This window comes from Bradyrhizobium sp. R2.2-H (assembly GCF_004346455.1).
Taxonomy (GTDB): domain Bacteria; phylum Pseudomonadota; class Alphaproteobacteria; order Rhizobiales; family Xanthobacteraceae; genus Bradyrhizobium; species Bradyrhizobium diversitatis.
The window spans coordinates 1-54672 of the sequence record NZ_SMBR01000004.1 but is presented as its reverse complement, the minus strand read 5'-3'; the positions used below and the strand labels follow the sequence as shown (position 1 = coordinate 54672).

At 61.3% G+C, this 54672-nt stretch carries 60 protein-coding genes, 1 tRNA gene and 1 pseudogene (1 of these 62 only partly in view); 34 read left to right on the top strand and 28 right to left on the bottom strand.

What is annotated here, in order from left to right; translation table 11 throughout:
- Nucleotides 1–739: the 5' portion of a GTP cyclohydrolase II gene (locus tag EDE08_RS11185; RefSeq protein ID WP_131869353.1), read on the bottom strand. Its footprint begins 518 nt before the window's first position; the window shows 739 of its 1257 coding nt (coding positions 1–739); it begins with the start codon at nt 737–739; its stop codon lies off the left edge, out of view.
- Between the two features lie 385 nt (nt 740–1124).
- Between EDE08_RS11185 and EDE08_RS11180 the strand changes: the two genes are divergently transcribed.
- The gene (locus tag EDE08_RS11180; RefSeq protein WP_131869354.1) at nt 1125–2249 is read left to right on the top strand and encodes a threonine synthase; all 1125 of its coding nucleotides are present in this window, start codon (nt 1125–1127) and stop codon (nt 2247–2249) included.
- Nucleotides 2250–2358: 109 nt separating this feature from the next.
- Here EDE08_RS11180 and EDE08_RS11175 read toward each other — a convergent pair whose 3' ends face one another.
- Both EDE08_RS11175 and EDE08_RS11170 read right to left on the bottom strand, forming a co-directional pair.
- Complete coding sequence (locus tag EDE08_RS11175) at nt 2359–3174, bottom strand: DUF2927 domain-containing protein (protein ID WP_131869355.1); 816 nt, start codon at nt 3172–3174, stop codon at nt 2359–2361.
- A gap of 83 nt (nt 3175–3257) precedes the next feature.
- Nucleotides 3258–3836 carry a L,D-transpeptidase gene (locus EDE08_RS11170; RefSeq protein WP_131869356.1) on the bottom strand — a complete coding sequence of 193 codons (579 nt, stop codon included), beginning with the start codon at nt 3834–3836 and terminating at the stop codon, nt 3258–3260.
- Between the two features lie 263 nt (nt 3837–4099).
- On the opposite strand from EDE08_RS11170, the gene EDE08_RS11165 reads away from it, so the two are divergent.
- Both EDE08_RS11165 and EDE08_RS11160 read left to right on the top strand, forming a co-directional pair.
- On the top strand, nt 4100–5647 hold the full coding sequence (locus tag EDE08_RS11165) for an acetolactate synthase large subunit (protein ID WP_061878978.1): 1548 nt from the start codon (nt 4100–4102) through the stop codon (nt 5645–5647).
- A 248-nt stretch (nt 5648–5895) separates the two neighbouring features.
- Entirely contained in the window at nt 5896–6414 is a 519-nt protein-coding gene (locus EDE08_RS11160; protein WP_131869357.1) for a hypothetical protein, read from the top strand.
- 101 nt (nt 6415–6515) lie between these two features.
- On the opposite strand, the gene EDE08_RS11155 is transcribed toward EDE08_RS11160, so the two are convergent.
- Nucleotides 6516–8447, bottom strand: coding sequence for an AI-2E family transporter (locus tag EDE08_RS11155; protein ID WP_131869358.1), 1932 nt, complete (start codon nt 8445–8447; stop codon nt 6516–6518).
- 394 nt (nt 8448–8841) lie between these two features.
- On the bottom strand, nt 8842–9075 hold the full coding sequence (locus EDE08_RS11150) for a DUF3551 domain-containing protein (protein ID WP_131869359.1): 234 nt from the start codon (nt 9073–9075) through the stop codon (nt 8842–8844).
- 254 nt (nt 9076–9329) lie between these two features.
- Between EDE08_RS11150 and EDE08_RS11145 the strand changes: the two genes are divergently transcribed.
- The 5 genes from EDE08_RS11145 (at nt 9330) to EDE08_RS11125 (ending at nt 12293) form a co-directional block, all read left to right on the top strand.
- Nucleotides 9330–9668 carry a hypothetical protein gene (locus EDE08_RS11145; protein ID WP_061878982.1) on the top strand — a complete coding sequence of 113 codons (339 nt, stop codon included), beginning with the start codon at nt 9330–9332 and terminating at the stop codon, nt 9666–9668.
- A 105-nt stretch (nt 9669–9773) separates the two neighbouring features.
- Nucleotides 9774–10253 carry a hypothetical protein gene (locus tag EDE08_RS11140; RefSeq protein ID WP_131869360.1) on the top strand — a complete coding sequence of 160 codons (480 nt, stop codon included), beginning with the start codon at nt 9774–9776 and terminating at the stop codon, nt 10251–10253.
- Nucleotides 10254–10312: 59 nt separating this feature from the next.
- On the top strand, nt 10313–10795 hold the full coding sequence (gene greA, locus EDE08_RS11135) for a transcription elongation factor GreA (RefSeq protein ID WP_061878984.1): 483 nt from the start codon (nt 10313–10315) through the stop codon (nt 10793–10795).
- Nucleotides 10796–10921: 126 nt separating this feature from the next.
- The gene (locus EDE08_RS11130) at nt 10922–11596 is read left to right on the top strand and encodes a hypothetical protein (RefSeq protein ID WP_131869361.1); all 675 of its coding nucleotides are present in this window, start codon (nt 10922–10924) and stop codon (nt 11594–11596) included.
- A gap of 154 nt (nt 11597–11750) precedes the next feature.
- Nucleotides 11751–12293, top strand: a complete 543-nt coding sequence (locus EDE08_RS11125; RefSeq protein WP_131869362.1) for a 2'-5' RNA ligase family protein — start codon at nt 11751–11753, stop codon at nt 12291–12293.
- A gap of 29 nt (nt 12294–12322) precedes the next feature.
- Here the strand turns inward: EDE08_RS11125 and EDE08_RS11120 are convergent, their stop codons facing one another.
- The 3 genes from EDE08_RS11120 to EDE08_RS11115 all read right to left on the bottom strand — a co-directional run bounded on the left by EDE08_RS11120 (nt 12323) and on the right by EDE08_RS11115 (nt 14523).
- On the bottom strand, nt 12323–12754 hold the full coding sequence (locus EDE08_RS11120; RefSeq protein ID WP_131869363.1) for a hypothetical protein: 432 nt from the start codon (nt 12752–12754) through the stop codon (nt 12323–12325).
- Nucleotides 12755–13317: 563 nt separating this feature from the next.
- Nucleotides 13318–13713, bottom strand: a complete 396-nt coding sequence (locus EDE08_RS39645; protein ID WP_502700595.1) for a DUF2441 domain-containing protein — start codon at nt 13711–13713, stop codon at nt 13318–13320.
- A gap of 162 nt (nt 13714–13875) precedes the next feature.
- The gene (locus tag EDE08_RS11115) at nt 13876–14523 is read right to left on the bottom strand and encodes a hypothetical protein (protein WP_131869364.1); all 648 of its coding nucleotides are present in this window, start codon (nt 14521–14523) and stop codon (nt 13876–13878) included.
- Nucleotides 14524–14626: 103 nt separating this feature from the next.
- Here EDE08_RS11115 and EDE08_RS11110 point away from each other — a divergent pair, with 103 nt between their 5' ends.
- The 3 genes from EDE08_RS11110 (at nt 14627) to EDE08_RS11100 (ending at nt 16394) form a co-directional block, all read left to right on the top strand.
- Complete coding sequence (locus EDE08_RS11110; RefSeq protein WP_131869365.1) at nt 14627–14983, top strand: hypothetical protein; 357 nt, start codon at nt 14627–14629, stop codon at nt 14981–14983.
- 494 nt (nt 14984–15477) lie between these two features.
- Nucleotides 15478–15879, top strand: a complete 402-nt coding sequence (locus EDE08_RS11105; RefSeq protein ID WP_131869366.1) for a hypothetical protein — start codon at nt 15478–15480, stop codon at nt 15877–15879.
- A gap of 194 nt (nt 15880–16073) precedes the next feature.
- A complete protein-coding gene (locus tag EDE08_RS11100) occupies nt 16074–16394 on the top strand; it encodes a hypothetical protein (RefSeq protein WP_131869367.1) in 321 nt (106 codons plus the stop codon).
- 12 nt (nt 16395–16406) lie between these two features.
- On the opposite strand, the gene EDE08_RS11095 is transcribed toward EDE08_RS11100, so the two are convergent.
- Nucleotides 16407–17570 carry a site-specific integrase gene (locus EDE08_RS11095; RefSeq protein WP_131869368.1) on the bottom strand — a complete coding sequence of 388 codons (1164 nt, stop codon included), beginning with the start codon at nt 17568–17570 and terminating at the stop codon, nt 16407–16409.
- A 32-nt stretch (nt 17571–17602) separates the two neighbouring features.
- Here EDE08_RS11095 and EDE08_RS11090 point away from each other — a divergent pair, with 32 nt between their 5' ends.
- Complete coding sequence (locus EDE08_RS11090) at nt 17603–17833, top strand: hypothetical protein (RefSeq protein WP_131869369.1); 231 nt, start codon at nt 17603–17605, stop codon at nt 17831–17833.
- 443 nt (nt 17834–18276) lie between these two features.
- Here EDE08_RS11090 and EDE08_RS11085 read toward each other — a convergent pair whose 3' ends face one another.
- A complete protein-coding gene (locus EDE08_RS11085) occupies nt 18277–18909 on the bottom strand; it encodes a hypothetical protein (protein ID WP_131869370.1) in 633 nt (210 codons plus the stop codon).
- Between the two features lie 37 nt (nt 18910–18946).
- Complete coding sequence (locus EDE08_RS11080) at nt 18947–19789, bottom strand: hypothetical protein (protein ID WP_131869371.1); 843 nt, start codon at nt 19787–19789, stop codon at nt 18947–18949.
- Nucleotides 19790–20367: 578 nt separating this feature from the next.
- On the opposite strand from EDE08_RS11080, the gene EDE08_RS11075 reads away from it, so the two are divergent.
- From EDE08_RS11075 to EDE08_RS11015, 13 genes are all read left to right on the top strand, one after another.
- Nucleotides 20368–20814 carry a hypothetical protein gene (locus EDE08_RS11075; protein ID WP_131869372.1) on the top strand — a complete coding sequence of 149 codons (447 nt, stop codon included), beginning with the start codon at nt 20368–20370 and terminating at the stop codon, nt 20812–20814.
- Nucleotides 20815–20979: 165 nt separating this feature from the next.
- Nucleotides 20980–21213, top strand: a complete 234-nt coding sequence (locus tag EDE08_RS11070) for a hypothetical protein (protein WP_131869373.1) — start codon at nt 20980–20982, stop codon at nt 21211–21213.
- Nucleotides 21214–21311: 98 nt separating this feature from the next.
- Nucleotides 21312–21890, top strand: a complete 579-nt coding sequence (locus tag EDE08_RS11065) for a hypothetical protein (RefSeq protein WP_131869374.1) — start codon at nt 21312–21314, stop codon at nt 21888–21890.
- A 98-nt stretch (nt 21891–21988) separates the two neighbouring features.
- Nucleotides 21989–22180, top strand: a complete 192-nt coding sequence (locus EDE08_RS11060) for a helix-turn-helix domain-containing protein (RefSeq protein ID WP_207912961.1) — start codon at nt 21989–21991, stop codon at nt 22178–22180.
- Nucleotides 22181–23131: 951 nt separating this feature from the next.
- Nucleotides 23132–23842, top strand: a complete 711-nt coding sequence (locus EDE08_RS11055) for a ribonuclease H family protein (RefSeq protein WP_131869376.1) — start codon at nt 23132–23134, stop codon at nt 23840–23842.
- Complete coding sequence (locus EDE08_RS39640; RefSeq protein ID WP_131869377.1) at nt 23839–24273, top strand: phage tail protein; 435 nt, start codon at nt 23839–23841, stop codon at nt 24271–24273. The genes EDE08_RS11055 and EDE08_RS39640 overlap by 4 nt, the downstream gene beginning before the upstream one ends.
- On the top strand, nt 24273–24557 hold the full coding sequence (locus EDE08_RS11045) for a hypothetical protein (protein WP_131869378.1): 285 nt from the start codon (nt 24273–24275) through the stop codon (nt 24555–24557). Before EDE08_RS39640 ends, EDE08_RS11045 begins: the two co-directional genes overlap by 1 nt.
- Before the next feature lie 175 nt (nt 24558–24732).
- Nucleotides 24733–24915, top strand: coding sequence for a hypothetical protein (locus EDE08_RS11040; RefSeq protein ID WP_131869379.1), 183 nt, complete (start codon nt 24733–24735; stop codon nt 24913–24915).
- On the top strand, nt 24912–26534 hold the full coding sequence (locus EDE08_RS11035) for a tail fiber protein (RefSeq protein ID WP_131869380.1): 1623 nt from the start codon (nt 24912–24914) through the stop codon (nt 26532–26534). The genes EDE08_RS11040 and EDE08_RS11035 overlap by 4 nt, the downstream gene beginning before the upstream one ends.
- Complete coding sequence (locus EDE08_RS11030; RefSeq protein WP_131869381.1) at nt 26531–26716, top strand: hypothetical protein; 186 nt, start codon at nt 26531–26533, stop codon at nt 26714–26716. Before EDE08_RS11035 ends, EDE08_RS11030 begins: the two co-directional genes overlap by 4 nt.
- Nucleotides 26717–26995: 279 nt before the next feature.
- Nucleotides 26996–29536 carry a beta strand repeat-containing protein gene (locus EDE08_RS11025; protein ID WP_131869382.1) on the top strand — a complete coding sequence of 847 codons (2541 nt, stop codon included), beginning with the start codon at nt 26996–26998 and terminating at the stop codon, nt 29534–29536.
- Nucleotides 29537–29562: 26 nt separating this feature from the next.
- Nucleotides 29563–30945, top strand: a complete 1383-nt coding sequence (locus tag EDE08_RS11020; RefSeq protein WP_131869383.1) for a hypothetical protein — start codon at nt 29563–29565, stop codon at nt 30943–30945.
- Nucleotides 30945–32675 (top strand): hypothetical protein, encoded by a 1731-nt coding sequence (locus tag EDE08_RS11015; RefSeq protein ID WP_131869384.1) that lies wholly within the window; start codon nt 30945–30947, stop codon nt 32673–32675. Before EDE08_RS11020 ends, EDE08_RS11015 begins: the two co-directional genes overlap by 1 nt.
- Here EDE08_RS11015 and EDE08_RS11010 read toward each other — a convergent pair.
- Nucleotides 32669–32851 (bottom strand): hypothetical protein, encoded by a 183-nt coding sequence (locus EDE08_RS11010; protein ID WP_131869385.1) that lies wholly within the window; start codon nt 32849–32851, stop codon nt 32669–32671. The two genes, EDE08_RS11015 and EDE08_RS11010, sit on opposite strands and share 7 nt — an antisense overlap.
- A gap of 205 nt (nt 32852–33056) precedes the next feature.
- Here EDE08_RS11010 and EDE08_RS11005 point away from each other — a divergent pair, with 205 nt between their 5' ends.
- From EDE08_RS11005 to EDE08_RS10985, 5 genes are all read left to right on the top strand, one after another.
- Entirely contained in the window at nt 33057–33380 is a 324-nt protein-coding gene (locus tag EDE08_RS11005; RefSeq protein WP_131869386.1) for a hypothetical protein, read from the top strand.
- A 3-nt stretch (nt 33381–33383) separates the two neighbouring features.
- Nucleotides 33384–33902 carry a hypothetical protein gene (locus EDE08_RS11000; RefSeq protein WP_131869387.1) on the top strand — a complete coding sequence of 173 codons (519 nt, stop codon included), beginning with the start codon at nt 33384–33386 and terminating at the stop codon, nt 33900–33902.
- A gap of 349 nt (nt 33903–34251) precedes the next feature.
- Nucleotides 34252–34623: a hypothetical protein gene (locus EDE08_RS10995; RefSeq protein WP_245524768.1), complete on the top strand. Its 372-nt coding sequence runs from the start codon at nt 34252–34254 to the stop codon at nt 34621–34623.
- Nucleotides 34565–34786 (top strand): HGGxSTG domain-containing protein, encoded by a 222-nt coding sequence (locus EDE08_RS39635; protein WP_131869388.1) that lies wholly within the window; start codon nt 34565–34567, stop codon nt 34784–34786. Before EDE08_RS10995 ends, EDE08_RS39635 begins: the two co-directional genes overlap by 59 nt.
- On the top strand, nt 34787–35644 hold the full coding sequence (locus EDE08_RS10985) for a hypothetical protein (protein WP_131869389.1): 858 nt from the start codon (nt 34787–34789) through the stop codon (nt 35642–35644).
- A 121-nt stretch (nt 35645–35765) separates the two neighbouring features.
- Here EDE08_RS10985 and EDE08_RS10980 read toward each other — a convergent pair whose 3' ends face one another.
- The 12 genes and pseudogenes from EDE08_RS10980 to EDE08_RS10930 all read right to left on the bottom strand — a co-directional run bounded on the left by EDE08_RS10980 (nt 35766) and on the right by EDE08_RS10930 (nt 48292).
- On the bottom strand, nt 35766–36986 hold the full coding sequence (locus EDE08_RS10980; protein WP_131869390.1) for an esterase/lipase family protein: 1221 nt from the start codon (nt 36984–36986) through the stop codon (nt 35766–35768).
- Between the two features lie 316 nt (nt 36987–37302).
- Nucleotides 37303–37836: a hypothetical protein gene (locus EDE08_RS10975; RefSeq protein WP_131869391.1), complete on the bottom strand. Its 534-nt coding sequence runs from the start codon at nt 37834–37836 to the stop codon at nt 37303–37305.
- 3 nt (nt 37837–37839) lie between these two features.
- Nucleotides 37840–38169 carry a phosphoheptose isomerase family protein gene (locus tag EDE08_RS10970; protein WP_131869392.1) on the bottom strand — a complete coding sequence of 110 codons (330 nt, stop codon included), beginning with the start codon at nt 38167–38169 and terminating at the stop codon, nt 37840–37842.
- Nucleotides 38147–39619: a hypothetical protein gene (locus tag EDE08_RS10965; protein ID WP_131869393.1), complete on the bottom strand. Its 1473-nt coding sequence runs from the start codon at nt 39617–39619 to the stop codon at nt 38147–38149. Before EDE08_RS10965 ends, EDE08_RS10970 begins: the two co-directional genes overlap by 23 nt.
- Before the next feature lie 95 nt (nt 39620–39714).
- Nucleotides 39715–39861, bottom strand: coding sequence for a hypothetical protein (locus EDE08_RS38365; protein ID WP_165935860.1), 147 nt, complete (start codon nt 39859–39861; stop codon nt 39715–39717).
- Between the two features lie 51 nt (nt 39862–39912).
- Nucleotides 39913–40832: pseudogene (ligD, locus tag EDE08_RS10960) on the bottom strand (non-homologous end-joining DNA ligase).
- 308 nt (nt 40833–41140) lie between these two features.
- The gene (locus tag EDE08_RS10955) at nt 41141–41566 is read right to left on the bottom strand and encodes a hypothetical protein (protein ID WP_131869394.1); all 426 of its coding nucleotides are present in this window, start codon (nt 41564–41566) and stop codon (nt 41141–41143) included.
- Nucleotides 41567–42445: 879 nt separating this feature from the next.
- Complete coding sequence (locus tag EDE08_RS10950) at nt 42446–44155, bottom strand: recombinase family protein (RefSeq protein WP_131869395.1); 1710 nt, start codon at nt 44153–44155, stop codon at nt 42446–42448.
- A gap of 216 nt (nt 44156–44371) precedes the next feature.
- Entirely contained in the window at nt 44372–44593 is a 222-nt protein-coding gene (locus tag EDE08_RS10945) for a hypothetical protein (protein ID WP_245524767.1), read from the bottom strand.
- Nucleotides 44594–44647: 54 nt separating this feature from the next.
- Nucleotides 44648–45022: a hypothetical protein gene (locus tag EDE08_RS10940; RefSeq protein WP_131869397.1), complete on the bottom strand. Its 375-nt coding sequence runs from the start codon at nt 45020–45022 to the stop codon at nt 44648–44650.
- A 768-nt stretch (nt 45023–45790) separates the two neighbouring features.
- Complete coding sequence (locus EDE08_RS10935; protein WP_131869398.1) at nt 45791–46765, bottom strand: hypothetical protein; 975 nt, start codon at nt 46763–46765, stop codon at nt 45791–45793.
- A 9-nt stretch (nt 46766–46774) separates the two neighbouring features.
- On the bottom strand, nt 46775–48292 hold the full coding sequence (locus EDE08_RS10930) for an MBOAT family O-acyltransferase (RefSeq protein ID WP_131869399.1): 1518 nt from the start codon (nt 48290–48292) through the stop codon (nt 46775–46777).
- Nucleotides 48293–48641: 349 nt separating this feature from the next.
- Here EDE08_RS10930 and EDE08_RS10925 point away from each other — a divergent pair, with 349 nt between their 5' ends.
- Nucleotides 48642–49559, top strand: coding sequence for a hypothetical protein (locus EDE08_RS10925; RefSeq protein WP_131869400.1), 918 nt, complete (start codon nt 48642–48644; stop codon nt 49557–49559).
- A gap of 136 nt (nt 49560–49695) precedes the next feature.
- Here EDE08_RS10925 and EDE08_RS10920 read toward each other — a convergent pair.
- From EDE08_RS10920 to EDE08_RS10910, 3 genes are all read right to left on the bottom strand, one after another.
- Nucleotides 49696–49770: transfer RNA gene (locus EDE08_RS10920), tRNA-Val, on the bottom strand.
- A gap of 159 nt (nt 49771–49929) precedes the next feature.
- Nucleotides 49930–51228 carry a coiled-coil domain-containing protein gene (locus EDE08_RS10915; protein ID WP_131869401.1) on the bottom strand — a complete coding sequence of 433 codons (1299 nt, stop codon included), beginning with the start codon at nt 51226–51228 and terminating at the stop codon, nt 49930–49932.
- 121 nt (nt 51229–51349) lie between these two features.
- Nucleotides 51350–51955 carry a DUF1134 domain-containing protein gene (locus EDE08_RS10910; RefSeq protein WP_035679986.1) on the bottom strand — a complete coding sequence of 202 codons (606 nt, stop codon included), beginning with the start codon at nt 51953–51955 and terminating at the stop codon, nt 51350–51352.
- A 138-nt stretch (nt 51956–52093) separates the two neighbouring features.
- Here EDE08_RS10910 and EDE08_RS10905 point away from each other — a divergent pair, with 138 nt between their 5' ends.
- Nucleotides 52094–52579, top strand: coding sequence for a YHS domain-containing (seleno)protein (locus tag EDE08_RS10905; protein ID WP_131869402.1), 486 nt, complete (start codon nt 52094–52096; stop codon nt 52577–52579).
- On the opposite strand, the gene EDE08_RS10900 is transcribed toward EDE08_RS10905, so the two are convergent.
- A complete protein-coding gene (locus tag EDE08_RS10900) occupies nt 52573–53391 on the bottom strand; it encodes a 3'(2'),5'-bisphosphate nucleotidase CysQ family protein (RefSeq protein WP_207912957.1) in 819 nt (272 codons plus the stop codon). The two genes, EDE08_RS10905 and EDE08_RS10900, sit on opposite strands and share 7 nt — an antisense overlap.
- A 188-nt stretch (nt 53392–53579) precedes the next feature.
- Between EDE08_RS10900 and chpT the strand changes: the two genes are divergently transcribed.
- Together chpT and EDE08_RS10890 are read left to right on the top strand one after the other, a co-directional pair.
- On the top strand, nt 53580–54233 hold the full coding sequence (chpT, locus tag EDE08_RS10895) for a histidine phosphotransferase ChpT (RefSeq protein ID WP_028181659.1): 654 nt from the start codon (nt 53580–53582) through the stop codon (nt 54231–54233).
- Nucleotides 54234–54430: 197 nt separating this feature from the next.
- On the top strand, nt 54431–54672 hold a 242-nt coding region (locus EDE08_RS10890; protein ID WP_131869405.1), incomplete at its 3' end, for an Hpt domain-containing protein.

The following is a 54672-nucleotide window of genomic DNA, read 5'->3' as shown; positions in this document are numbered from 1 at the left end:
ACTCGTCATGGACGCGGCAGGTGATTTTCGTGCGATGGTCCGGCAGCTTGGTGACGTCGCCGAACAGATAGACCGTGGTGCCGCCGATCGGCGGCAGGAACACTTTCATGTCCGGCCGCGTCACCAGTTCGGGGAACATGCCGGCGGTCTGTTCGAACAACGTCCGCCGCAGCTCGGTCTCACCGGTACCGAAGCGTGCCGCGAGGCCCGGCAGGTACCAGACCGGATCGATCGCGATCTTCACCACGGACACGCTGCCATTGGCGTGCACGACTTCGCCGTCGGCGCGCAGCCGCTTCGCGGCCAGCGCCTCGCGGATCTCCGGCAGGTCGAGCCGCGCCCGCGTCACCGCGATGCTCGGGCGGATGTCGGCGCCTTCGGCGATCTCCTGGCGGAAGTTCTCGGCGACGAGATGCCCCCAGGGATCGAGCGCGACGATCTTGGCGGGATCGCGCCATTGCTCGAACGGCCCGATGGTCGCGGCCGGAAAGGTATTGGTGAGGTCGGGCCTGCGAATCGGATCGAGTGCGCCGGCGGAGACGGCGAGCGCGCGATACATCGCGTAGGATCCGCCATGGCTGCCGATCACGTTGCGATCCCCGGCGCGCGACACCGTGCCGATGACCGGCCCGCGGGCGCGCGCGTCGGCGGCGCCCCAGTGGATCGGAAAGGCGGCCTTCCTGCCCGGCTCCGGATGGGAGGTGAGGCGGATGTGGTCGGTACGGTTGGCACGGCTCATGTCCAGGCTCCCAAAAAGCCAACGGCCCGCCGCTTGGACGGGCCTGGCTCGCTTGCGTTGCCTGCCGCAGAACAGCGGTGGCGCAAGCTCAATCCAACATATTGTAGCGGCCGGCGACGACAGACAAGTTAATCGTGCCGGGCGGGCAGGGCCGTTTGCGACCAAATTCCTGTCATCGACGGGCCTGCAAAGCTCCCCTTCAGCACCGGGTGCACACGCCGGCCAAGCGCGCCGCTCAGCCGGCGGGGTCCGCTTAAGAAATTGAAGTATTTATACTTTTCATGTTTTCAAGAGGTTGAGCATCCTTCCGCTCGGCCCGCGCCGAATCCCGGACTAAACGTGTCATCCGTCCGATCGCGCATCGTCCCTGTCTTGGAGACTCCCAATGCCCGCCCCCAGCTACATCGACCCCCGCAACGGAAAACCCTATCCGCTGGACCAGCCGCGCTGGTGCTCGGACGAGCGCACGCCGCTGTTGGTGACGCCTTGTGCCGGCATCTCGCGCGAGGAAATCGATGGCCGGGCGCGGTCGCTCTGGCGCTACCGGGCGGCATTGCCGGTCGAGATCGCCAATCCGATCTCGCTCGGCGAGGGCTGCACGCCGCTGATCCAGCAAGGTTGGGGCGACCTGCGTCCTTTCTTCAAGCTCGAATGGTTCAATCCGACCGGCAGCTTCAAGGACCGCGGCTCTTCCGTGATGCTGTCCTTCCTGCGGCAGCTCGGTGTCGATGCCATTCTGGAGGACTCGTCGGGCAATGGCGGCTCGTCGATGGCAGGGCTTGGCGCCGCCGGCGGCATGCGCGTGAAGATCCTCGCGCCAGCGTCCACGTCGCCGGCCAAGATCGCGCAGGTGCGGGCCTATGGCGCCGAGGTGCAACTCGTCGAAGGGCCACGCGAGGAATCGGAAGCCGAGGCCATCCGCCAGTCGACCCAGACCTTCTACGCCAGCCACAATTGGCAGCCGTTCTTCCTCGAAGGCACCAAATCGCTCGCCTACGAGATCTGGGAGGATCTCGGCTTTCGCGCACCCGACAACGTCATCGTTCCCGTGGGCGCCGGCAGCAGCCTGCTCGGCTGCGCCTTCGGCTTCCGCGAGCTCTTGAAGGCCGGGCAGATATCGAAGCTGCCGCGCCTGTTCGCGGCGCAGCCGCTGAATTGCTCGCCGATCGATGCGAGCTTCAAGGCCGGCGTCGATACGCCCGTCGCGCGCGAGGTGCACAAGACCATCGCCGAAGGCACCGCGATCAAGCACCCCCTGCGCCTGCGCGAGATCATCGGCGCCTTGCGCGAGAGCGGTGGCGGCACCGTCGCGCTCACCGAGGACGAGATCGTCGCGGCCTTGCGACGTCTCGCGCGCCAGGGCCTGTTCGCCGAGCCGACCAGCGCCAGCGCGGCGGCGGCACTGGACAAGCTCGCAGCCGCTGGTGCCATCAAGGCGACCGAGACCACGGTCGTCATCCTCACCGGCACCGGGCTGAAGGCCGCAACCACCGTCGCCGATCTGGTGTAGTAGGGCATAGAGCGCAGCGAAACCCATCAGCTTCGCCGCCGTCGCAGCAGCTCGATGGGTTTCGCTTTCGCTCTACCCATCCTACGACTTCAGCGTTTGGGTGGGCGCCTCACTCCTTCAGATCATTCACCCGCTTCACCCAGGCGCGCACATCCTTGAGCACGGCGGGCAGCACCGCCTTGACCTCGGCCACGGTCATGCCCGCCTTGATGCGGGGATCGTAGAGCAGGTTGAGGATGTACTGGTCGTAGACGTCGAAATAGCCCATCGAGACGTTGTCGTTGAACATGGTCCACGGCACGCTGGCGGTGTCGTTGATCGGCCCGAGCGATTGCAGGAGCTCCTCATAGGCGCAGTCGAGGAAGACGAAATCGCCGTTGTCGACGGTGAGGATGACGTCGGAATGCTCGATCTCGAAATCGTCGTTCTTGCGGAAGCCCGACAGGCATTGCGGGTCGAGCGAGGTGCGAATCTCGCGCGCCTTCTCGGCGCCGTAGAAGCTGGTGAGGGTGCGGTAGAGGTCGCGGTCGCGCACCAGCTTGACCCGCACATTCGCCGCTTCGTTGGTGTCGATCATGGCGATGTCGAGATGCTGCACGCGCCTGCCGATATCGGCCACGACCTTTGCAAGCTGCGTCTTGCGGTCGGCGCGGTCGCTCTCGGCGAACACGCGCACCGGCCCGTCGAACTTGCGGATGCGGTCGACGCGGCCGGCGAGATGATATTCGGCGCCGAATGCCGTCTTGAGGAAGCCTTCGACGATCTCGCCGTCGGTGAAGCTCTTCTTCTCGGCGCGCTGACGCGAGGAGACCGCGGGCAATTCGCCCGCGGCAGCGATGGCCGCGGTGTCAGGCACCAATGTGAGCGCGGCGAGCGCCAGCAGGGCGATGCGAAGGGCGGGCGAGGACGGAGTGAATGCGTTCATCGTTGCCCGACGCTGCCGTATTCACGCCGCGCGCACAAGTCCACAAATCCACGCGCCTTGCGGGTTCCCGCTGCGGCGTTCGGCTAGTTGTTCAGCACCACCACGGTGGTGCCGACGGCGACACGGCTGTAGAGGTCGGTGACGTCGTCGTTGGTCATGCGGAAGCAGCCTGAGGAGACGGCTTGACCGATCGTCTCCGGCTCGTTGGAACCGTGGATGCGGTACAGCGTCGAGCCCAGATACATCGCGCGGGCACCGAGCGGATTGTCGACGCCGCCCTTCATGTGGCGTGGCAGGTCGGGCCGGCGGGCCAGCATCTGCGACGGCGGCGTCCAGTCCGGCCATTCCCTCTTGGCGGTGATCTTGTGCACCCCGCCCCAGCGGAAGCCGTCGCGGCCGACGCCGATGCCGTAGCGCAGGGCCTGGCCGTTGGGGAGAACGAGGTAGAGCCGGCGTTCGCTGGTGTTCACTACGATGGTGCCGGGGGCGTAGTTGCCGTTGTACATGACGGTGGTGCGGGGAACTGGATTTGCGCCGGAACGGAAGAAGTTCGGACCGCCGCCCATGATGTCGCGCGTGTCGAACTCTTCGGCGAACGCGCCGCCCGCCGTGGCCGACAGCAGTGCGATGGCGGCGATCGGCGCGGCAAAAAACCGGATCATTGTCTCCCCCAGAAAGAAATCGATTCAATGAGTGCCACAGGCCATATTTGCAGGCATTCCGCAAGCCACGGGCCCGTGAGGGATGCCATGCTTGACCATTGGCGTTACCAAATCGGCAACCACAATTTGCCGAAAACCATTAGCCAAACCGGCGCATCGTCGCGCGGGGCAGGGCGGCGATGCCGGCTATTGCTTTGACGGGACGCGCGAACAATGATTGATCGGACGGATATCTGGACATGGCCGGTTGCGGGAGCTTTGGGATGAACGGTGCGGAAAGCCTGGTGCGGACGATGGTTAAGGGTGGGGTGGACGTCTGCTTCACCAACCCCGGTACCTCCGAGATGCATTTTGTCGCAGCGCTCGACCGCGTGCCGGGCATGCGCTGCGTGCTCGGCCTGTTCGAGGGCGTGGTGACGGGCGCTGCCGACGGCTATTTCCGCATGAAGGGAACGCCGGCCTCGACCCTGCTGCATCTCGGCCCCGGCCTCGCCAACGGGCTTGCCAATCTGCACAATGCCAAGAAGGCGAACTCCGGCATCGTCAACATCGTCGGCCAGCACGCCGTCTACCATATCGGCTACAACGCGCCTCTGACCTCCGACATCGAGGGCCTGGCCCGGCCGATGTCGTCCTGGGTCCGCACCTCGCCGGACGCCAAATCGGTCGCCGCCGACGGTGCCGCGGCGATTGCCGCCGCCAAGAGCGCGCCGCCGCAGATCGCGACCCTGATCCTGCCCGCCGACACCGCCTGGAACGAGGCCGACGGCATCGCCGAGGTTCCGGCCGAGCAGCAACGTGCGAGCTATTCGCCGCAGGCGGTCGAGCAGGCCGCAAGAATCCTGCATGGCGACGGCGAGGGCACGCTGCTCCTGATGACCGGGAGCGCCCTAAGCGAGCAGGGCCTGGCGCTGGCCGAGCGCATCGCCGGCAAGACCGGCTGCACCGTGATGGGCCCGACCTTCCGCCCCAAGATGGCGCGCGGCCGCGGCCGTTTCTCGATCGATCGCATCCACTACGTGATCGATCAGGCCCTGCCGATGCTGGCGAAGTTCCGTCACATCGTGCTGGTCGAGTCCGACGATCCCGTGGCCTTCTTCGCCTATCCGAACAAGCCGAGCATGCTCAAGCCGCAAGGTTGCGAGGTCCATCGCATGACCTCCTGGGGCGAGAACTCGGTCGCGGCGTTGGAGGCGCTCGCCGGCGCGGTGAAGGCCAGCGCCAGGGACGTCAAGCCGCAGGCTCTGGCCGAACTGGTCAAGCCGACCGGCGCGCTCACCTTCGCCACAATCGCGCAGGCGATCGCCTGTGCGATCCCCGAGAACGCGATCATGGTCGACGAATCCCTGACCACCGGCCGCGGCTTCTTCCCGCCGACGGCGGCCGCCGCCCCGCACGACTGGCTCCAGAACATGGGCGGCTCGATCGGCTTCTCCACGCCGCTGTCGATCGGCGCTGCGATCGCCTGTCCGGATCGCAAGGTGATCACCATGGTCGGCGACGGCAGCGCGATGTACACGATCCAGTCGCTGTGGACGCAGGCGCGCGAGAACCTCGACATCGTCACCATCGTGTTCGCCAACCGCATCTACCAGATCCTGCGTGGTGAGTTCGACAATGTCGGCGCGGGCGAGCCCGGCCAGCGCGCCAACGACATGCTCAGGCTCGACCGTCCGACGCTCGATTTCGTCGCGCTCGCCAAGGGCATGGGCGTGCCAGGCCGCGCCGTCACCAATGCCGACGAGTTCAACAAGGCACTGGCCGAAGCGGTCGCCGAGCCCGGACCGCGGCTGATCGAAGTCCAGATGTAGCATGCATCTTTACCTCTTCCCGCTCTTTTGCGGGGAGAGGTCGGATCGCGCAGCGATCCGGGTGAGGGGCAAGGCAGGCTGTGAACTCAGGTAGAGATCTATCCGACTCGCGCATTGGGGGCCTTCCACCTATCATTCCAACCGAATTCGCGGAGACGGCCCCTCACCCCACCCTCTCCCCGTAAGAACGGGGAGAGGGAGCGAGAGACCGGTCGGGACGCATAAGGTCGAATGAGCCCGGAGGCACGATGCAGACCGAGCTGAACAAGGTGATCGCGGCGCTCCAGGACTTCTACGCCCACGAGGGTTTCCTGTTCGAGAAGGACGTCGGCGAGCGGGCGGTCACCCACCGCTTCGCCGTGCATCTGGAGAAGCAGTTTCCGGGCTGGTCAGTCGATTGCAACTACGACAGGCTCGGCGAGCGCACGCTGCATCTGCCGCACGGCACGATCATCTCGACCGACGACCATCTCGGCAAGTCGATCTACCCCGATGTCGTCGTGCATCAGCGCGAGATCCCGAACAATCTGCTCGCGATCGAGATCCGCAAGGCAAGCAATCACACGCCGCTCGAGCATGACGAGCACAAGCTGCGGGCGCTGACCGACGTGCATGTCTGGTTTCCCTTTTGGATCGGTCTGCTGCTGGTGCTGGACATGCAAGGCGTCAAGATCTCGGAAGTGTATGTCAGCAGCATCGTCGATCAGCCGCTGTCGCGCTGGTTCGCGGCGCGGCTCGCTGAGGTCGGGCTCGGCGCCGCGCCGTAGCACGCGTACTCACATAAGGTCAGCTTTCGAGGATGAGGCGGAGGTCGCTCCGTCTGGCAGCGTCGCCCCCTTGTCGCCCGGAGCCGACATCGATGGCGGCCTCACGCTGCAGCCGTTGTGGATTTATCCGTCCCTGCTTCGTGGCCGTGTTCCCTTGCCCCCGTCGCTTCGATGCACAGTCTGACGGCCTCGCCGATGCTCGTCGCAACGAGGTCAGCCTTGGCGCCTTCGCGCAGCAATTCCAGGGCCGCCGGGTCCATGTCTTTGACCCAGCAGCCCAGGATGATGGTTGCCTTCGGCAATTTCCGTCTCAGACGCCGGACGGAGTACCGCATGTGTGCCGCGGCGCGGGCATCGAGATAGACCAGGCAGACGATCGCAACGCCCGTCGTATCCAGGCGAAAGACGTTCGTCGTGGAAAGCGATGCTGCCGCTTCGACCCGCGCAGCGAGGCCGTGCTCAGTCGAGAGCTGAGCCAGCATGATCGCGGCCGCCTCATCGATCAGGCTACGTCCGGCCACGCACAGGACGGGGTGTTCACCCTGCCAATCCGGCGGGAGAGTTTCCCTGCGGAGGTAAGGCAAGTGTTCATTGGCCGCATTCTCTGCAACGCCTTCCACCGCGGACGATGCCTCGGCATCGGTGGTCGATCTGCTCCTCGCCGGCGGCCGGTCGTCCTGATCGGCAAGATCGGCGGCGAATTCGCTGACGGCGTCCCGGATCTTCGTGAGGCGTTCCTGGTCGAGCGTATTGCGCTCGGCGTCGGCTTGCGCCAGTTGCAAACCCTTCAGGGCGACCTCATCATAGTACGAAGCTAGCGAACGCTCCTTCAGGAACTCTTCGGCCTTTTCGGCCGCTTCCGTGGGATCCCCCGCCAGCATCCGCTGGTAGAATATTTCCGGAGGAGAGAGCGCCGGTCGGTCTCCGAACATGACGTCGAGAAATTCCAGTCGCTCCACATGCCGCCCGAGGACCACGAGGCAAATCGTGAGGGGGGTGGCGAGGACGAGCCCGATCGGTCCCCAAAGCGCTGTCCAGAACGTTGCCGATGCGACTACGGCGACGGGGGAGAGCCCCGTACTGCGGCCGTAGACCATCGGCTCGACGACGTGGCCCACGAGCGGTTCGACGACGAGAAATAGAACGAGCGTCCAAAGCAGCATCGACCAGCCGGGATCGATGGCGACCGCCAGCGCCAGCGGGAATGCGGCCGCGATGACAGCGCCCACATAGGGCACGAAGCGAAGCGCAGCCGCAAGGATGCCCCAGAGAATCGCGCTTGGAATTCCGATGAACCAGAGGCCGGTGCCGATCACCACGCCGAATGCGCCGTTCAGGATGAGCTGGGTCAGAAACAGCTTGCTGAGGCGGCTCGCTGCATCGTCCAGCGCAGCGGTCGTACGCTGCAGATCCGACGAGCCCGCCAGCCGGATGAAACGGTTACGCAGATCCTCGCGTTGAATGAGAATGAAGACGACGAAGATGATGATGATGCCGGTGGTCGCGAGCGGATGAATGAGCGGAGAAATCAAGGTTCGTAGACTTTCCAACGCGCCGGGATCGGGCTGGCGTACTTCGACCGGGACCGGTGGCGCGGAGGGATTCGAGCCCGCGATCATGCCGGGGCTCCGCGCGGATGGGGCGTCTTTCGGTTTATCGAGCTCCTTGCTGAGATCCTTCAGCATGTCGGATGCACGCTCCAGCGTGCCCCTGCCGGCCTTGGTATCCCGAAATGCCTGGATCTTCTCGCTGATCGTCGATTGATATCGGGGCAGGTCACCCGCGAGTTGCGTCAGCTGAGCGGCGAGAAGGCTTCCCATCGCGAAGATCAGCATGAACGCAACGACGACCACGCTGACGACCGCCAATCCCCGCGGGACACGGATGCGCTGCAACATTCCGACCAGCGGCGCCAGCACGAAGCTGAGGAGAACAGCCAGCGCAACGGGCACGAAGATATCCCGGCCGAAATAGAGCATCGAAATGATGATGACGGTCAGAATTGCGGTCGCGACGGCGCTGAGCAGCGCCATCAGTTCTTCGGTGGTGCGTGGTTTGAAGGGCTGTCGCGCTACAGGCCTCATTTGCTGTCCCTGTCCCGTCGTCCGCTGAGCGTGCACCGATGTCAGCTGCAAGGGCGCAGGACGACACTGCAGAGGACGGCCGCTCAGGGCACTCGTCCGCGCGGTCTTCGTGAGCGGCGGCCGAACTCGGTCGCCATCGCGACGCCAACCGCGCCGCGCTGAAAAGGTTCCTGGCTGCGGCAATGAAGTGCGCGATGCACAGCTCTCCGCGGCCGACCGTTCCCGCTTGGACCCCTTACCCGAAGTTCGCCCGATCTGCCGGCCGGGTTAAGCAGCCCCAGACGGTCAGCACGAGAACGGTATGATCGAGCGCGGCGCGCGTGGTGTGCGCGCCGCCAACTCGTCAATAATAATAGGGTTGCGAGTAGGCGTAGCGCGGGTTGATGCCGCAATAGGCCGACGTTCCGGATGCCGTGGCGGCACATTGCTGATAGCTGGCGAACTGGCAGTTGCCGGGGTAACCCCAGTGGCGGCCTTGCAGGCAATATCTGTCGTTTGCGGCCTGGGCCGGTGCCGCCGACAACGACGCGGCGATCAAGGTCGCGAACGATGCAAGCGTGAGGATGGTGCGACGCATTTCAATCTCCTTCGAGGATGGAACGGCCGTGCTTGGCGTTCCCGCTGGACTGTCTGATGCACGGTCATGCCTATATTGGTGTCCGCGACGCCGGATGCGTTCGAGGTGAAATCATCGTGACCGCAGCCGGTGGCGGGCAATGTGATCTCCACCACAGTTCGCGCGCGGGTTCCGGGCTATTCGACGAACTTGCAAGCCTCGATCCCGCGGGACTAGGCTTGCCTTCATTCGGATCAGGCATTTTGGAGGTTCTGATGCAGAATTCATATTTGCTGGCTGCGACGGCCGCGCTGCTGCTCACGATGCAGACGCCGCTTGCGCTGGCGCAAAGTGCCCCGCCCGCCGGCGGAACTGCTACGCCTCCCGCGACAAGTGCTGCGCCTGCCGCGACGACGACAGCGCCAAGCGCAACCACCGACAGCTCCAGCCAGCCGACCGACGCAAGGAAGAGCGCATCGAAGAAGCCTGCGAAGAAGAAGATGACCCGGCAGCAGGAGATCGATCATTCGATCGACACCGGCACCGTGCCGGCGCGCTACCGCAGCTCAGTGCCGAAGCAGTACCAGCAGTATATTCCGTTCGACAAGCGGTAGCGGATCGCAGGCGGCATGACGCGACCGAACGTCATGCCGCCGGTGCCATCGTCGGTGGCGGTCTGCGAGAGCGGTGCTAGAGTAGACCGATGCCCCGGGGGAGCAATGAATGACGAGGTGAAGGACGCGGGCCTTGTGGCGATGATCAGCGGCATCCTGGGAGGAAACAGGCGCGCAGACAGTTTTGCACCGCTCGCCGATGGTCCGCCGACCGTGCCGGCGGATGGAATGGAGCCGGGCGAGACGTCCAGCTCCGATCCGGCACCGGCCACGGCCAGGAATGCGGCCGATGACGCGCCGGCTGCCACGACACCGGTCGAGCCGCCCGCGCAAATCGCGACCACGCGGGACGGCAAGCGCCTGCTGCCGGCGGAGGCGATCGCCGATCTCGTGCTCGGCGAGTTGCGCAAGCTGGAGAATTTCCCGAGCTCCGGCGTTTCGGTCACGGTCTATGGCTTCCGGAACTGGAACGCCATGCTCACCTTCGCGCCGTTCTCGACCACGTTCCAGAATGCAACGCGGTTCCGCCAGGCCATGCCGGACCTTGTCTTCAAGCTGCGCCGTTTCGTCGAACTTGAGATATAGTTCAGTGCAATCGGCGGCGCGCGGCGTCGCCATCCAAAACAGCTCGACAGGATCTTCAATTGAGCGTCGCTTTTACCAAGGAAGAGAGCGCCGAAACCGCGTCCGAGACGCTGTTGCCGGATCGCCCGATCTCGCCGCATCCGAACCTCGTGACCGAAGCGGGCTACAAGGCGTTGCAGACCCAGCTTGCCGAAGCGCGAGAGGCCTATGAAGCCGCGCAACGCATCGATGACGTCAACGAGAAGCGCCGGCAGTCGGCCGTGCCCTTGCGCGACGTCCGCTATCTCACCGAAAGGCTGCGCACGGCGCAGGTCATGCCCAATCCGACCGCGACCGACGTCGTCGCCTTCGGCAGCACGGTAACGTTCAGCCGCAACGATGGCCGCGTGCAGACCTACCGCATCGTCGGCGAGGACGAAGCCGATCCGAAAGCGGGGTCGATCTCGTTCGTCGCCCCGGTTGCGCGGTCGCTGATGGGAAAGGCGGTCGGAGACGTCGTTGGTTCAGGCGCGCAGGAGATCGAGATTCTGTCGATCGCGTAGCACGCGCAATTCCAGGCGAGGATTGCGTGGCAAAGAGTGCCATCGACAGCAGCAATCCCATCGGCCTAAAGTATGATCCGGAACAGCGCGAGGCCGTCGTCTCCGCCAAACGAAGTTGATGATTGGATGAGACGGTTTTTGTCCGGAGCCTTGCCGTTCTACGCGCTGGCTGGACTGGCCATGTGCATGTATCTCGTTCTGTACAGGACGAGCCTGTTCGACCTGAACGCCATCGTCCATGGCGCGACCGGATCGGCATGGTTTCCAGCCTTCATGTTCGCCTGCGTGCTGGTGGAAGCCGTCTTCCCGTATTTCGGCTATTTTCCCGGCACCGCCCTCATCCTGATGTCCGTGGCGCTCAGTCCGAAGGCCGTGGATGGCTCCGTATTCGTCGCGGCGTGGCTCGCCATCATCCTGGGCGCCGTTCTCAGCTATGGACAGGCGCGTTTCTTCAGGCCGTTTCTGCAGCGGGTGGCTTCGAAGGCGGCCCTGCGCCGATGCGAGTCCCTGTTCGACGCCTATGGCCGCTATGCGCGCATTGCCTTGTTCGTTCATCCCAACGCCTGTTCGATGTATTTCACGGCGCTCGGACTGCTCGGCCGCAGCCTGACGCGCGAGCTCGCCTATCTCTGCGTGGGCGCCGCGGCCGCAGTGGGCATTCTGTTCGTCATCGTGACCCGGCTGGTGTCGTCCATCGGCCCCACCGACGATGGCGAATTGCAGGTGCTGCTGGCGGCCGCGCTGGTCGCCATGGGGACACTGATCGGCTTCTATACCGCTTGGCGGCCGAAGGCGGCCTGAAGCCTGCTCCGTCATTGCTTCGGCGCACTTGCAATGACGACGAATGGAGGCTCGATCGCCGCGAGGTTCGTTCACCTCTCCCGCTTGCGGAAGAGGTCGGCAATCCGCTGCCGAGATAGATCAATCGGGCATTGGCGCATGGAGCGACCGGCCCATGGCTTTGGCTATCAACATTCGGTCCGACGATTCTTCCGCAAAGCGGATCGAAGCCTTGTGGGATGAAGTTGCCACGTTTGAGAACCAGCCTTCGATGAGGGCTCTCGGCTATCGCCCGCATTTTACATTCGCCATCTATGATGCGCGCGAGATCACCGCGAAGACCGCGTGGCAGACCATGCTCCGCGCAGTAGGGGACGAAGGGCAATTGCTGGTCGCGTTCAAGCGAATTCGTTGGTTTGCAGGTCCGCCGCTTGTGCTCTGGGCGGAGCCGGAATTCGATGAAACGCTCGTCAGATGGCACGCTTCGATCAGCGCTGCAATCGATCCAGCCTTTTGTCGGCTGCACTATCGGCCCGGCAACTGGCGACCCCATTGCACGCTCGGTACACAAATCGCCGACGCAAAGCGTGATGACGCGATCGCCTTCGCGCAGTCGTTCAACGGCAGCATCAGCGTGCTGTTCGACGTGATGGATTGCGTTGCTTTTCCGCCGGTGCGTGTGATTGCAGAACAGCGATTGCCGGTTTGTACCCCGTGAGGTGTGCGATTATTTGCCGAGCCTTCAGATCATTTGTAGTCGATCTGGACCGAGCCGACCGACTCATCGTGCCGGATGAAGCCCCGTTCGATCCCTGGCATCATTGCAATTTCGACGACGTTGCTCCCGCGCCAACTGGGCAGTATCTCCGCGTGTCCAACGAAGCCGAGGAACGCGTGGTTGCGATCGGGCGAAAAGGTCCGGTCCATCGGTGCGATGCTGGCATATGTGGAATCCGGTACCGTTGCGTTGCATTCCTGCCTGAAGATAAGCACCGCTTTGGTGTCGTCGGGCGACCGCGTCGAGCTAAGGACCACGTTGCGGCAGCTGGCAAACCCTTCGAGTGCGAACCAGATGAGACCAACCATAGCCGCGATTCCAATGCCGACCACAGCAAGCACCGCGATCGCGATTCGTATCCAGAGTTTCGAAGAACGGCGAGAGAGCGTCATCCAGCTCATGCCTGATCTCTAGCCGGAGATCCGGCGCGGACCATCAGGCGCAGCATGCTCATCAAGCGTGCACCCCTCCCGATGATGCCATCATGCCCCTGTTTTGCCCGACGGAGCAAGAAAAATTCGGAAAAAGCGTAACCCCTTGATTCCGCTGGCGCCGTCTACTGTGCATGGGGTTGTTTTCGAATTTTTGACAGAGCGGAAGCAAGACTCCCGGTCCGTCTACGCTCTTCGAGCTACGCCGGACACGCTTCGCTACTATTGGGCGTGGCTGCGCCACGCGAAGCCTTTGGCGAAGCGTGGTGGGCGCACAAGGGATCGAACCTTGGACCTCTCCCGTGTGAAGGCCAGACCTGCGATTGATCCACTTGGTAAATTTGCCGCTCGGCCCGGTTTCCCCGTTCTTTCCCCGTGACGCTGCGGCGACTCCAAGCCCACCAGGGGCAAAGGCGTGCGACTGCGATGGATTGCCGAGATCTCAGGCGCTGCCGAAACGACCGCTGGTCCTAAACCCGCCTGACTCACTGGATTCTTGATAGATCTGGGCTGCTCGAGCTGGGCAAGGAGCCCTAGTCAATCCGTTTGACCACGCGAAGCGGTGAGAGTGTTACCATCTCCTCGCATCGGATTCCTGGTGCGTCCGCAATGGCCGTCCATAGAGAAGCTTCCCAATATCGTACGGCGATTTGTACCATAGACTCGGGCCTCCCGGGCAATGGCTGAATGACGTTGAAATCTGCGATGTGTTCGATCGCATATGGATTCACCTTTTCGACCTCGTAGAGCACTGGATGAAGAGTAGCTCTATTGCCTTGGAGCGCAGGGACATTCATGTAGAAGCGAGCGGTATCCAAGTTCGTGCAGCAAAAAGTCGAAGCCAAGCGGGACGGTTTAGCCGGAAATTGTTGCTGCCGGATTTCCTCTAACGTTTGCTCGCGTTGCCACAACGTGTGGCTACTACCCATCAATCGATGATGCGGCCATAATTGCCCGGAAGTATTACGCTTCCAGCACCAAGCAGCGTGGGGGACGAGTGATAAAGCGGCATTTCGATCCTGTACGCGCGGGCGGTGGGTGTGCGAGGATTCTACCGTCAGCGTAACCCCCCGCAATATGGCCGTGCAAGGTTACGTGAAGCCAAAGCATCGCAGCAGTTCGTCGCGAGCGCGTTTACCCATAGGCACCCAAGGCTCGGCGGATCGATCCGAGATCCAGCCACCCTTTACTTCGATAGTTGGAGGGCATGTGCAGAACAAATGCATTCCGATCGTGCAAGCGCCCGTTGCCTCGCAGTTGAATTGCCACATCGTCGCCCGAAGTTTGGGCTGCCCCTTCAGCGCCTCATCGTCCATCTCTGGCCAGATCTTCGCACTTGAGTCTCGCAACGAACGTAGTGCCTCATCCCAAGGCTCTTCATTCGTTCTTTCCCAAGCCAATTTCAAAGACGGTAGCAGACTGTCAATCAAATACCGATTAAATCGCCTTCCATCCTCGAGGCTTACGTAGAACTGCGCGCGATAGCCTGATCTTCCGTTCATGAGGATATCAAAGGTTATTTTGTCGAGCCGTATGACGGCTGCAAAGCGCCTGTATCTTGACCACCATTTTGACGGTTCGAACATTGGCTTGACTGTGCCACTGGCGACCGCAGACGCAAGATCAAACGCAACCATCGATATGAGATGTTCAATTGTATGCTCAGCTAAAAGCCGGGCACTCCGCGGATCATGCTGGTCGAGTTCGATGATCCATTCGTCGGTAGGGACGCTAGCCATAGCGAACTTCCAAGAGAAGGGGGGCCAAATCGGCAAATGCTCTCTCATCCATAGGGCAAGAGCAACAGGATGAAAGAGCCACTGGCAAGAGAAGCCGCTTGGCATGAATAGCAGTCTGAGGGATGGCGCGGAGCGCCCGCTTACCTCGTCGTATACTGCTACCCGTAATCTCGTCGGCAGCTTTGTCGCCGATGACGAGGACGATATCGCCCTTGTGATGGACGAGTGCACCGACGCGACAGGCTGCGAATATGTCGAGCTCCCGGCCGGCGGCGTGATGTGGAAGAGCAGGCCAAGCCAATGCCCGATACTGGCGACCTCGCGGTCGAAACGCAGTAATTTGCCAGCACAGCAACGCGGCTTAGGAGCCGGCTCCGCATGCGCGATCAAGGAGTGGTGTCACGCCTGCTTCTTCACTTTTCAGATATGTTTGGTGGCCGAAAACTCTTCACAAAATTGAAGTTCGCGCCTTGAAGGTCCTTTCGAGTTTCCCAGACCGAGCGCTCCCACGATCCAGTGGGAAGTCGCTCAAGTCTGAAGGCTTCTCGTAGCCCGTCTAAATCGTTCGGATTAAGGGCGACGCAGCAGTGTTTGCTCCCACAGCGGGGGCCGCAACCGTACGGGTCAAACGGACGCGGACGGGGAGGGCCGGGCCTCGGTCTTGGGCCGGGCAAAGGAGTAAATACGGGGTCGAATCCACCGTCTACTACTGGGCCCAGCATTCCACCCTCAAACCCGGGACTGCGTTTTTGAGCGTTCGCGGGATTAAGGGTGGCGCCAAGGCAGAGAAGCAATATCAAAATCAATAAATTCTGTTTCAACGAGGCCTCCGGGAAAAATTGGCCTGAGTCTCGTCTGGTATTCAATCGCAACCGAAGGGCGAGCGCAATAGGCAGTAAGGGGCATTTGCATGCAGGGCGCCCAAGGGGCACCTTATCTGCTGGAGGATGGATAGTGCCCGCTTACCTCGTTCGCATCATCGAGACTCGGGACTTGGTTGGCATCTTCGTCGCCGACGATGAGGACGACCTGGAAATAGTCGTCGACGAGTGCACCGACGTGCCGGAGTGCGAGTACGTCGAGCTGCCGGCGGGTGGTGTCATGTGGGAGAGCCCGGCCAAGCCTGTGCCTCTGGATCCTGGGGACCCGGAAGACGACACGTCGCCGGTTGACGAGTTTCCGTGGGCCGGCGCCTCTCTGACCGAGGCATGGTGGTTTGTTGTCTACGGGCGAGCCGAATTAGAGTGGACGCCATTTGAGGCAGATCCTCCGCGCCCGTCACCGCCGGTGCCGCGTCGGAAGCCTTCAGGCCCCGGGCGGGTAATCCAGTTTCGGAAGCGGGATAAAAGTCTATGACTAAATACGGGACGATATAGACTCAGCTTGCATTTCCGGCGTCCCCACATGACGATGGCGCTGGCCTCCTAACTTGCAAGAACCCCCGTGGTCTTTATCCTGCTTTGATCTGTGGTGTCCTTGATTCACGGTAGCAGTGCTCCAATTGCCCTAACCTGCATTTTCGCTCGCGTTCAACAGAGGGGATTTCAGAAATGCGTATTCTTCTGGCCATTGTAATCGCCGTGTCTGCTTCTGCAGCCAGTGCTCAGAATTGTCAGTTCCTGGGCAACCAAACCTACTGCGATAATGGACTAACGGGCCAACGGCTGGGGAATACGACCCACTGGAACGACGGCTCGACATCCCAGCGTCTTGGCAGCACGACCTATAACAGTGACGGTAGCACCGCCCAACACCTCGGAAACAACACTTTTTTCAGCGATGGAACGTCGGCCCAGACCTTGGGCAATACGACTTACTTCAGTAACGGCCGCTCGTGCCAACGGCTCGGAAATCAGGTGTATTGCAATTGACCAGAGGTCGCCCTAGTTGGCGGCCTCCTTCTTGCGAGCATCTAGGCCAATGAGAGCGGGCTTCGCCTCCGGCACCGGCAACAGATCGGCCCGGCGTGCCTCTGCGCTAGCCATTGTGTGCTTGTACCGGTCTGCCGAGTCTGGATCTTTCCAGCGCCCGGTCCGAGTTAGGCCGTAGGTGTCCAGCCCGCCGTACCGGTGCATCCAGGTCCCATAGGTGTGGCAGAAGATGTGGAAGCCGCGCATGCGCCGCGGCAGCACGACGCCGGCGCGGTCCAGGGCCAGATACAGCATTTTGTAGAGCCGGCCGCCCTTGCAGAAGCGAAACAGTTTCTCGTCCGGATGACGCTCGAGGAAGGGCGCACCGGCGCCGGCTCGGTTGCGGCCGGCCGCACCGTTCGCCAAGACCACCCCAGCTGCCTTGCGAGGCCTCTCAAGGCGCGGGGGCTGCTTCCGGAAGGCTTCGACCACGATCGGCGGGAGATGCACCGGGCGGGGCTCGCTGTTCTTCGTGACGCCGAGGTAGAGCAGGGCCTGGTCGAGCCGCAGCCCACGCAGTAGGGCCTCTTCAGTGGCGTCCCCGAGCCGCATCCCTGTGTAAAGCAGGGTCAGGCAGAACAGGCCAAACTCCGGCTCGATGCCATAGGCCTCCCGGATCACGGCAAAGGCTTGCTCCGGCTCGAGCCATTCGGTTGCCTTGCTGCCGCGCCAGCCCTTGGGTCGCTTGATCTTGAGCTCGATGCCAGCGTGCTTCAGCACAGCGGACACCGGCGTGTAGAATTGGCGGTTGAGGGTGGTTGCCGGGGCGAGGGGGTAGACGCCACGGGCTGCATTGTCGATCGCCAGCTGGTCGATCTCGGACAGCGGCTTATCGCGTAAGGCGTGCTCGCCGGTCGCCTCGATGATCTTTCCGAGAAACTTGGCCTCGCCGCCAGCCTTCAGGTAGGCGAGGGTGGCATCGGCAAAAGTCGGCGGCTTTGGCGCCTCGGGAGCTACCTCCTCGCGCTTCCGATACTCACCACGTTCGATTGCCTTTTTGATATCCTTGAGGACCCGCTTGGCGATCCGAAGTTCAGGAGTGCCCGTAGTTCGTTCAACGTAGACTCCGAGGTACGTTCCCCGGATCTCGTAGTTGGGCGTCTTGCCTTTGCGCGGAGGGCGGAGGCTGAGGGGCATGGCTCTGACAAAGCCTCCTTGAGGCGGGCCAGGTGCTCGGGGAAGAAAAGCTTACGTCGCCCCATCGTCCGGTAAAACGGGTGGTCGCGCAAGAAGTCCTGGAAGCAGCGGCGGCTGACCCGGAAGAACGCTGCGGCCTCATCCATGGTTTTGGGGTGCTCGCTCAAGGGCGGCGTCGTCCAGTTCAGGCCGGCACCGATCTGAAAATGGTGGCTGCCGCGACCAGGACGGCAAGAATGCAGATCGCGCAGGTCAACCATTGAGTTCGGACAATCGAACTGCGGGCCCGACCTGTCTCGCCCCTGGCCTCCATGAACGAGCAGGTCAAGACGTCAAGCTTCTGGTGGACCGGTTCGTCCGTCATCGGTCGGTACTCCTACACTGTGATCATTCTGATCGCCGAAAACGAGGGCCAAGCCGTGGGCCTGAGAGGCGCTCTCACACCTTATGGCGGTGAGCCTGCACTGATAGTCTGTGGCGCTGTGGGCCGCTTCCTGGACCACACGAAGCCCCTTAAGAACCCTTGTGCTCCAGCCCTCCGGCTGAGCTCGATCCGGCCAGATACCAACCACGACGTCATGGCTCGCGATGACCGATCGAAGCGGCCCCATGGTGCCATCCATGAGACCGCTATTGGTGTCGGCCAAGCTCACTAGATCGCTTAGCGTCATCTGCCGCATAAAGGCGGCTCCTTCTTTGGTCGGCATCAAGTGCGCAAGTGGTCGGCAATCGCGTCGGCTGCGTTTTGCATCACTCTTTTGAGGTCGAACTCTTCGGGAAAGATTTCGGTGTCGCGGCTGCAGAAGGCCAGGAGCTCCTGAGCTTCCTGCAAGCTTTGCGGCCGATAGTCGGAAATCGCCTGCTCCGCCGCGGTCCACGCATCATGAGCCTTCCGCAGTTCTCGCTTTGCTTTGCGGAGTTCCTTGGACATCGATTGGACGCGGGCCCGATCTTGCCGATCAAACTCCGTCAGCAAGGCATCATACTTCGTCTTGCTAGCGGAGCGCTCATCCTCGCTCTTTACCTGAGCGATCTCGATCGAGAAGTCTTTTTCAATGTCTTCTCGGTGTCGATAAAACCAGTCCTCGACAGGAAATTCTTGGTTGGGCCTTCCCTCGACCATAATCCGAAGCGCACCGCTTTGCCCGCCGTAGACCTTTGGTTTTGGCGCGGTCTTATCAAATGCGATGTTGAGCTCATCCTCGATCGGCGCCCAACGGCGCACCGCCTCCAGGGCCGCCTCCAAGTCGGCCTTCAGAATGGCCGCATTCTTACCGCTTGAGGGGCATGCGAAATTGATGATCGGGGTCGGCGCGCTGATCTGAGTGGTGGGGCTCATGAAGGTCACCTCCTATGGCTGACGAGGGAAATAAGCCCTATTTTGCACCTATGTTCAAGCCCTTTTTTGCACCGTTTGCGCCGGGCTTTGATTTGAGGGAGTTATTGGCTGGGCCTTCGGGTCGAAGGGTTGCCGCTATTTGATATTCGATGGTCCAGCCTAATTGGGGTGACCATGCGATCTCGGAGCCTTCGCTGACCCTGCCCAAATACATGTCCGGGGTCCGGTCGTTGCTGCGGTCCAGTGAGGCGAGCCAGGCGTCGCCGTTCGGGCTGAAGAGGCATTCGCGGAGGCTGACTTCCGTTCGGTTTGCTGCGCGGTCCTGCCGAGATATCAGGAGGCGGTCTCCTGAAGCGATCATCGGGCCGTCAAACTCGCATCCAATTACCACCGAGCCTCTAGGGAAGGCTTGGCCTGGGTGATCATAATCAATCAGGTGTGCGACGGTGAGGCGGCGGTAAGGCCCAAGAAGCGGTACAGTAAGAGGAAACGGGGCGCTAAGTGGATTGATTGTGGAGCCGCGATCGTCCGCGGTGATGATGCCGGCTACTTGAACGCTTGAAAGCCAGAAGGCGTCCGGATCCACGTGATCGGCAGACTGGGGATCAGTAGATCGAGTGCGCTCCAAGTTGAGTGATGTCGCCGCCGAGAAGAGCTTAACGATGGTCCGCGCCCCGAGGTTGGCGTTGCTGTCTTGGCCGGCCAGGAACCTATTGATGTTGGACGGCGAGGCTTGAGCCCTCTTGGCGAGCGCTGTGGGTGTAATTTCCAGCGTGCGACAGACCCACTGGATCCACCGCCGAACGCTGTCCGCATCCAAGTCTGGCGGGAGACGGATCTCGTCGAAGCGATCAAAACCGAGTTCATGAAGCGGGCTCATAAGGCCGTTTTATTAGCAGAGAGGGCTTCCAAACAGGCCCTTTTTAGGGCTTGATCTTCCGAGGGTAATGACCTAAAAAGGGCTTATGATCGATGTACAGGCGAGTTTAGCGGCCATCGAGAAAGCCGCTCGCGACCATAAGGTGGCCATCCGCGCCATCTGTCGAGCCGCTGGAATCACGCCGTCCAATTGGGCGCGGTGGAGGCACGGCACTAGCCCGACAATCAAAAAGTGGCTGGCTGTCCAGCAGGCCGTGCGAGACTTGATCCCATTGTTCAGTGAATCGGAAACTGCATCGCCCGATAGTAGAGAGGGCCGTGAAGCGCTTTCATCTGGGCATCCCATTCCCGATAACGGATTATCGCCGCCGCTCGATGGACTTCTCGCTCAGAGCGTGGAGTCGGCTTCGCTCGGTGCCTCGCCAACATTAAGTTCGTCTCCTTCAGTTCCAGAGCGGCGCAAGCACGCCCGGGAGAAATCGTAGTTCGCGGGTCGCGCCCGGTCGCCAAACTGAGTGACCCGCAATGAGTGTGAGTAGGCCACACGTGTGAGGCTTCTCCCCAACAGGAGAACCACACATGACATCGGAATTTTCCCAAAAGGCATCGGAGATGCAGGCTACTTCACTCGACGAGGCGGCAGACCTTCTTCGGAAGGTCGCAGGCGAGCGCCAGGCCGGCGAGTCGATGAAGGCCATATTTCGTAGGCTAAGCCGCAAGCTCGACAATTGGTCCGAGAACCGCATTCGGGACGTCTGGCACCGCGACCCCAGGATCAAGGTTCGCGCCGATGAAGTCAGCCAGCTCAGGGCGCTTGTCGAGCCGAAACGTAAGACCGAGAGCATCCATGACCTGGAAGAATTGCGGGCTACTGTCGCTCGTCTTGCACGGTATGAGGCAGTTCTGCAGCGCCTCGACGAAGAGTTTTTTGGCCCGGAAATTTCTGCGGCGCGCGATCAGCTTGGGGAGGCGAGCCGCGTTCTGGGAGCGAGCGGCATTCGGTTACGACCCGGAACTCGAGGATAGATTTAGAGAAGAGATGAATACCGCGGCCACCCAACACCAACAGGTGGCTGAGATCGCGTCCGACCCTGGCTAGACACGCACATCTTGCCCGTCCTATCGCGAATTTCCGTCGTCCAGACGTGCAAATCTGGAGAGGATAGTAAGCTCGCGAGTGGGAATTAACCCTTGGTTGTGCTAGAGTTTTTCTCCCGCAACCTGCTCAATTCTTGGGAGTATCTCGTGGTCGACAATTACACAAAGGCCGTCCTTACAATTATTGCCGTTTCTCTAACGGTCATCGCCATGCGCAATGCCGTGCCGGACAAAGCGTTAGCCCAGTCAGGCCCCGTACATGTCATTGTGGACCAAGTTGCTTCGTATGCTCTGCAATATGCTGGACCCATCCAGGTGCGGCAGTAGCTATACAAATCGCTGCGGCTAGGGCGACGGCTCGAACGGCCGGTACCGCACCGGCCTGCCGCGGTGACCACATTGCGGATGCGCCTGCGGAGGTGCTTGTGCGGCAAGCGATAGATGGACAGGTCCCTTCTGCCTCTAATGAGGACGAGCCTGATTGGGCGGGGCTGTTTCCAGTTGAGGACAACTCGAGTGAATCAGGCGTCGAGCTAGATCTCGAGTTTCTCGACGATCTGAAGCTATCGATCGGCCTGCTTGGCGGCGTGCACGACGTTGGCAAGGACGGCCTCCCCAAGAAGCGTTATCTGAGAGGCAACCAAGAGTTCGTCGCGCGCAAGGCGTTGGCGCGTTTGCTCCGATCATCCAACCCCGTAGACGGCATCGTTCGCAGCCTACTTGCAGCGCTGATCGACCCTGAGGGGGAGGTTCCTCCTTATTCATCATTTGACCTCGCGCCAATAGAGCGCCGTATCGTCATCACCGGCCGCCAGCGGGGCGGGGGCATGATCCAGAATCTTCGAAGACTTGAACTTGCAGTCGCCGTCACAGCTGCCAGGCAGAGTAATTCAGCACAAACGAGAGACGATGCGATCCACGAAGTTGCCGAGCGATTTTCGGTTAGCACCAGAAAGGTCGAAGAGGCCTTGGCGTATCTCGGCGAAACCCTCGGCGCGAACTGAAGGCGTAAGGCGGTTATGCCTTCGGTGCATTCAATCCGTGCTGTCGTATTCTCCGTCTACGCCCGCATGAGTTCGGGCGCGCTATGACGGAGCATCTAATGTCCAAAGCAGCCTTCAGCATCACTGAGTTTTGCGCCTCGTACGGCGTCGGCAAGACCACCGCCTATGAGGAGATTTCGTCTGGCCGACTGCACGCGGTCAAGGTCGGGAGGCGGACTCTGATTCCAGAAGCCTCCGCAGTGGCTTGGTTGAAGGCTCAGCCGGCGGTCAACTCACTGCATGCTGCTTGATCAGGAAGCATTCAGAACACGAAAAGCCCGGCTAAGCGCTCGCAACGCCGCCGGGCCAAAGAGAAAGTAAGCAAATGTTGAGTATCACGTTTCCGCGGAATTTCAACCGCGAACTACAAGCGTCAAGCCTTCGTGCTTGGCTAGGAGGCGTTCAATGACGTCTTCTGTCGTCCGAGCTCTTTCGCAGGAGGCACAGCACAGGCTAATTGCTGTGCGCTACAATTCAGATGCCCGCGCCAAACGCCAGGGAAAACGCCCCCCGGCAGCTAACCTGCGGGTTTGGGAGTTGGAGAGGGTCTTCCGGCATCGGTTTGGGAAATTCATCCCGGAGGGCGTGGAGGGCAGGCAGGCTCTCCAAGTCATTGCTGAGGCTCACCATCTCTCCAAAGGAGGAGATCCTGTCACCAAGTTGACGGGCTACATCCGCGCTCGCGCCCCGTGGGCCTACAATGACATTGATGCCATTGTTGTTGCCTCTGCCGAGGCGCAGTGGCAATCGGCTGACGAGTTGGCCTGGCGCATTGGACTTACTTTCGTTGAGCGCGAAAGCCTCAAGGTGCGCACAATTGGCGCCGTCGGGCTGAATAAACGTCAACGCTCGGCCATTCAAAAGGCGAGACACAAGCAGCGGGAGAGTCAGCGTCGTAAAGCCCGAGGCGCAAAGTCTCATACAGAGAGCTTGAACCGAACGCGCCCATGGGAGGCCCAGGGGATATCGCGTCGGACTTGGTTTCGACGGAAGGCTGCGGAGGATGGCACTAATTCGTGCGGTGTTTTCTCTTCATATAGTAATGCGCACGAATCGGTGCCATCGAGCGTCTGTAGCTTGCGAGATGCGCTTCGCGCCGGCCCCAAGAGGCCGCGGCCTGACGGCCTTCGCCATCCCGAGCAAGCGGAGGGAACAGTTGATTATTTCGGGAAGGTAGGATTGGCCATGGCGGAGGCTCGGACATGAGCCGCCGCATGAATTGGGATAAGCGCCGGGCAGTTCTTACGCCATGGTACGCCCGACTGGGCCGAGACCCGTTCGGACGCGATGCCAACAATCTTTTCCCGCATGGTGTCCTGCCTTCTTTGAAACAGGCCAAGCCGGCCAAGCCGAAACTGCCCCCCATCAGAACGCCAATAGAACGGCCGCCGGTGCCCGCTGGTGCGCTCGCCCCTAAGTACGCCCTTCGCACTGGCGATCTTGCCAAAGCGCGCGAGGCCCTTTCTGGCGTGGTTGAGGCCGTCATTTACTGCGATGGTTCGGCGGCACCGAAAAATCCCGGCATCGTTGGAGCAGGCGCTGTCATCCTGGCCGAACGAGTTCGGGTGGAGCTGTATGGCGGCGGCTGGCGCGGAACGAACAACGCCGCGGAGCTGGAGGCGGCAATCCTGGCGCTATCGGTCATCCCCGAGGGATGCCGGGCAACCGTCGTCGGTGACGCACAGTATTTGATCCTCGGCATGACGAAGTGGCGCCACAGTTGGAAGGCTCGCGGCTTCAAAAAGAACGGCCTCGACATACCGAACGCCGATCGCTGGCGGAAGCTGGACGCGCTCGCCGCGGTCCGTTCGATCACTTGGCAGTGGGTCCGCGGTCACAACGGCGACGCGATGAACGAGCTGGCCGACAAGCTCGCCGCGCTCGGCCGGACCAATGGTCGGGTGATGGCATGACTTCCAACCGAAACAGGACTCACATGAACACAAGCTTTAGCCGTCGGCGGATTCTGCTAGGTGCCGTCTTTTGTTGCGCGCTTCCAAGGGTGGCGTTCGCACAAGCTCGGCCTGTGTTTCTGCCCTCTGGCATCACTTCGCCGCTGATTTTCGGGGGATTCAGGGCCATCAAGAAGGAACAGGATCTTGGGGGGTGGTTACTCTGCAATGGCGCCGAAGTATCTCGCACCGAGTTTAAGGCGCTGTTTGAGGCTCTTGGCCCGAATGCTCTCCCGGGAGATGGTCGCTCAACATTCAACCTGCCAAACGATCCCTGTCAGTACGGAGAAGACGGCGCGCCCCTGATCGGGTGGGCGATCAGTTGGAGCGAGCCGCGGTGCGGATTGCCAGCAGGAACAACCATGCCGTTTGACGCCACGAGTAATATCTAATGGATTTCCCACCCGACCATGGCCGGCTGATCGAGCTCGAACGCGCGGACGCGGCACGGCGCGCGATCGAGTTCGTGGTTAGAAAGCTCGAGAATTGGCAGACCAACGACGCATACGGAAAGGGCGTCAAAGCCGCTGTGAAGCAAATCCGCGAAAAGTGGGCCTGCGAAGTTTCCGAAACGGTAACTGACATTGGCCGTAAGTCTGATGTAAATTCAAATCATGGCGCACGCGATGCGCCGCGCGTGGAGCCTGGAAGTAACGCCCAGGGCTTTGACCACTAGCTGAGTGGTTCCGTGCTCCCGGTGGAGTCGCCTAGCAGGCGCGCAAGTCTGCTGCCGGAGACCGCGAGGCGACGAAGCGGACGCCATGGGGGAGGCAATTTGCCTCCCCGCAAATACTCGACCGCATGGCAATCGAGATCCCGACGACAAACTGACTTCCCCAAAAAGGTGGAGCATGCAGGACGGCAAGACTCGTTTCAGCGAGATGATGAATCTGCGTCTGACTACGCCCCTGGCCGACGCCATCAAGCGGGCCGCCGGCAAGCGCGTGCAGACGCATTCCGACTATGTCCGCGCCGCGACCGTTGAGCGGTTGCGCGCCGATGGCATCGAAATCGGCGAGCGTGGCGCGGCATGACACGGAAGCTTATTGCGCCCGCAGCAGTCGCACTGGCCGCGGCTATTGGGTTTGGCGGGCCGGCTTCTGCCGGGACGATTCTTCCGCCGGGCGAAACCACGTTTCTGGATGAGAACGGCCATCCCTTGGCGGCCGGTTGCGCGTATTTCTATGTCCCCGGCACGACATCGCCAAAAGCGACATACACAAGCTCGGGCCAGACCGTCGCCAACACCAACCCGGTGCAGCTCGACGCCGCGGGCCGCGCGATCATCTACGGCACCGGCACCTATCGGCAGGTGGTCAAGAAGGCCGGCCCGAATCCAGGCCTGCCGTGCTCCCCGGCCGGCGATCAGGTCTGGGACCAGCTCACCGCCAGCACCGATTCCTCGACCACGATCTATGCCGGCGCCAGCGCTGGCACGCCGAACGCCATCACGGTGACGGCTGCCGCCTTCTCCGGCGCCGACGGTCAGGTCATCAATTTCATCAGCACCAACACGAACACTGGCGCGGCGACGATCAATCCATCCGGGTTTGGCGCGGTCCAGATCATGCGGGACTCGTCGACCGGGCCAGAGCCGCTGACGGGCGGTGAATTGGTCGCAACCAACGCGGTGTCCATCATCTATGACGCGACCGCCGGGATCTTCCATATTCTATCTCCGGTCACGTGGCCGAACACGTCTGGCGTCCCGGTTGGGTCAGCGCTGCCAGTTTTCGGCTTCACGGCGCCGACGGGCTATGCCTTCGCCTACGGCCAAGCCGTTAGCCGCACGACCTACGCCAGCCTAATGACTGCGATCACGTCCGCTCAGACGGCGTCGCTGTCGTCCGGCAGCCCCACCATCACCGGCCTTTCCGACACGACGCAATTTGCCCGCGGGCAGGCCATTGAATCGGTCGGCATCCAGGCCGGCACGACCATCCAGAACTGCACCTCCACGGCCTGCACGCTCTCGGCCAATGCCACGGCGACGCGAACCGGAACGGTGACCGTCTTCGCCTATGGCAACGGCGATGGATCGACCACGTTTAACCTGCCGGATTTGCGCGGCAAGACGCTGGTGGCACGCGACAACATGGGAGGCGTTGCCGGCAACGTGTCCCAGTTGACCACGACGCTCACCACGACAGCGTCCTCCACTTCCGCCATGGTCGGGTCCGCGGTCAACCTCGCCATCGGAATGACGATCTCTGGCAACTCCAACGTTGCTCCTGGCACGACGATCACGGCTATTTCTGGTACGACCATTACGCTTTCGGCAAATGCGACCGGGACGCAATCGGGTGTCTCGACGCGATTCTCCGTCTTCCCTGATGCGCAGGGACTTGGCGTGGCCGGGGGCTCGCTGGTCTCTTCTCTGGTCACACCGAACCTGCCGGCATACACGCCATCGGGCACGCTCAGCGGCGGTCAGACGGCGTTCTCTGTGACCTTCGGCACCGCAGACGGCGGCTCTGCGGCCACCATTGTCTCCAATATCAGCAATGGCCCGTCCACGTTGCCCACGACGGTATCCCCGACGGTGACGGTCAACCCGACGTTCACAGGTGCGGCGCAGGGCGGCGCCAGCATCCCATTCTCCAATGTCCTTCCCGCTTCCATTGTGAATTGGGCTGTGAGGCTCACCCCATGAGCGACATTGATGCGATCTTGGGCCTAAAGCGCGAGCTTAAAGCCGCGCGGAAGAAGGTCTCCGACCTAAAAGCCCAAAGCGAGAGCTGGCGATCGGTCGCGGAGACCATGCGGGGCTTGCTCGGCCTCGACGAAGGAAAGTTTAGAAACCTGGCGCGGTCCAAAGGACTGTCAATCGACTAACCGGCTTGCGCTCGCCTTTGAGAGCGTTCCGGGTGGGCTCCCCGGCATCAGCCCCGCCTTTCGAGACATCGGCGCAAAACCGTCTTTCCAGCGACTCCACTGCATGGAGCCGAGCCCGCAAGGGCGTTCGGAAGCTCGGTTTTATGGTCGGAAATTTGGCCCGCGCACTTGCGCTAGGTGCTCTCATCGTCATCGGCGCTGTCGCCCTCCTGAAAGGGGATAATTCGGGGGGCGCATTCGACGCCTCTTTCGCCCCTGCCTTCGAGCGGGGGCGCTGACATGTCTGCCTCTTCATTCAAAATTGGCCTTAGTGCGCTCTGTGCATTTCTTCTGGCCGCACCGGCGCATGCGCAAAAGACCAAGGCGGAATTGTCGGCAGAAGTCAGCACAACGTTTCCCGACAACACCGCAGGCCAGATCACGCCGGCCGGGATGCGCGCCTTCCAGAACGATCTCATCAACTCGATCATGCCGACGGCGCCGGTCGTCTCCGGCAATCTGGCCTGCTTCAACGGCACGACCGGGCTGCTCCAGGACTGCGGCACGGCCCCCGACACGATCACCATTGGCATCACGAACATCGCCAGCGGGACGAGCTCGCGCATCCTCTACAACAACGCGGGCAAGGTTGCAGAGTACGCCATTACGGGCACCGGTGACGTCGTGATGTCCACCGGGGCGACCATCACGAGCCCGACTTTCGCCGGCACGGCTTCCGGCGCAGGCACCTTGCCGACCACGCTGCTCAGCGGGACGCTTCAGGCGGCCAACCTTGGGACCCTGACCGGTGACGTGACGACGCCCGGCGGCAGTTACAGCACCTCAATCGCCGCGAACGCCGTCACCAACGCTAAGATGGCGACGATGGCCGCCAACACGGTCAAGGGCAACGCGACGGGTGGCTCCGCCGTCCCGACGGATGTTGCCCCCGCCGCGGCCCGTTCGAGCGCGCTGCTCAACATTGACAGTTTCACCGGGCACGGCGACTCCATCTACAGCATCGCGGCCACCGACCGCGTCGTGGGCACCAATGCGGCCTTCACGGCATCGCGGACGTGGACGCTGCCGGCGGCAAATGCCGTCAATCCCGGCCAGACCATCCTTGTCGCTGACTTCCAAGGCACTGTGACGGGCTCCAACACACTAATCATCGCGCGCGCGGGCAGCGACACGATCAACGGCGGCACCAGCGTCACGATCAACTCGGCCAATGGCGCCTATATCCTGGTGTCGGATGGATCGTCGAAATGGACGGCACAGGCGGTGGGCGCCTCCACCGCGACCGGCGTCAGTTCAATCGATGGCGCCAGCGGTGCGATCTCGGCGCAGGCAGGCAGCCTCGGGGTCACGGGCTCGACGCTTTCCAGCAACGTGCTGTCGTCGCGCACATTCGCGGAAACACAGGACCTTTCGGCCTTCAGTTCGGTTCAGACGTTGGGGTATGCGACTGCAGGCGATGGCGGCGGCGCGACATTCCAGAAGATCGCCGGCGACTTCATTGACACGCGTGTTCTGACCGGCACGATCACCGCCAACGGTACATCTGGCTGCACCAACGGCACCCACTACGGCGTTACTCTTGATGGGGGCTCCGGTCGCGGCGCGATCGCTATAGTGGGCGTGGCCGGCAATGTCGTGGTGCAGGTTGTTCTTGGAAATCAGTCCGCCGTCGGCTACGCGGCCGGCGATCTTATTGGCACCAGCAGCGGTGTTCCTGGATGCACCGGGCCAATCCAGTACACCATCGATACCGTCACCACTCCCACCGGCTCATTCACCGACGCTGGCGGCAACAAGTGGCAGATCACCTTCCCGGCCGCTGGCCTTGATGCCCGTGCAATGGGCGTCAAATTTGATTGGGACGGCACGGACGGTACCGCCACAGACAACTTCACCACGCTTCAGAACGCCTTGAGCTTCGCAGGGTATAAGACCGCAACCTCAAGCGATCTTGGCGGCGCACTCGGCGGACAGGTGCTGCTCACGAAGGGCACAGCGATGGTCGGATGCAGCGGCACAGATGCGCTGGTCTCGCCTTACGGCGTAAAGGTGAAGGGGCAGGGTAACTACAGCACCGTGATCAAGTTCTGCGACACGTTCTCTGTCGGCGTGAACCAGTGGGAGCTCTGCGACAAGTACACCCATCTTGCCTGCTTCGGAACACTGCTGGAGGATTTCCAAATCTTCAACGTCGTCGGCACCAACGGCACCTCTTCCCGTTCCGTCGTCTACACCAACAACGCCCAGCACGAGTCCGGCATGCGCCGCATGGCGATCTATCCGGGCGGATGCGGGCGCGGCGCGACCTATGAAACCGGCTATGGCGGCGCGACCTACATTCTGTTGGACAGTGTCGAGTTCAAGGGCGGCAAGTCAGATGCGAACTGCGGCGGCGCGGCTGGCGCTCAGGTCTACATCAACTATGGTTCAACGCAGGTCATCGTCAAAAATCTGAACGTCTCCGGATACTCGGCCGGCTTCGGTGGCCCTCGTGCCTTTGGCATGGTGATTAACGGCGGTTTCGTTGACATGGTCGGCGTGCATGCCGAACAAGTCCTGCAGCCGGTTCAGATCGATATTGCCGGCGGGGTTGCCGGCGGAATGGTGCGGGCGCGCTCCGTTATCGGCGGCGTCGATTGCGTCGGAATGTTCACCCTTACGGGCAGCAACACCATCGGTAATTTCATGATCAGCCCGCCGATGGCCGTCAACGGCTGCACAAATCTCGTCACCAATAACCAGTCCGGCGCCAGCGGGAATATGACTGCGGCCTCTGCAACAGACGTCGTGTTCACGCCAAACGGAACCGCTTGGCCATAGCATTCACGACCAGACGAGGACTCACAATGGCTGAGATTGATACGTCACTTTACAGGGAGGCCATGAATGCCGACCCCTTCGAATTTCAGAACAGGCTCCTGGCGACCCAGCGGGCGCGGCAGGAAATTGAATTGAACAACATCAAGCTTGCCACTGAGCGGTTTGGAACAATCAACAATGCTGCGGCCGGCCTACTCAGCGATCCTGATCTCGGTAAAACCGACGTCACCAAGAAGCTCTGGGACACGCTCGGCCGCCTCACTAAGGGCGATGCCATGAGCGCACAGCATGCCGTCCAGTTCATGCAGCAATTCCCCACCGATCCCAGGCAGCAGGCGCAGGCAATTCGCAACGTACACTCGCAGACGCTCGACGCGCTCCAGCGCGGCCGTGCCTACATTGGCGAGGTACAGGGCATCCCTATCGGTGGCGGAATCAAACTCGAGCAGACGCCAGCCTATGGCGGCGCTCCCCCGCGCGATATTGGTTATATCCCGAACACGCTTTCTCCGGAGACTCGTCAGGTCAATCCGGATCTGTCGCAAACCTACGTCGGCGGCACCGGCAATCCGCCCATTCAGGGCCCGGCTGGAGCGCCTACAAACCTGCTTGGCAACTATGGCCCAGCCCCGTCATCCTCGGGGCCATCGCGGCAACCCATCAGGGAGCGCAACGGCGCACCGGTGGTGCAGCGGCCACCGGCTCAGCCCAGATCCCCCTATGCAGCCTCGCCCGCGGCGCCGCCCGCGGGTGTCATGGCCGCACCTCCCCCTGGTGAAGCGGAAGCGAAGCGAGCGGCCGGCGAAGGCTCCGGCGGTGCATTGGTCAGCGCGCGGCAACGGGCCATGAACTACCAGCAAGAGGTTTTTCCGCTAGAGCAGGCTATTCCGGCTCTGGAGAAGCTTGGCCCCAAGGGCACCGGCCCCGGCACGGAATCGATCAATCACCTCAAGTCGTTTGTGCTTTCGAACATCCCGGGTGCCGACTTCAAGGGTCTCAAGGACGACGTTGCGGCATTCGACAAGGCGAAAAAATATCTGACGGATTTCGTCAACCAGAACGGCAGCTCTGGCACCAACGATAAGTTGGCTGCGGCCTTTGCCGGCAATCCCTCGGTGAACATCTCCAACGCTGCGGCGGTCGATGTTGCCAAATCGGCGCTCGCCCTTCGTCGCATGAAGCAGGCGCAGCTCGCGGCGTTCGAACAGTCCGGATTGCCGGAGAGCGAGTTCGGCAAGTTCGCCTCGAAATGGAATATGACGGCGGACCCTCGCGCCTACGGTTTCGACATGATGACACCGGCGCAGCGCAGGGCTGTCATCGAAAGCCTCCCGAAGGGCAAGCGCGAGCTATTCCAGCTGAACGTGCAAGATGCGGCCGAGCAGGGTCTGATTAGGGCGCCACGCTAATGCCAACGCTAGACAGCAAATCGTTTGATGAAATTTGGGGTACGGGAGGCGCGAAAGCACCGGCGGACGTAACCGGCACTCGCGTTCTGGACCCCAAAGACTTCGAAAGCAAATGGCTCACTGAGCCGAAGGCGAAGCCGGGCGAGGAGCCGATTGATATCGGCCAAGGCCGCGCCGAAGGCGTGCAGCTGTTGCGTGGCGTCCCCGTGCTCGGTGCTTATGCCGACAAGGCAGCCGCCGCGCTGAATGCTGCGGCTCAGCCCTTCACGTCCACGCCTGGCATGTCGGGCGCCCCGACGTTCGGCGAACGCATGGCGGAGAACGAACGGCGCATCAAGATTGGCGCCGACAAGTACGCGGAGGAGCATCCGGTTGCGGCCGGTATCCAGCAATTCGCAGGCGGTACGGCTGCAACAGCTCCCCTGGCGGCGACTGCGCTGGGCGCCCGTGCATTGGGGCTAACCGGTCAGCTCTGGCAACGCGGTGTTGCCGGGGCGACAAGCGGCGCTGTGATCGGGGGTGCAGACGCTGCGGCGAGGAGTGGTGGTGATCTAAATGAAGCCCGCGCTGGCGCCGGCATCGGAGCTACGATCGGAGGCCTCTCGCCCTTCGTCGCCCGTGTGATTGGCGCAGGCGTAAACAGGGTCATGGCACCGGCGGCGGATCGCGCGACCAACTATCTCCTGCAGCGCGCGGAAGCGCTCGGCATTCCTGTCAGACCTTCCCAGGTCAGCACCTCGCCATTCGTGCAGAAGATGGATCAAATGGTGCCGAAGATTCCCGGCTCCGGCATGGGCAAGGCGATTGACGAGCAGCGGATTGGGTTCAACCGCGCCGTTGCGCAGACGTTCGGCGAGAACGCCACGCGTATCACCCCGGACGTGATGGCGGCGGCCAAGCGCCGGATAGGCAGTGAGTTTGACGCGATTGAGCGCGGCACGACGGTCCGCTTTGACCGACCCCTGGCCGGACGGCTGAGCTCGGTGCTCAACGATGCAAGCAGTGTGCTCGAGCCGCAACAGATGGCGCCGATCGCGAACCGCATCACCGAGATCTCCAACCTGGTGAAAAACGGCGAGTTCGACGGGAAAACGTTCAACTCGATGCTCAAGAAGGGCGCACCGCTCAATCGCCTGCAGAAGGCGACCGATCCGAACGTGCGATATTATGCCGGCCAGATCCGGACGGCATTGCAAGATGCGCTGGAGCGGTCGGCGCCGGCCGATATGGCACAGCGCTACAACATGGCGCGCTATCAGTATCGCAACATGAAAACCGTGGAACCTCTCGCAGAGAAGGCAGCCACCGGTGACATTTCGCCCACGCTGCTCTTGAACGAAGTGCGGAAGGCCAATCCGAATTTCGCCTATGGCAGCGGTGGGGACATCGCCGACATCGCGCGCATCGGCCAGCGGTTCATGAAGCAGCCGCCCGACTCGGGCACGCCGCTCGGGACCAAAGTGCTGGACGCCTTTGTGCACGGTGCACCCGCGCTTGCCGGCGCTGCGCTCGGCACCGGCGCGGCTTATCAGGGCGAGTTCAATCCGGTTTCGGATATCGGACTAGGCGTCGGCGGCATGCTCGCAACGGCCCTGGCCGCTCGCGGCGCCGGTCGGGTGATGCTTCGTCCTCAGATGATCGAAAATGCGCTCACGCGCTCTCAGGTCCTGGCCCCGCCGGTCGCCAACCGACTGATGCAGATCAATCGACCTGAGGAGGCGCGTCAGTAGCGAGGTTCCTTGTAGCCGAGCTTCTCGGCTGAATAGCCAAGCACGACAGTGACGAAGACCCCGATCGCAAAACCGTCTCGGAAATCTGCGCTGACTTCGGTGAGGAAGACTTTCAGACCCCACATGCATCCGACAAACAGTACAATGCAGATCAGGTAAAACAGAAGAGAGCGCATGACAGTCGTCTGCTCCAATTCTCAGCCTAAACTTCAAATGGGGGACCTGCCTTCGTTTGTGAAGGACGTGAGGACGCCCGGCGCGCCACTGCCGGCCCTCCACTATTGGATGCCAGAACGGACCGGAGATGCTGGCCAAGATTACCGCATCGGTCGGGGACACTTCTACGAGGCTGTGCGAGTATCAGTCCGACAAGGTGTCGGAATGCTCCTGCCGCACATTGTGATGGCCATGTACGGCAGCCTGGGGCCCATCGAGTATGGCTTCTTGGATGCCCTACTCAATGTGGCTCAGGTCGGCATACCGGCACCCGCGCTCACGAATGAAGAGATGGCAGCCAGCGGTGGCACGCTCGAACAGGAGCGGACCCATGAGCGCGAGATGGCCGACGCAATCGCATGTCGGAAATGGGCGCCGGACATGATGCGGGTCAATCTCTATGCGCTGTTGGCCGGAGTCGAGGGCGATAACATCGGCGCGGCCATCACCATGATCGCAAGAACGGCAGTCAACGGAACGAGGAACTAAACCATGTACGCCAACCCCCAACGCGTTGAATATGAAGCCTTGGTCGGGCGCTTGCGCAAGCACTACGGCAACAGCCTCGAAGTCGGCGGCTACGATCACAACAGCCTGCTCCGGCTCCGTCAGCTCGACGCCAAACGGGAAGCGGAAGAGGCGCGGTCCAAGGCCGCTCAGCCGCTCAACGATGCAACCGCCCAGCTGAACCGGGAGCATCAGCGAGCCGTGAAGGCTTGGCAGCAGATCGAGGCGGGACAAGAGCGCATCGCCGAACACAAGCGCGCGCATCAGATCCTTGGTTTCGATCTGGGTTTGCTCGAGCCGATGCCCCTCCCGGAAATCGTTAAAGCCTCGTCGGAGACGGTCGAAGCATATGACGCCGCCACGGCCGAAATGTCTCAGATCGCCACCGCGCTCGAAAGCAAAGCCCGGAAGATCAACAGCGCGGCGTCGCAGTGGGCTCAATACACGCCCGACCAGCAGAACCGGGCGCTCATCCTGGCACTCGCTGACCGGCTCGGTGTTTAAGGGCTGCCATATGAGCAAGTCGAGCCGCACTCGTCCGCCGCGGATGCCTAAGGGAGGGACGGTTAGACCAAAGACCGCTCGCGCGCGCCAAACGGGTGCCACCAGGGCGGCACCGCCAGTCAGGTCCGAGCCGAACGAAGACCGGGATGATCCTCTTGCAGCCGTGCCAAGGACGTTGCTTCTGGACCTACACAAGGCGCTTAGAGGCGCCCTTAGGCCTATCGGTGGATCGAAGGCAGACAGCTGGAACGAGATAGTCGTCAACCAAGCAATATCGACCCTCTGGAAGAGCGGCCACCCAGGGACCGACGTCAAACGCGAGGAAGGCGTCCTAGTGGGCATGCTCTGCATGAAGCCCCAGGACGAGTTCGAGGGCATGCTGATGGCTCAAATCATCGGCACTCATAACGCGACGATGGAATGCCACCGGAGGGCGATGTTGCCTGAGCAACCCTTTGCAGGGCGCTCCGAAGCCCTCACGCAAGCCAACAAGCTCTCCCGCACATTCGCCACCCTTCTTGAAGCCCTCAACCGACACCGAGGCAAAGGCCAGCAGAAAGTCACAGTCGAGCATGTGCACGTGCACGCGGGCGGACAGGCGGTAGTTGGGGTCGTGGAAGGTCAGGGGGCCGGGGGGCTCGCGAAATTGGAGGAACAACCCCATGCGATGCGGAGCGAAGACCCGGAGCGGGAAGCCCTGCCAGTCGCTCGCGATGCCTAACGGTCGTTGCCGGATGCATGGTGGACCATCACCTGGCGCCCCAAAGGGCAACAAGCACAATTTCAAGCATGGACGGTACTCTGCCGAGGCGATTGCCCGTCGCAGGGAGATATCGGCATTGGTGCGGGCGGCAAGAGAACTGCTCCGAACTGGCGTGAGTTGAATGCCATCAAAGGGAAGCCGCAAGAAGGTCGCTTCAGTTGGCGACCCCGAAACCAGAGCCTTTATTCAGTCCCTGCCGCTTGTAGAGTGGGGAGCCGCACTAGAAGCAGCAAGGCGGCTCCTAGTCGCCTTGGAGACCCCAGCAGTCTCGCCTGATGCTCTGGAGCGGCTCCAGAAGGTGATCCGGTATCACGGCGAGGAGCACGCCACGTTGGTCATCAGGACCATCATCGAGTCGGAAGGAAACGGGCTCGCCCTGATCGAGCCCGTGATCAGTGCCGTTTCGCGGGTCATGACACGCCGGCCCGAATGGCCGGAGAAGGGCATCGCCTGGATTGCCGCCTTCGACGGGATTTCCCTTCTCCAGATTGTCGAGACAATGCGCGGCCTCGAAATCTTCCGCGAGGAGTCGCTCGGCACCTATCTTGCCGTAGCGATCGAAAGCCGGCTTGCCAAGCTATTCACGGAAGCACCGGCGCCGGAGACTGCCCCGCCGCCCAAGGTCCCAATGTCCCAAGCCCGCATTCCCGCGATCATGGCCAAGGTGGCATTGGGCCGCGAGCTGGCGGCGATCAGGGACAAGACCCCGAACAACCGGAAGTTCGGCGAGCTGGCGCGTGCCCGTTGCGATCTCGAGGCTTCCGAAATCTCCGAATTGATGCGCGTCGCCCGTTGCTACGGCGATCGGGAGGAAATTACCTCCCGGCTTTCGTGGCGAAGCTTGGTCGCCCTTTCATCCTCGAGGCTGCCGGATCACGTTCGCCGCGGCTTGGAAAAGCGCATTCTCGCGAGAGCATCAGTGTCAGCCGAGTCGAGGCGGCCGGAGCGCGACGATCGTCCTTGCACAGTAAAGGCCTAACCCAGGCCCCCAGTGGGGTGCGTACAGAGATCGCCAACCAAGACAAGCACCCACGCAAATGCCCGCCTCTCAGCGTCGCTTAACCCCTCCGATTGATTACCGCGATGCGTAACGACACAATTTAAGCAGCGTCAGGTCGCAATGTCGATCGAATCCATTCCTGCAGCTGCTCTATGGCGGCTGGATGCGCATATGTCCAGCTATGTACGATGCCCTCTAATGTGCCGGTCCCTGCGCGCCAATCAATGTGCGTCATCGAATGGTTCCCGAAAGGAAGCGGCTCAATGGCAAGCTCTACCAAAAAGCCAGTCAGAAAGCCTGTCCATCCAAACGCGCGAGTCGTCATTGATTGAACCATGAGAATTGTGAGCGAGGCTAACACGCCTATTAAAAATAAGACGGGTAAACAGATCGCGGCCGTGATGACGAAAGTAACGACAAGTGCCTGAATGACCCTTCCTTCAGAAAGCATCATTGCGAAAAACTCTCGAAAACCCGCAAACCCCAAATCTAACCAATCCGGAAGGAAACGGACGGTGAAGCCAGTCACGCCCGACAAAATCGAGGCAAAGAGGGCCACAAAGACTGCCCGGATGCTAGGCCGCCCTGAAAATGCGGGACGCATTAAGCGCGCCATGACGCGCGAAACTTTCATGCCCAACCAAGCTGCAAATTGAGCGGCTGACAGAGCCGCGGCGGCTTCGTCTCCTGAGCATCGCAAAAATAGGTACCTTCCTGATGGAAGATCGGCAGTTTGCTGTTCAATGACGCGATCAACCGAGCTGTTTGCCTCGCTAATAAGAAATCCTACAATCAGCATAACTGCGGCGAACGCAAACATGCCCCACCACCAGACTGCCGGCATGTCCATGTAGAGAGCGAAAGGAGATTTAGCCCCGAGGTCCACACTGGGTTTGTTGATGAGGTGCCATAGCGTTCCGAAAGCAAGGGCCTGAAAGAAGGTCAGTACCATCAATATAGGAATCGCTTCATTTCTCCGCCTGATCGCCACGAACGGCGTCGATAAGAAAGCGCACCCATCTACCGCTGTTGCCGGGCTTCGATAGTTCTTGAGGAAATAGGCGATAGCGCTGCCGCCGTGGCTATGACCGACCAGGAAAATTCGTTCGTTCGGGGCCCTAGAGCGGATGCCGATAACCAGGTTGGAAATTTCTGATGCAGCAGCTTGACGCGCGATGGCCCGATTGTGCCCCGTCCATGTAACCTGCTCTATTGTCGCGTTTTGGCCGTTTGCGTGCGCGACTTGGTTGAGACCACATTCCAGAGCGGGCCAATCAGCCGATTTAGCAAAGGTGCCGTGCACGAGAACGAACGTAACCATGCCAAGCCTCTTCGATTCGTATCCCCGAGCGAACAAGAACAAATTCGAGAACGAAAGGCTTCTTGTTTGTCTTGCCGGCGCGAAGCGGAGCTCCGGATCCCGGCTCATCCATTTCGGGCCGGAAACTACCTCTTCAACTCTCGATACATCAACGGCTTTGAGAGGAACTGCCAATGCCGAGCGCGAGAAGTATAGTCCCGTCTCCCTTGATGCGCCTGCATTCCGAGACAATAGTACGCCATTGATCGAAAGGATCAGCGTCGGTCTCTGGTCTTAGACGCTCAGATCTGGAAACCCGGCCTAAGGGCCCGGATTTTTAAGCTCGATGACGACGCAATTCGCCGTCCATACGCTGTTGAACGCACTTGATCACACCATCGAGTTTGTCGACCGCGCGGTTTATCGCCTTTTTGGTTTCGGCCAGATCCTTCTGAGAGGCATAGGTGGCATCTATTGCCGAGCAGAAGTCGTCCCAAGGGGTATTGATACAGTCGGACCAATCGCTTCCGTTGATCATGCTGCTGCGATCCATATCGGAAAGCGCATCGCACAACGAACTGTATGCGGCCGACACCGATCGGTTGCACTGAGCCACATCTTCGCGAAGCTTCTTTACCGTCGATCCTGAGCCCTCGAGGCTGCGAAGCTCAGACTTGCCTTCCCGCATTTTCGATAGCGCAGCATCAGCGGCTGTTCGCAAGCGCTTGAACTCTTCGAGTTCGAGCGTGGCGTTGCGAACGGCGTTTGTCCGGCGATAGTTGAAGATGTTGAACAGGAAGTTGATCACGATCGCTGCCCATGCGGACAGGTCGTGCAGAATCGAGGGCGATGGCGGCGGCGTGTCGACCACGGCTCACGCGGCGAGTATTGAACCACGCTTCATCAGGGACGCTTCGATGCCGCGTTCGATCTGGCGCAATACGACCACCGGCGCCTCGAACTGATATCGAGCCAAAAACCGCTCACGGTCACCGCACGAGCGGACGCTCTGAGCAAACATTCCCTGAAAGAACGAGGAGGTGATTGAATATACATCTTCCGGCACATGGACCAAAACGGGCGCACCGGCAGCGTCGAGATTGTCTAACGCGAATTTCTGGCGTGCAGCTACGCCACGCTCATGTCCCGAGAGGTTGCGAACCTCTCCGTTGTTGGTGAGTTCACCGAGGTTGATTTGGGACATCGAAGACGGCCTTCAAATATTCTGGGTCGAGCACGAACGAGAGGCCAACAATTGTACCCGCGAAACGGTCCTGAAGGTCAAACACTATTTCGGGATCAGGAGGCTCATTTGGGCTGTTGGTGGGATTGCACCACATCACCCGAGGTTGTGCCGGCCCTGATCTCCTCCCTAAGATATATGGCGGCCTCAGCTGAATGCAAGAAGATCCTGAGACTATGGTTATGCGAGGCTCCCTGCCAGGCAGGCTTGTGCCCCCCATTGCTGTCACAAATTCCATGACATCCTGAAAGCCTACGCCCCCGCGACGATCTGCCGTAGCCGCTGCGTCGCGAGTGATGCCGTCCTGAAGTGCAACCAGCGTTGCCAACGTGGCTTTTGATTGCCTTTTGTTCTCATGGCGCGCGCTGTAATCATCGATGTCGCGGCGCACCATTTCGGCGGCGGTTTCGAGGCTTTCGGCGATCGATGCGCCCTCGCTCAGAAACCCCATGTGGCAGTCGAATACGTCGCGGTTTTGCTCCGGCCGGCGCGCCATGAAGGCGGCCACCGACCAGCTTCCGTCCTTCGTTTTCGGATCGCTGTGCCGCTCTGCATTGTCCAACAGTTCGCCGATAATGCTAGAGAAACGCGCTCTTCCTTCATCAGTAAGCTCCATCCTAGCGGCGTGGCCCATCCAAACATCGAGCAAGTCGCAAAATTCATCAGACACCTTTTCGCGCGCCTGTGGGGCGAGGTTCCTATCTGCCGCTCTTGAAGTGCGAGCCGGTCGCCGACGCCGGATTGGAAACGCCCACACGTCTGTCAGGTCTTCGGCATGGCTCAACCGGATGCCGAGCGCCTTCCTCAGGCCGACGGCTTCAATGACCTTTTGAATGGCAATCGTCATTCTGCCGCCCCTGAATACATTCGCCATCTCCGGCCAGGTTTCGGCAAGCACCAGGTAAGGTGCAATGTCGATGCACCGTTGATCGTCGAAGTGCAGTTGGGCGGCAAGCGCGCTGCATTCGATCAAAGCAATCTGTCGCAGCAATTGAAGTGTCTCGACCGGTCTATCAATTATCGAAAACTCGGCGAGGACAAGTTCGGCAAGTTGCTGACGATCTCGTTTGATCACTGGCTGCCAGCGAGAGTGTCGGTCGGCGAGCAATGCGTCCAAGAGCGGTGATGGATGCATCTTGGTTAGCAACAGATGTTTAGGAAGCGGTACGCGTTTTCCCTGTCGTAGCCGCTTTGCCATTTGCTGAGTCTTGTTGCGTGCAAAGCGATGTCGCGCCACGGTCGCACGAACAGCATGGGGGCCGGTCGCGGCACCGTGCTCGAGGCCGCGTCGATAAGCGCGAAGAAACGCAGCTCTTATTTCAGCAATGGCTGCGTCGTCTCCCCAGGCTGGCTCGTCCCGCGGAATTGTTCGTCGCAGCGCCTGAAATAGTTTGCGATAATAACCCCTCACAGGGCTACCGTGGCAGGTACGGCAACCTCAGGTCAATTGCAGGCTGTAAGTCAACTGCTGGATTCACAGAAATCTGTCATTTGGCGTGCCACGATCTAGCGCTGCCTCGGATGCACGCGGGCGTCGACCATGACCTCGGTGATGGCATCGCGCAGGCTTTCGCGATCGAGGATGCGCATCAGTGCATCGACTGTGGCCACAGCGTCGCGCTCATGCGTGAGGTAATCGGCCAGCGCCATCATTGTGAGGTCGTAGCTCCTGCTCGATGTACTCGGCATCGGATATACGCACCATCATAGATCCTCCCGCAGGCCCTTGAAGGACGGATGCCGAAGATGGCCGTTGGCCGACTTGGCGCGGTACTCGACTTCGGCGGCGAGGCGCGGCTCGACCCAGATGCCGCTGTTGGGGATGCGCTTGGCGAAGGGTTGAGTCTTGCCCACCAGCTTCTTCAGTCTCTGCTGGAGCTCCGCAACGACCGCATCCTCGAAACCGTGCTCGACCTTGCCGGCATAGACCAGCTTGTCGCCATTCTGGCGACCCACAAAGATGCCGTCGAAGCGATTGTCCTTGATCTTGAAGCCGGCGATCGCCAACGTCTCGCGGTGCGCGCAGGTGGTCTTGACCCAGTAATTGCCGCGCACGCCGCCATAGGGCGAGTCCGCGATCTTGGAGACCACGCCCTCGAGCTCGCCGGCGCAGACGCGGGAGTAGAGCTCGGCGCCGTCCATGTCGAATGATCGCTGTACTCGATCGGCGTGCCGGCGAGCAGCGCCTTGAGCCCGGCCTTGCGCTCGCGCAGCGGCAGCCGCCGCAGGTCGCGGCCGTCGAGATAGAGCAGGTCGAACGCCACCATGACGAGGTTGTCGGCCTTGCCGGTGAGGCTGTTCTGTAGCGTCGCGAAGTCGGTCTTGCCGCCTTTGGCCGGCACCACGATCTCGCCGTCGATGATCGCCGATTTGGCGTTGATCAGATCGGCATCGTGCGCCACTTTTCGGAAGCGCTTGGTCCAGTCGACGCCGCGCCGCGTGTAGATCCTAACGTCCTGGTTGGCGATATGGAGCTGGGCGCGGTAGCCGTCGAACTTGATCTCATGAAGCCAGCGGTCTCCGCGGGGGACGCGGTCGATCTGCTCGGCGAGCAAGGGCTCGATGAAGCCCAGGAAGGGCGCCTTGGTCCCGATCGCCGTCCGCTTCCGACGCTGCAACGCCACTGGCCAAACTCCACGCAACAAGCACGTGGATTCGAGTCCTTCGAGGCGGTTTCGTTCCGGGTCTACTGCAGCGTCATCGCGGTACGCAAAAGGCCGCAGCAGAGAGACTGCTGCGGCCTGCGATATCGAATCAGACCGGGTAAAAAAATTCAGGTGGAATATGCGCCAGCCCCGGTGAGGCGACTAGAGCAGCGTATTGTTTCAGTCGTATTTCGCCGCGCCCAGAAATTGCTGTTCCACTCCAGGAACTTAGGAGGAGTGACATTCCTGCCGCGCCGGGATTTGCAGGTAGGCCGAGCCCGCCTCTTTCACCGCTCCTCGGTCGGGTGCACCCATTTATAAGGCGTAATCCGCCTTGTTTCGGTGAGCTTGATCATGCGGGCGGGCGGCGCGTAACGGGGTGTGCGGCATGATCGGCATTTCAGCGAAGCTTCGATTTTCCAGAGCGGCGTGGTCCTAGGCCGGCGGATGGCGTCGAGCGGCAGGCTCGCGCGTGTCTTGCAGCGGGCGCACTCGACCTCCAGCCAAGCAAGACCGCCATTAAGGCACTGGCCGATGGTCGGAGAGGGTTGCGCAGGCCCCCCGTAGCCTTCCATGCGCACAGACCAAGCTTCAGCCTCTGCCCGGTCCGCCTCGCGAACGGCCTGCTGAGCGCGCTCACGGGCCCCCTGAGCGTGGATCTTCGCGCCCATGATCCGGCCGCCCCAAATGACCTCTCGCGACTTGGTGCTCATGCGAGATAGATTCCGGCGAACGGGGCAAGAGGCAAGCCGCTAGGTCTTGATGTGGAGTCCAGACCGTACGCCTCACCTCGGTCAAGAGAGACCTTGGGACAGGGCGGACTCCTTGCGAGGCCGCTCAAGACCGCATCGTTACCGGATGCAGTTGAATTGAAACTCGTATCTATCGCTAAACGGCCAATGCTCCTTCCAGGCTTTTCCGCCGGCGGCAAGTTGAGCATTGCGGCCGGCCTTTGCGCAATGAGCTTGGGCTTGATCGGCAGCAAGCTGGTCACAGCTTTCGCCGCTTCGACACGATGCGCTTATCGTTATTGAGGCTGGTGTGCTGAGCAATACGGATACTTCTGCCGCACGCGCTGGACTCGATCCAATCAACAGCGCAACAAAGACGATGGTCCTCACGATTTCTCCCTTTGATTGTGGGCCGAAGATTCCACCAAAGAGTGGTGGAAGCAAGTGGTCCAGTTCATTTGTGTTGCGGTTCGGCAAGTAGGACCGAGACTCCGGTCATCCTTCCCACGTAGTCGCTCGGGCCTGCATGAGCTTCTGAGGATCGGCACGGAGAGAGTCTTCCTGCCAAGAGCCAGGGAAAGATGCGACCGGCCACTGCGGCTTGGGGATGCTGGTCGAGCGATCGCAACCAATTGGTCGATAGCAACAGATGGTTCACGCTGATTATTTCGAAATGCCGAAATTTCGCTTGCTCCGTCGGGCAAAACAGTGGTTCATAAGGCGCTGGCTTCAATCAAGAGAGGACCAGCGCAATGGCCGGCGAAATCGATACCTCCGATCTTTCCAAGATCGCAAAGCTCAACGGGGACTTCCGGAGGAACTACGGCATCCTCCTCGGCGCATTCCTTTACCTGAGGTCGGTCAGCGCCGCGCGCAGGCGGTCTGTCTTTTGGGGCGGCCTGGCGTCCGTGGCGTCGTCGGCCGGCTTGGCATGGTTGTGGAAGCATGGTTTCGAATGGCTGAGGGGCGGCTGAGTTTTCGAGCGTGCCCGTCAAGGCTGAACTGCGGCCCGTCCAACCGCTGATGCAGGGCGCTGATCACCGCCGCAAAGGTGGGGCACCTGAACTCACCGAATACCCGCGCCGAGATCCGTACCCGTCCGTCTCTCGTCTTGGGTAGATTGGCCGTAGGGAGCAGAAAAAAGTCCTGGACCCGCCCATCGGTGGCCAGCCTGACGACAAGCACAAGATCTGACTTCTTGTATTTGAGCCGCTGCAATTCCCACCGGGGGGCCGGACCCGGATAGCGCTCGCCGTCGGATACGACTCGCGCCAGTGTGACCGAGATCGTTACGCTGCTGCTCACGGTCAGCAGACGGAGCTCCTGCAGAAACGTGATGCTGCGCCTGCGCCTTTCCACATGGGTTATGATGTCCCGGGCAACCGTTGTGATCAGGCGGTCGGCCTTGGCCGCGGTTTCCAGGAAGCAGTAGCGCGGCTTGGGTTCGAAGCCGACCCGCCTGAAGGCTTCGGCCAGTGACCCGAATCGTTGGGCGTAGGTCTTGTTATGAGGCACCCCCTTCGTCGTCATCATCAATTTCAGCGACAAACGCCCCTTCTGGTGGAGCAGGGCGCGAAGCCGGTCGAGCATCTGGGCGTCGGTCAGGACTCGACCATACTCGACCTCCTCGAGCCGACGTTGCGCTGCGGTGAAGAGACGCGGCTCGATGAGGGGCTTGAAGGCGTTGTCGTGGCGAACCCACATTTCCGGCGGGTTGACCACCTGCTTCTCACCGAGCTTCTGGGAGCGGCGGTTGTAGACCAGGTGCCCGGCATAAGCCTCGTTCTTGAGGGTGTTGCTGATGGTCAGCGAGGTCCATGGCTTGCCGCGCGCATTGGTAATGCCGTCCGCGTTCAACTCGACCGCGATCTGGGTCCGGGTCTTCTTCTCGGCGACAAACGCACGGAAGATGCGGCGCACAACCCTCTGCTCGCTCGCGGGGCCGGGCACAAGCACGGTGCGCTGGCTTTTCAGGCTCTTGTGTTCCCCGGCCTCAAGGAGGCCTTTAGCTTTTCCATTCTCGTCAAGCAGCATGCGCCGTAAGCCGTAACCCGCCGGACCGCCCCGCCAGTAGCCGAGGCTCACGATGTTGCACTGTCCAAGGAAGACCTTCTTTGACAGCTGCTTACTATAGTCTGCCGCGGCGACCCGCTTGATATTCTTGAGGACAATGGAAGCCAGGCTCCCGTCGTTCTCGAACTCGTCGGCGCAGTAGTGGACACGGACACCGGCGCGTTTGCAGATAAACTCGTAGTAGGCGCTTTCATCCACATCCTGAAACCGTCCCCATCGCGTGATGTCATACACCAGCACGCAGTCGAAATCGGCGCGGCCAAGCTGGACATCCCGAATGAGATCCTGGAGTCCCGCGCGTCCCTGGATGCGGAGACCGCTGCGGCCGGCATCGGCATAGGTTCGCACGATTCTAATGTGCCGCCGTGCGGCGTGCGCCGCGATTGCCGCCATCTGGTTCTCGATCGAGTATTTCTGGGCGTCCGTCGACATCCGGACGTATTGTGCGGCTTTTAGTCCGCGCAACGCGCCGTCGGCGGGAGGTATGGTCGTCTGCATGAGCCTGGCCCTGCGTACTGTCGCAGGCCACACTGCTCCGAAGACGTGCAGGATCGGTTTCCGACCGGTTGCCGAGTTGAGACGAATGCGAACGGTCATACCCTTTCGGGGGGCGCTTGAGTGCGCTCTACCGGTGTAGTTACTAGCCATTAGCACCGGGCAGGGGTCGCACAGGGCAGGTTCGATAGTTCCCCGGCGTTCGGAGGTGGGCATCGGTTAGATTTTCAAAAGGTGCCGCGGAAGCACGAGCACCAGGTTGATTTCGCGCCCGAGGATCTTCGAGGCAATAATCGAAATGTGTAGGGCGAACTCGTCTTCCATCTCAGCTGCCGCATCTTCGTCTTGTGCGTAGACGTAGAGGATATCGCCATCCACTTCGTCGAACCGGACGGCTCGAAAGAGTCGATCGAACCGGTCTGCACCGACAATCAGCGCCATTCGGGCAGCTATCGCCTGGTCTTGGATTTCGGTCATAATGATGGCTAGACGAGCCTAATTTCCGCTACCATAGTCCACTGGAAAGACTTGGTAGAATTGGCCCGGCATGGTCTGCGTGAACACAATCTCCAATGCCACGATCTCCCTATATCCCTTGATTTGGTCGCCGACATTGATGAGGTCGACCGCGGTAAGCCCTTTGCCGGTGTCAAAGTTGGAGGCGGGTGCACCCGGAATGCGGATGAGGCCATTCATGGCTGGCCCTCGAGTCTGAATGGCGACCTTGATTTGTGGCGCCGCTCGGACGGAGAGTCGCTCCGACCGGAAGTCGATCCGTTGCCATTGATGGAGATCTCCTGCGACTTGCGACCCATACACGGGCCCCGTCGTTGGATCGATGGCGGCGCGAGTAGGGATGTCGAGCATCATTGGCCAGATCAAGAGCGCGACTAGGCCCGACCTAACGAAGAACTCGCGCCAGCGGCTCCTATCGACTTGCGGTATCTTTGGCAGCATGCGAGCGATCCATCAATGATCGGATGTTTGCTCCCTTCACCGCAGCATCCTCCGATCCCGTGGCAACGTTCTCGGGCCTACAGTGGGTGGACGGCGGACTCCCACATTGACGCGCAAGCGTCTCCCAGCCCACGCACTTTCCAGACTGATTCCGATATCCTGGGCCGCCATTGTCTCCGCAGGCCGCAACTCCAGGAGTGCATGCGCCGGCAAGGAAAGCGGCGGCAACAGCAAATGTCTCTAGAGAGCGTACGATGCTATCCGAAAGCCAAAGGGTCACACGCTGCCACATGCTGTTTCATTCACCTGTTAGTCCCCGTCGGAAAGAACTATGCAAGCGCAACTTGCGCGCGAGAGCAAGGGTCTTTCGTCTGAGGCCGGACGCGGCCGACCTTCAAAAGTGCGCGGGGTGCTGCCGCGTATCTTACAGCTGCTTGATTGTTGGCGCGCAAGTATGCCGGCCGAAGGTCCATCGTGCTGGGGCAGATAACCTGTCGGGTCGGTTCAGCGGGTGGGGAAGCTGAGACTCCTCTCAAGAAACACCCGAGGGGCTTTTTGCCGTCCAAACGCGAGCGGCGCCGCTTGTACTTCGTGTCGGCCATGACTCTCGACAAAGGGGGCTTAATGATCACGTGCCGCTTGGATCCCCTGATGAGCGCAGCAATCTGATACTCTGCGCGTTCAGTTAGGTTGCGTCGGAGGCGTCCGCTTGATCCCAAAAGAGGTAGTTGTGCCAAAGCTAGACTCGATAATTGCGGCGCCAATTTCGGCAGTGAAATGAGAAGCATCGGCCCAGTTTCGCTGTTCAGAAGAAACCGCGCTCGGCCCAGAGAAGTCGGTTAGAGGGTGCAATGACGCGATAGCATCCGCCATGCGCCTTACCCGCATCGGTGGCACTGGATTTCGCGTGCTGATTGGCGATATCGCGAGAGTCAAAGCGATGTTTTTTTGACGGCAAAGAGCGATGAAGGATCTCAACAGCTGCAGTTGTCGCTTGACGTCGGGAGCATCAAGCGACTCAGCAAAGTTGACCGGCTCAGAATCAGGACGACTTGTGGATGCCAGCTTGAGAGTCGGAGGGCCCAAGCCTGCCAAAACTGCAGGTGTGGATACATGTCTAGCCCTAAAATTCAGAGACAGGTCCTTCTTCCAGTTCCGCCATTGAAAAGCGGTTAGATAGCGCCACCAGAACCTGGATGTATTTGCGATGGGCGGCGGCAGGTAAGCATCAATATTGTGATCGGTCCAAGGGGTGGTGCCGAACAGGTCGGCGTCGAGTAGCAAGAACACGCTCGAAATGTCTTCGCCGCGGCTTTGCTTATCCCGGACGATAAATTCGAGGAAAGGTTGGTGATCCGTCATCAGGCCGTATGGTATCGTGACATTCAATACGCGCTGAATGCCCATTCTGCGCGCGAGAAGTGAAGCGTCGAGGGCACCGCCACGCGAGGACGCAAAGGCAAGCCCATCGATGGAGGTCCTATTCTCCAGATATTGCTTCATTCGGCGAAAGCGCGTGTTTGGGTTGGCATGTTGCTGAACGAACCCAAGGCGAAAGACATCTTGAGGATCGATCGTCACGTTCGCGATGACGGTGCCTAGGAACAGGATTGCGCCCAGGCAACAGACGAATTTGACATAGCCGCGAGATGACAAGCTGATCGCCTAAAATTGGTAGTAAAGAAATTCGCTAAACGAGTTAAGGTTGGCGAACACAACGGCAAACAAACCAACGACAACCAGCGCCCAGCCTAGTGAGGGGTGCCACTTCGGCAGCAGGTGCTGCCGGCGCCAATCAGCATGCGGCTCTCCCACACGATATCCCACCAACTCCATTGTGTCAGGAATAAACAATGCGACCATGAGCACTGCCGCCGTCGTGATCGTAGCTACCACGGTCCACGTGTTGCCAAACCAAGTCCGGACAAAATCGGCAGAGATGTAGCCGTGCTCAATTCCCCAACTGTCAGCTGTTGACCCGAGCACGACCTCTGCGCTGGCAGTGTCGAGGAAGGCCATCGCCTTCAGCATCACCGCTGCGCTTGAGATGTTGGCCGATCGGAATAGCGTCATGCCAACCGCGAAGGATGCAAATGTCAAGAACCAGCCGATCCCACCCGCCCACCGGGGCAGCTTACGATCGCCCAAAATTACCCGCCAGGAGTGATTGACGATCAGAAGGACGCCTTGAAGGGCGCCCCATGCGATGAACGTCCAATTGGCGCCATGCCAAAGTCCGCCAACAACCATGGTCAGGAAGAGATTGAACCCGCGCCGCCGCGGACCGTAAGCGTTGCCGCCCAGTGGAATGTACACGAAATCACGCAGGAAGCGTGAGAGGGTGATGTGCCATCTGCGCCATAGCTCGATGATGCTCGTCGCTCTGAGGGGGGCCGCAAAATTGATCGGGAGCTCGAAGTTGAACAACAGCCCGATCCCGACCGCCATGTCGGAATAGCCCGAAAAATCGAAGTAGAGTTGGAGTGAGTAAGCGACGGACGCGCCCCACGCAGCCGCCCCCGTGACGGGAAAGCCATTTGCCGCAGCATCGAAAACCCTGCCGACATGTCCGCTCAGGCTGTCGGCCAGCAACACCTTCTTCGCAAGTCCGAGAGAGAATATTGTGAGGCCAAGCGCGATGTTGTCGAGGTTTGGTTTAAAGCGAGAGGGGTCTTTTATTTGTGGGCTCAGTTCGTTCCACCTGACGATCGGTCCAGCGATCAGGTGCGGAAACAACGAGACGAACAACGTGTAGTCCGCCAATTGCACGCGGCGTCGCGCGTGCCATACCTCGGTCAGAAATGCTATCTGGACGAATGTGGTAAACGAGAGCGCAAGCGGGACGTCTTGGGCTACTATGCTTGTATTCTCCACGGCCGCGAGCAGGAAGTTCGCGTACTTGAAGTAAACTAGTGCAGCGAGGTTGAGGCAGATTCCTGCGACCATAGTGTACCAGGCTCGCGCAGGCGTATCCGTCAGGATTGCGCGGGCCAAGCAGAAGTTCACGAGGATCGAGGTCACGGGAAGCAGCAGAAACGGTGGATTCCACCAACTATAGAACAGCAACGACGAGCAGGACGTAGCGGTAACGGCGGCCAAACGACCGTAACGCGCCGCGTAAAAATGGAGCACAACCGCAGCAGGAAGAAAAAGGAAAATGAATTCAATGGAGTTGAAGAGCACGGTCGCGGACGTCCGGGTTTTTGAGCAGCGACTATTGGGTTGAATTTTGCGAGCATGTCAACCTGTCGTCAAACGCTGGACCGACGAGCTCGTGCGTGCGCAACGCAATCGGTCGGAATCTGCCCGAGTGTTCGGCGAGGCGGCCCGCGCGAGAGGTGCCGAAAACTTGGTTATGAGGCGACTCAGCTTATGTGGGTCGGACAGAATCTTGCGATGCGGCCAGCGATTTCGGCCTTCGCGCTCTTCGGTAGCTCGCAGCTAGCAAGTCGGAATTTTCCCTACGCTTGCTAGTTGCCGATCTGGGCATTGTGCGGGAACATGCGTGAAATGATCGTGCAGGTCGGATCGCATGGGCATATCAATTCGCTTCTATCTCTTCGCCGACGAAGGCCTCCTGAGCATCTCGCAGCGGGTGATGATGGAGCTGATCCGTGGCACGGACGCCATGCCGCAGTATGCCGGCACCAGGCAGAGAGTCGCGGACGTAATCCTCGAGAACGAGGGGAAGAAGCCGGTCCGTATCGAAAGGGTGCAGGGTAGCTACTTGACCTTCGATGAGAAGGGGCAAGTTCACAAAGAACTGGTGGCGTCACTGTTCGCAGCGCTCGAAACAGGGATGGCGCTCGAGGAGGCGCTGAGAAAGCCGCAGACCAAAATCATTGATCTCACCCCTAAGCTCAATCGCGAGAAGTGGGAGCGCGAGAACCGATGGACGCCCTCTAAGGAAGACCTGGACGCCATTGCCGACGACATCTGGCGGCGTAAGGAGGCGGGGCAGCCTCGTATAGAGCGAGCGAAGGGTACCTCTCCTAGGCCGCCTAAGGTGACCTATGAGGCAAAGGAGGCGATCCGAGAGATCAGGACCAGCCTGATTGGAATCGACAATAAGCTTCGGTGGCTCAGCGAGCCTGCTTTGAAGGGCGTCGCGTTCGAGGCACGCGAGAATGCGAAGATCGAATCAGATGGACCGCTATGGATCGGCATCGCCGAGGCGGCTGAGCGCTATCACGAAATCCAGGTGCGCCGACGCACCGGACGAGGCGTCTGGTACGCGGTGGTCGAGATTCTGCGGTGGGATTCGGTTCAACGAACCGGTGAAACGATAGCAACCTTCCACGAGCGCTGTGATTCAAAAGCCAAGGCGGAGGAGGCGGCCCGAAGGCTTCTGACGGAGAATGCGAAGCATTTCACCGCGGAAACGTCGGTTGATACCGAGGTACTTTGCGAACTGGAGTGGGATGAAGAAGCTGAGGCCAAGCTCCTCTAATCTCAGAACGCGGGGTGAACAAATTCCCCGGTCATTCCCCGCCTGTTGCCGCTTAGTTCTGCTTTTTCGTGCCTGCACCTGCCGAGTAGGCGCGAATACGCGGTCGACAAAAATGCTTTGTTATCAGTGGTTTTTATGGTGGGCGCACAAGGGATCGAACCTTGGACCTCTCCCGTGTGAAGGGAACGCTCTCCCGCTGAGCTATGCGCCCGGGACCATCATGCAGGCGGCCGCAACTTGCGGCCGGCCGGTGCATCGGAGCCCGCGATTTAGAAGTGCGGGCCGAAGGTGTCAAGTTTTCAGGCGCCGCGGGGGCGGAAAACCTTCGGCAGGTCGCGCAATCCGCAACGGAAGCCTGTTTTTGGGCCGGTTACGCGCCCTGCTGGCGGGCGCGGGAGGCGTGGGACTGGAGCGCACGGATGCGCTCGGCGAGCGTTCCGCCGCCTTCGGGCAGGCGGGCCGCGGGAGCGCCGCCCGTCTTGGCGTCGTTGGCCGGGCGCGGCGCCGGCTTCGGCGGCTGGCCGGCCTCGGCCGCGAGCAGGGCCTCGATCGGCGAGTTCGGGCCTTCGAGCTGCATCGCGAGCTTTGCGACTTCCGCCGCGATGTCGTTGATGCGCTCGCGCAACAGCGCGTTCTCCATGCGCTCGGTGGCCCAGGAGCTCTCCGCCTGCTGCTGGATCGCGTTGACGTCGCGCTGAAGCTTGGCGCGCTCGTCGCGTGCGGTGCGCAGCTGCTCCTCCAGCGCGGCTTTCTCGGCGCGCAGCGACTCCATTGCAGCCGACGACTTGCCGCCGCTCAAGGCGACGATCTCGACGCGCAGCTCCTTGATGGTGCGCTCGTTGCTCTCATTGGCTTGGCGCAGCTGGTTGTTCTCATAGTCGCGCTCGGCGAGCAGCTTGCCTTGCGTGGCGAGGCGTCCTTCGAGGTCGGCGACGCGGCCGGACAGCATCTCGGCCTCCTTGACCTGCACGATGAGCTGACGATCGAGCTCGGTGACGCGCTGGCTCAGATTCTCGACGCGGCCGCGGGCCTCGCCGAGCTGGCGCGAGGCCGCCTCCGATTCGGTCCGCTCCTGCGCCAGGCGCGCCTGCGTGGCGGCAAATTCCTTCTCGGCATCGCCGACGCGGCTCTTCAATTCCTCGATCTGCGCGCGCACCGCGATGAGCTCGACCTGGCGGCTCTCCGCCATCATCGAGCGGTCGGACAGTTCGGAGTTGATCTTGGCGAGCTCGGCCTGCTTGTCGGCCAGCGCGATCTCGGCCTGGCGCAGGGCTTCGGTCTTGGCGCTGAATTCCTCCTCGGTGGCGCGCAGCTGCTCCTTCACCGCCCTCTCGCGCGCCTCCAGCGCGAAGATCGTGGCGTTCTTCTCGCCGAGCTCGATCTTCATGCGGTTGATGGCGTCGCTCTTCTTGCCGAGCTCGGCGAGCTGGCTCGTGGTCTTGTTCTTGAGCTGATCGACGCTCATCTCGAGCCGCCGCGCTGACATGGCGAATTCGGCGCGGAGCTGGTCCTTGTCGGCCTGGATCTCGGCCATCGACAGCGGGGTGGCGGCCTCGAGCCGGCGCGTGGTCAGGCGCACGGCGCGGTTATGCACCAGCGGCACGATCGCGAGCCCGCACAGCATCGAAAGCAGGAAACCGATCGCCAGGTACATGATCGGTTCGACCATGGGCCAGAACTCCCAGAGCTAAGGAAAAATTTACCAACGACAATGCATGCGGGGCCGGCAAAAAGCCAGCCCTGGCCTGTCGTTAACCTTGATCCCTGGGTGGGATGGGAGGGAGAGGACCTTAGAACGGGTTCCAGGTCGCCCGCGGGGTGAATTTGAGATAGCCGATATTGGCGCCCAGCCGCAGGCCGAGGCCAGAGCGGATCGGCACCAGCACGATGTTGTTGGCGGTGAGCGCCGTCATGCCGAAGCCGCCGATGATATAGGCCGAGCCGTCGATGCCGCCGAAGCGCTGGTAGATCGCGTTGGTGGCGGGCAGGTTGTAGACCAGCGTCATGGTGCGCGCGCCGTCGCCGCCCCAGTCGAAACCGAGCGAGGGGCCCTGCCAGTAGACTCTGAGGTCGCCGGCATTCTTGGTGTAGAGCGTGCCTTCGCCGTAGCGCAGGCCGGCGACGAAAGCGCCGGAGCCTTCCTCACCCAGGATGTAGCCGTTGGGCAGGCCCCATTGGCTGACCGCCTTCTCGATGATCGAGGCGAGCCCGCGCGAGACGTTGCCGAAGAAGCGGTGGCCGGCCGTAACGAGCTCGTCAGGCCCATAGGTGCTGGGCGTCGGGGTCCGCTGCGGCGGCGGCAGGTCGGGCGGCGGCGCCTGCTGGGCGGAAGCCGGCACGATCCAGCCGACCATCGCGGCAAGCGCGAGCGCAGCAAGGCGTGATGCGAAAGTCATAAAGAACCCCTGGTATCGAATCCGGTCGCTTCCTTAACCTGACGCCAACAGGCACGGCTCTAGGTTGCGCCGGATGTCCCCTCGACTCGGATGTTATCCGCAGCAACTATGACGGCACAACGGCAGGAAGATAGCCCTTTGCGCCCCGGAATTGCCTTGATCGGCCTCCGCGTCTGCCTGATGGCGGGCATTTGGATCATCTGCTCGGGGGCGCCGGGATGGAGCGCCACCACCGAGCGGATCGTCGTCAACCGTTTCAGCGGCGTCGCCATCGAGGGCTTCGACCCCGTCGCTTATTTCGTCACGGGCACGGCCGAGCAGGGGAGGGCGGAGTTCGAGGCGAATCTCTGGGGCGCTGTCTGGCGCTTCCGCAACGAGGGCAACCGCGCCTCCTTCCTGGCCCACCCCGAGATCTACGGACCGCAATTCGGCGGCTATGACCCGGCCGACATCGCCCGCGGCGTCACCGTCGCCGGCAATCCCTATTTCTTCGCAGTCGTGGCGCAGCGGCTCTATCTGTTCAGCCGGGAAGCCAATCGCGACGCCTTCATCGCCAATCCCGAGCGCTTCCTCTATGAGGTGGGCAAGCGCTGGCCGGCGCTTCAGGAACAGCTCGGTCAGTAGCCTACCGCCTGCGGATCGCCCCAGGCGATGAATTCGGGGACGATGAAGCCGGTGTCGCTGCGCTGGCCGAAGCGGAGTGCACCGCCATTGCCGTCGGTCACCCTGCCGCCGGCCGCGGTCACGACCGCGCAGCCGGCCCCGACATCCCATTCCGAGGTCGGCCCGAAGCGGGGATAGATGTCGGCGCTGCCTTCCGCGATCCGGCCGAATTTCACGGCTGAGCCGATCGTGCGTCGGACGGCATTGGGCCTGTTGTCGATGAACGCCTCGCTCTTGGGATCGCCATGCGAACGGCTCACCGCCGCGATCCAGGGCTCCCCTCGCGTCGGCAGCTTGCGGGTGTGGATCGGCTCGGCCGCCCCGATGGTTGCGCCGTTGACCTTCATCCGCTCGGCGCCGCGGCCGACGATGCCGCGCCAGAGCAGGCCGAGCGCGGGCGCGCTGACGATGCCGAGCAGCGGCTCGCCCGATGTCACGAGGGCGAGGTTGACGGTGAACTCGTCGCGGCCGGCGACGAACTCCTTGGTACCGTCGAGCGGATCGATCAGGAAGAAGCTGCCCTGGAACGGCGGGGAGGCGAGCTGGGCCCGCTCCTCCGACAGCGTCGGAACGTCGCCCGCGAGCTGCGCGAGGCCGTCGGCGATGATGCGGTCGGCGGCAAGGTCGGCCTCGGTTACCGGCGAGCCGTCCTGCTTGCCTTCGATCCGCATGGCGGCGCGGTCGACGGCAAGGATCGCCTCGCCCGCCTTGACCACCAGCGCGGTCAGCGGCTCCATCAGGCCGGATGCGGCCGCCCCGTCGATGATCCGCATCACCTGTATGCCTCATTCATCGGCAATTCCGTTCCCCGTCCACTGATTCGCTTTATGGCCTCATCGGGCCGATCGCAAGCTAGCTGCCGCAGCCTTGCGAATGTTAGAACCCGCAGCATCCGTCAAGCATGCGTGATTCGCGGCATCCAGCGCCGTCCAATCCCAGGAACCCTCCAGGACCCCCTTATATGTCTGACGCCTCGTCGCCCGCGCCCGTTACCGCTCCCGATATGCTCGAACTCGCAGCGCTGCTGTGCTCGCGGGTCTGCCACGATCTCATCAGCCCCGTCGGCGCCATCGTCAACGGGCTCGAAGTGCTCGACGACGATCCCAAGCCCGAAGACCGCGAATTCGCGCTCGACCTGATTCGCAAGAGCGCCAAGACCGCCTCGGCCCGCCTCCAGTTCTGCCGCCTTGCCTTCGGCGCCGCCGGCTCCTCCGGCGCGCAGATCGATCTCGGCGATGCCCAGACAATGGCGCGCGGCCACATCGAGGACGGCAAGTGCGCGATCACCTGGAATTTGCCGCGGCTGCTGCTGCCGAAGAATCGCGTCAAGCTGCTGCTCAACATGCTGGTCGTCGCCCAGCATACGATCCCGCGCGGCGGCATGCTGACGATCGACCCGATCGGCGAGGGCGAGACGATGAGCTTTCGCATCACTGCGACCGGACACAATGCGCGTTTGCCGCAGAACATCGCCGAGCTCCTGAGCGGCGAGCGTGGCCCCGCCGCGGATGCGCATGCGATCCAGCCTTATTATACGCGGCTGCTCGCGCAGGCCTGCGGGCTCACGGTGACGCTCAAGCCGGAAGGCGAAGCCATCATCGTTACCGCTTCGTAAACATACGCGTCGCGCCCGGCCTCTTAATCGAATCTTTACGAGGCGCCTCGGCTTGTCCGGGGCGCCTTATCTCTTTGTTGGTCCCGTTCTTTTGCACATACTCAACCAATATTAAACGCTTTGCGGTGAAGCTGGTCCCATTCCGAAATGGCGCATCACGCCTCGTGCGCGCCCTTCCTGTATGAAGGCCTGTTTTCATGGATGATCTGTTGCGGGAGTTTTTGACGGAGACCAGCGAGAGCCTGGACACCGTGGACAATCAGCTGGTGAAGTTCGAGCAGGAGCCGAACAACGCCAAGATCCTGGATAACATCTTCCGCCTGGTCCACACCATCAAGGGCACGTGCGGCTTCCTCGGGCTGCCGCGGCTGGAAGCGCTGGCGCATGCCGGCGAGACCTTGATGGGCAAGTTCCGCGACGGCATGCCGGTGACCGGGCA

What these genes read in the sequence shown, in the direction of transcription:
- EDE08_RS11180 (WP_131869354.1), top strand. Translation starts at nt 1,125, where the DNA reads ATGCCCGCCCCCAGCTACATCGACCCCCGCAACGGAAAACCCTATCCG.
- EDE08_RS11175 (WP_131869355.1), bottom strand. Translation starts at nt 3,174, where the DNA reads ATGAACGCATTCACTCCGTCCTCGCCCGCCCTTCGCATCGCCCTGCTG.
- EDE08_RS11170 (WP_131869356.1), bottom strand. Translation starts at nt 3,836, where the DNA reads ATGATCCGGTTTTTTGCCGCGCCGATCGCCGCCATCGCACTGCTGTCG.
- EDE08_RS11165 (WP_061878978.1), top strand. Translation starts at nt 4,100, where the DNA reads ATGAACGGTGCGGAAAGCCTGGTGCGGACGATGGTTAAGGGTGGGGTG.
- EDE08_RS11160 (WP_131869357.1), top strand. Translation starts at nt 5,896, where the DNA reads ATGCAGACCGAGCTGAACAAGGTGATCGCGGCGCTCCAGGACTTCTAC.
- EDE08_RS11155 (WP_131869358.1), bottom strand. Translation starts at nt 8,447, where the DNA reads ATGGCGCTGCTCAGCGCCGTCGCGACCGCAATTCTGACCGTCATCATC.
- EDE08_RS11150 (WP_131869359.1), bottom strand. Translation starts at nt 9,075, where the DNA reads ATGCGTCGCACCATCCTCACGCTTGCATCGTTCGCGACCTTGATCGCC.
- EDE08_RS11145 (WP_061878982.1), top strand. Translation starts at nt 9,330, where the DNA reads ATGCAGAATTCATATTTGCTGGCTGCGACGGCCGCGCTGCTGCTCACG.
- EDE08_RS11140 (WP_131869360.1), top strand. Translation starts at nt 9,774, where the DNA reads ATGAATGACGAGGTGAAGGACGCGGGCCTTGTGGCGATGATCAGCGGC.
- EDE08_RS11130 (WP_131869361.1), top strand. Translation starts at nt 10,922, where the DNA reads ATGAGACGGTTTTTGTCCGGAGCCTTGCCGTTCTACGCGCTGGCTGGA.
- EDE08_RS11125 (WP_131869362.1), top strand. Translation starts at nt 11,751, where the DNA reads ATGGCTTTGGCTATCAACATTCGGTCCGACGATTCTTCCGCAAAGCGG.
- EDE08_RS11120 (WP_131869363.1), bottom strand. Translation starts at nt 12,754, where the DNA reads ATGAGCTGGATGACGCTCTCTCGCCGTTCTTCGAAACTCTGGATACGA.
- EDE08_RS39645 (WP_502700595.1), bottom strand. Translation starts at nt 13,713, where the DNA reads ATGGGTAGTAGCCACACGTTGTGGCAACGCGAGCAAACGTTAGAGGAA.
- EDE08_RS11115 (WP_131869364.1), bottom strand. Translation starts at nt 14,523, where the DNA reads ATGGCTAGCGTCCCTACCGACGAATGGATCATCGAACTCGACCAGCAT.
- EDE08_RS11110 (WP_131869365.1), top strand. Translation starts at nt 14,627, where the DNA reads ATGAATAGCAGTCTGAGGGATGGCGCGGAGCGCCCGCTTACCTCGTCG.
- EDE08_RS11100 (WP_131869367.1), top strand. Translation starts at nt 16,074, where the DNA reads ATGCGTATTCTTCTGGCCATTGTAATCGCCGTGTCTGCTTCTGCAGCC.
- EDE08_RS11095 (WP_131869368.1), bottom strand. Translation starts at nt 17,570, where the DNA reads ATGCCCCTCAGCCTCCGCCCTCCGCGCAAAGGCAAGACGCCCAACTAC.
- EDE08_RS11085 (WP_131869370.1), bottom strand. Translation starts at nt 18,909, where the DNA reads ATGAGCCCCACCACTCAGATCAGCGCGCCGACCCCGATCATCAATTTC.
- EDE08_RS11080 (WP_131869371.1), bottom strand. Translation starts at nt 19,789, where the DNA reads ATGAGCCCGCTTCATGAACTCGGTTTTGATCGCTTCGACGAGATCCGT.
- EDE08_RS11075 (WP_131869372.1), top strand. Translation starts at nt 20,368, where the DNA reads ATGACATCGGAATTTTCCCAAAAGGCATCGGAGATGCAGGCTACTTCA.
- EDE08_RS11060 (WP_207912961.1), top strand. Translation starts at nt 21,989, where the DNA reads ATGTCCAAAGCAGCCTTCAGCATCACTGAGTTTTGCGCCTCGTACGGC.
- EDE08_RS11055 (WP_131869376.1), top strand. Translation starts at nt 23,132, where the DNA reads ATGAGCCGCCGCATGAATTGGGATAAGCGCCGGGCAGTTCTTACGCCA.
- EDE08_RS39640 (WP_131869377.1), top strand. Translation starts at nt 23,839, where the DNA reads ATGACTTCCAACCGAAACAGGACTCACATGAACACAAGCTTTAGCCGT.
- EDE08_RS11045 (WP_131869378.1), top strand. Translation starts at nt 24,273, where the DNA reads ATGGATTTCCCACCCGACCATGGCCGGCTGATCGAGCTCGAACGCGCG.
- EDE08_RS11040 (WP_131869379.1), top strand. Translation starts at nt 24,733, where the DNA reads ATGCAGGACGGCAAGACTCGTTTCAGCGAGATGATGAATCTGCGTCTG.
- EDE08_RS11035 (WP_131869380.1), top strand. Translation starts at nt 24,912, where the DNA reads ATGACACGGAAGCTTATTGCGCCCGCAGCAGTCGCACTGGCCGCGGCT.
- EDE08_RS11030 (WP_131869381.1), top strand. Translation starts at nt 26,531, where the DNA reads ATGAGCGACATTGATGCGATCTTGGGCCTAAAGCGCGAGCTTAAAGCC.
- EDE08_RS11025 (WP_131869382.1), top strand. Translation starts at nt 26,996, where the DNA reads ATGTCTGCCTCTTCATTCAAAATTGGCCTTAGTGCGCTCTGTGCATTT.
- EDE08_RS11020 (WP_131869383.1), top strand. Translation starts at nt 29,563, where the DNA reads ATGGCTGAGATTGATACGTCACTTTACAGGGAGGCCATGAATGCCGAC.
- EDE08_RS11015 (WP_131869384.1), top strand. Translation starts at nt 30,945, where the DNA reads ATGCCAACGCTAGACAGCAAATCGTTTGATGAAATTTGGGGTACGGGA.
- EDE08_RS11010 (WP_131869385.1), bottom strand. Translation starts at nt 32,851, where the DNA reads ATGCGCTCTCTTCTGTTTTACCTGATCTGCATTGTACTGTTTGTCGGA.
- EDE08_RS11005 (WP_131869386.1), top strand. Translation starts at nt 33,057, where the DNA reads ATGCTCCTGCCGCACATTGTGATGGCCATGTACGGCAGCCTGGGGCCC.
- EDE08_RS11000 (WP_131869387.1), top strand. Translation starts at nt 33,384, where the DNA reads ATGTACGCCAACCCCCAACGCGTTGAATATGAAGCCTTGGTCGGGCGC.
- EDE08_RS10995 (WP_245524768.1), top strand. Translation starts at nt 34,252, where the DNA reads ATGAAGCCCCAGGACGAGTTCGAGGGCATGCTGATGGCTCAAATCATC.
- EDE08_RS39635 (WP_131869388.1), top strand. Translation starts at nt 34,565, where the DNA reads ATGCGATGCGGAGCGAAGACCCGGAGCGGGAAGCCCTGCCAGTCGCTC.
- EDE08_RS10985 (WP_131869389.1), top strand. Translation starts at nt 34,787, where the DNA reads ATGCCATCAAAGGGAAGCCGCAAGAAGGTCGCTTCAGTTGGCGACCCC.
- EDE08_RS10980 (WP_131869390.1), bottom strand. Translation starts at nt 36,986, where the DNA reads ATGGTTACGTTCGTTCTCGTGCACGGCACCTTTGCTAAATCGGCTGAT.
- EDE08_RS10970 (WP_131869392.1), bottom strand. Translation starts at nt 38,169, where the DNA reads ATGTCCCAAATCAACCTCGGTGAACTCACCAACAACGGAGAGGTTCGC.
- EDE08_RS38365 (WP_165935860.1), bottom strand. Translation starts at nt 39,861, where the DNA reads ATGATGGCGCTGGCCGATTACCTCACGCATGAGCGCGACGCTGTGGCC.
- EDE08_RS10955 (WP_131869394.1), bottom strand. Translation starts at nt 41,566, where the DNA reads ATGAGCACCAAGTCGCGAGAGGTCATTTGGGGCGGCCGGATCATGGGC.
- EDE08_RS10950 (WP_131869395.1), bottom strand. Translation starts at nt 44,155, where the DNA reads ATGCAGACGACCATACCTCCCGCCGACGGCGCGTTGCGCGGACTAAAA.
- EDE08_RS10945 (WP_245524767.1), bottom strand. Translation starts at nt 44,593, where the DNA reads ATGGCGCTGATTGTCGGTGCAGACCGGTTCGATCGACTCTTTCGAGCC.
- EDE08_RS10940 (WP_131869397.1), bottom strand. Translation starts at nt 45,022, where the DNA reads ATGATGCTCGACATCCCTACTCGCGCCGCCATCGATCCAACGACGGGG.
- EDE08_RS10925 (WP_131869400.1), top strand. Translation starts at nt 48,642, where the DNA reads ATGGGCATATCAATTCGCTTCTATCTCTTCGCCGACGAAGGCCTCCTG.
- EDE08_RS10915 (WP_131869401.1), bottom strand. Translation starts at nt 51,228, where the DNA reads ATGGTCGAACCGATCATGTACCTGGCGATCGGTTTCCTGCTTTCGATG.
- EDE08_RS10910 (WP_035679986.1), bottom strand. Translation starts at nt 51,955, where the DNA reads ATGACTTTCGCATCACGCCTTGCTGCGCTCGCGCTTGCCGCGATGGTC.
- EDE08_RS10900 (WP_207912957.1), bottom strand. Translation starts at nt 53,391, where the DNA reads ATGCGGATCATCGACGGGGCGGCCGCATCCGGCCTGATGGAGCCGCTG.
- chpT (WP_028181659.1), top strand. Translation starts at nt 53,580, where the DNA reads ATGTCTGACGCCTCGTCGCCCGCGCCCGTTACCGCTCCCGATATGCTC.